Source organism: Pedobacter psychrodurus, assembly GCF_032678585.1.
Taxonomy (GTDB): Bacteria; Bacteroidota; Bacteroidia; order Sphingobacteriales; family Sphingobacteriaceae; genus Pedobacter; species Pedobacter psychrodurus_A.
Genome location: NZ_JAVTSN010000013.1, coordinates 57672 through 115342 on the forward strand (window position 1 = coordinate 57672; position 57671 = coordinate 115342).

At 41.3% G+C, this 57671-nt stretch carries 48 protein-coding genes (2 of these 48 cut by a window edge); 33 read left to right on the forward strand and 15 right to left on the reverse strand.

Going from position 1 to position 57671, the window contains the following annotated elements:
* The 3 genes from R2S57_RS10645 to R2S57_RS10655 all read right to left on the reverse strand — a co-directional run.
* Positions 1 to 1053: the 5' portion of an MBL fold metallo-hydrolase gene (locus R2S57_RS10645; protein ID WP_056095268.1), read on the reverse strand. The gene continues 366 nt to the left of window position 1, outside the view; the window shows 1053 of its 1419 coding nt (coding positions 1-1053); the start codon lies at positions 1051 to 1053; its stop codon lies off the left edge, out of view.
* 85 nt (positions 1054 to 1138) lie between these two features.
* Complete coding sequence (locus tag R2S57_RS10650) at positions 1139 to 1936, reverse strand: sulfite exporter TauE/SafE family protein (protein ID WP_056095265.1); 798 nt, start codon at positions 1934 to 1936, stop codon at positions 1139 to 1141.
* A gap of 124 nt (positions 1937 to 2060) precedes the next feature.
* Positions 2061 to 2693, reverse strand: a complete 633-nt coding sequence (locus R2S57_RS10655) for a Crp/Fnr family transcriptional regulator (RefSeq protein WP_056095462.1) — start codon at positions 2691 to 2693, stop codon at positions 2061 to 2063.
* 561 nt (positions 2694 to 3254) lie between these two features.
* Here R2S57_RS10655 and R2S57_RS10660 point away from each other — a divergent pair.
* From R2S57_RS10660 to R2S57_RS10760, 22 genes are all read left to right on the forward strand, one after another.
* Entirely contained in the window at positions 3255 to 4187 is a 933-nt protein-coding gene (locus tag R2S57_RS10660) for an efflux RND transporter periplasmic adaptor subunit (protein ID WP_159435276.1), read from the forward strand.
* On the forward strand, positions 4180 to 5394 hold the full coding sequence (locus R2S57_RS10665; RefSeq protein WP_056095258.1) for an efflux RND transporter periplasmic adaptor subunit: 1215 nt from the start codon (positions 4180 to 4182) through the stop codon (positions 5392 to 5394). The genes R2S57_RS10660 and R2S57_RS10665 overlap by 8 nt, the downstream gene beginning before the upstream one ends.
* Positions 5395 to 5679: 285 nt before the next feature.
* The gene (locus tag R2S57_RS10670; protein ID WP_056095255.1) at positions 5680 to 6117 is read left to right on the forward strand and encodes a hypothetical protein; all 438 of its coding nucleotides are present in this window, start codon (positions 5680 to 5682) and stop codon (positions 6115 to 6117) included.
* 108 nt (positions 6118 to 6225) lie between these two features.
* Positions 6226 to 6714 carry a DUF3347 domain-containing protein gene (locus tag R2S57_RS10675; RefSeq protein WP_056095252.1) on the forward strand — a complete coding sequence of 163 codons (489 nt, stop codon included), beginning with the start codon at positions 6226 to 6228 and terminating at the stop codon, positions 6712 to 6714.
* Between the two features lie 117 nt (positions 6715 to 6831).
* Positions 6832 to 7404, forward strand: a complete 573-nt coding sequence (locus tag R2S57_RS10680) for a DUF3347 domain-containing protein (protein WP_056095249.1) — start codon at positions 6832 to 6834, stop codon at positions 7402 to 7404.
* A 7-nt stretch (positions 7405 to 7411) separates the two neighbouring features.
* Positions 7412 to 7888, forward strand: coding sequence for a heme-binding domain-containing protein (locus R2S57_RS10685; RefSeq protein ID WP_056095245.1), 477 nt, complete (start codon positions 7412 to 7414; stop codon positions 7886 to 7888).
* 12 nt (positions 7889 to 7900) lie between these two features.
* A complete protein-coding gene (locus tag R2S57_RS10690; protein WP_082489585.1) occupies positions 7901 to 10684 on the forward strand; it encodes a multicopper oxidase domain-containing protein in 2784 nt (927 codons plus the stop codon).
* Between the two features lie 12 nt (positions 10685 to 10696).
* Entirely contained in the window at positions 10697 to 13234 is a 2538-nt protein-coding gene (locus R2S57_RS10695; RefSeq protein WP_090985884.1) for a heavy metal translocating P-type ATPase, read from the forward strand.
* Between the two features lie 70 nt (positions 13235 to 13304).
* Complete coding sequence (locus tag R2S57_RS10700) at positions 13305 to 13541, forward strand: hypothetical protein (RefSeq protein WP_139222307.1); 237 nt, start codon at positions 13305 to 13307, stop codon at positions 13539 to 13541.
* Between the two features lie 336 nt (positions 13542 to 13877).
* The gene (locus R2S57_RS10705) at positions 13878 to 14198 is read left to right on the forward strand and encodes a DUF6660 family protein (RefSeq protein ID WP_056095236.1); all 321 of its coding nucleotides are present in this window, start codon (positions 13878 to 13880) and stop codon (positions 14196 to 14198) included.
* A 59-nt stretch (positions 14199 to 14257) separates the two neighbouring features.
* Positions 14258 to 16438 (forward strand): TonB-dependent receptor, encoded by a 2181-nt coding sequence (locus R2S57_RS10710; protein WP_056095233.1) that lies wholly within the window; start codon positions 14258 to 14260, stop codon positions 16436 to 16438.
* Positions 16439 to 16857: 419 nt separating this feature from the next.
* Positions 16858 to 17178, forward strand: coding sequence for a DUF6660 family protein (locus R2S57_RS30520; RefSeq protein ID WP_410479073.1), 321 nt, complete (start codon positions 16858 to 16860; stop codon positions 17176 to 17178).
* Positions 17179 to 17282: 104 nt separating this feature from the next.
* Positions 17283 to 21665: a CusA/CzcA family heavy metal efflux RND transporter gene (locus R2S57_RS10715; RefSeq protein WP_316844996.1), complete on the forward strand. Its 4383-nt coding sequence runs from the start codon at positions 17283 to 17285 to the stop codon at positions 21663 to 21665.
* A gap of 10 nt (positions 21666 to 21675) precedes the next feature.
* Positions 21676 to 22908: an efflux RND transporter periplasmic adaptor subunit gene (locus R2S57_RS10720; protein ID WP_316844997.1), complete on the forward strand. Its 1233-nt coding sequence runs from the start codon at positions 21676 to 21678 to the stop codon at positions 22906 to 22908.
* Between the two features lie 148 nt (positions 22909 to 23056).
* The gene (locus R2S57_RS10725) at positions 23057 to 25249 is read left to right on the forward strand and encodes a heavy metal translocating P-type ATPase (protein ID WP_316844998.1); all 2193 of its coding nucleotides are present in this window, start codon (positions 23057 to 23059) and stop codon (positions 25247 to 25249) included.
* 3 nt (positions 25250 to 25252) lie between these two features.
* Positions 25253 to 25786, forward strand: a complete 534-nt coding sequence (locus R2S57_RS10730) for a divalent metal cation transporter (protein WP_316844999.1) — start codon at positions 25253 to 25255, stop codon at positions 25784 to 25786.
* Positions 25776 to 26519, forward strand: a complete 744-nt coding sequence (locus R2S57_RS10735; RefSeq protein ID WP_316845000.1) for a transporter — start codon at positions 25776 to 25778, stop codon at positions 26517 to 26519. Before R2S57_RS10730 ends, R2S57_RS10735 begins: the two co-directional genes overlap by 11 nt.
* A gap of 9 nt (positions 26520 to 26528) precedes the next feature.
* Positions 26529 to 27215 (forward strand): DUF1345 domain-containing protein, encoded by a 687-nt coding sequence (locus tag R2S57_RS10740; protein ID WP_056095215.1) that lies wholly within the window; start codon positions 26529 to 26531, stop codon positions 27213 to 27215.
* 22 nt (positions 27216 to 27237) lie between these two features.
* Positions 27238 to 27414, forward strand: coding sequence for a hypothetical protein (locus R2S57_RS10745; RefSeq protein ID WP_167398035.1), 177 nt, complete (start codon positions 27238 to 27240; stop codon positions 27412 to 27414).
* Between the two features lie 98 nt (positions 27415 to 27512).
* Positions 27513 to 27761, forward strand: a complete 249-nt coding sequence (locus R2S57_RS10750) for a hypothetical protein (RefSeq protein WP_147273669.1) — start codon at positions 27513 to 27515, stop codon at positions 27759 to 27761.
* Between the two features lie 3 nt (positions 27762 to 27764).
* Complete coding sequence (locus tag R2S57_RS10755; RefSeq protein ID WP_316845001.1) at positions 27765 to 29714, forward strand: LTA synthase family protein; 1950 nt, start codon at positions 27765 to 27767, stop codon at positions 29712 to 29714.
* Between the two features lie 7 nt (positions 29715 to 29721).
* Complete coding sequence (locus R2S57_RS10760; protein WP_146202961.1) at positions 29722 to 30423, forward strand: metal-dependent phosphohydrolase; 702 nt, start codon at positions 29722 to 29724, stop codon at positions 30421 to 30423.
* A 66-nt stretch (positions 30424 to 30489) separates the two neighbouring features.
* Here R2S57_RS10760 and R2S57_RS10765 read toward each other — a convergent pair whose 3' ends face one another.
* The 3 genes from R2S57_RS10765 to R2S57_RS10775 are packed head-to-tail and all read right to left on the reverse strand — an operon-like array spanning position 30490 to position 33310.
* A complete protein-coding gene (locus R2S57_RS10765; protein ID WP_056095202.1) occupies positions 30490 to 31716 on the reverse strand; it encodes a hypothetical protein in 1227 nt (408 codons plus the stop codon).
* Positions 31713 to 32126, reverse strand: coding sequence for a ubiquinol-cytochrome c reductase iron-sulfur subunit (locus R2S57_RS10770; RefSeq protein ID WP_316845002.1), 414 nt, complete (start codon positions 32124 to 32126; stop codon positions 31713 to 31715). Before R2S57_RS10770 ends, R2S57_RS10765 begins: the two co-directional genes overlap by 4 nt.
* Positions 32127 to 32161: 35 nt before the next feature.
* Entirely contained in the window at positions 32162 to 33310 is a 1149-nt protein-coding gene (locus tag R2S57_RS10775) for a di-heme oxidoredictase family protein (protein WP_316845003.1), read from the reverse strand.
* 465 nt (positions 33311 to 33775) lie between these two features.
* Here R2S57_RS10775 and R2S57_RS10780 point away from each other — a divergent pair, with 465 nt between their 5' ends.
* Entirely contained in the window at positions 33776 to 33955 is a 180-nt protein-coding gene (locus R2S57_RS10780; RefSeq protein WP_090985867.1) for a histone H1, read from the forward strand.
* Positions 33956 to 34557: 602 nt separating this feature from the next.
* On the opposite strand, the gene R2S57_RS10785 is transcribed toward R2S57_RS10780, so the two are convergent.
* The 3 genes from R2S57_RS10785 to R2S57_RS10795 form a co-directional block, all read right to left on the reverse strand.
* Positions 34558 to 36405, reverse strand: coding sequence for a hypothetical protein (locus R2S57_RS10785; protein WP_090985865.1), 1848 nt, complete (start codon positions 36403 to 36405; stop codon positions 34558 to 34560).
* A gap of 654 nt (positions 36406 to 37059) precedes the next feature.
* Positions 37060 to 39042 (reverse strand): hypothetical protein, encoded by a 1983-nt coding sequence (locus R2S57_RS10790; protein WP_090985861.1) that lies wholly within the window; start codon positions 39040 to 39042, stop codon positions 37060 to 37062.
* 5 nt (positions 39043 to 39047) lie between these two features.
* On the reverse strand, positions 39048 to 39575 hold the full coding sequence (locus R2S57_RS10795) for a type II toxin-antitoxin system antitoxin SocA domain-containing protein (RefSeq protein WP_090985859.1): 528 nt from the start codon (positions 39573 to 39575) through the stop codon (positions 39048 to 39050).
* Positions 39576 to 39882: 307 nt separating this feature from the next.
* Between R2S57_RS10795 and R2S57_RS10800 the strand changes: the two genes are divergently transcribed.
* Positions 39883 to 43737, forward strand: a complete 3855-nt coding sequence (locus R2S57_RS10800; protein WP_090985857.1) for a hypothetical protein — start codon at positions 39883 to 39885, stop codon at positions 43735 to 43737.
* A gap of 295 nt (positions 43738 to 44032) precedes the next feature.
* Here R2S57_RS10800 and R2S57_RS10805 read toward each other — a convergent pair whose 3' ends face one another.
* The 4 genes from R2S57_RS10805 to R2S57_RS10820 all read right to left on the reverse strand — a co-directional run bounded on the left by R2S57_RS10805 (position 44033) and on the right by R2S57_RS10820 (position 48943).
* Complete coding sequence (locus tag R2S57_RS10805) at positions 44033 to 45919, reverse strand: P-loop NTPase fold protein (protein WP_090985855.1); 1887 nt, start codon at positions 45917 to 45919, stop codon at positions 44033 to 44035.
* Positions 45920 to 45927: 8 nt separating this feature from the next.
* Positions 45928 to 47112 (reverse strand): hypothetical protein, encoded by a 1185-nt coding sequence (locus R2S57_RS10810; protein WP_090985853.1) that lies wholly within the window; start codon positions 47110 to 47112, stop codon positions 45928 to 45930.
* Between the two features lie 197 nt (positions 47113 to 47309).
* Positions 47310 to 48374, reverse strand: coding sequence for a hypothetical protein (locus R2S57_RS10815; RefSeq protein WP_090985851.1), 1065 nt, complete (start codon positions 48372 to 48374; stop codon positions 47310 to 47312).
* A complete protein-coding gene (locus R2S57_RS10820; RefSeq protein WP_159435275.1) occupies positions 48371 to 48943 on the reverse strand; it encodes a YozE family protein in 573 nt (190 codons plus the stop codon). Before R2S57_RS10820 ends, R2S57_RS10815 begins: the two co-directional genes overlap by 4 nt.
* Before the next feature lie 143 nt (positions 48944 to 49086).
* Between R2S57_RS10820 and R2S57_RS10825 the strand changes: the two genes are divergently transcribed.
* Positions 49087 to 50088, forward strand: a complete 1002-nt coding sequence (locus tag R2S57_RS10825) for a hypothetical protein (RefSeq protein WP_090985846.1) — start codon at positions 49087 to 49089, stop codon at positions 50086 to 50088.
* A 222-nt stretch (positions 50089 to 50310) separates the two neighbouring features.
* Here R2S57_RS10825 and R2S57_RS10830 read toward each other — a convergent pair whose 3' ends face one another.
* Together R2S57_RS10830 and R2S57_RS10835 are read right to left on the reverse strand one after the other, a co-directional pair.
* The gene (locus R2S57_RS10830; RefSeq protein WP_090985843.1) at positions 50311 to 51663 is read right to left on the reverse strand and encodes a toll/interleukin-1 receptor domain-containing protein; all 1353 of its coding nucleotides are present in this window, start codon (positions 51661 to 51663) and stop codon (positions 50311 to 50313) included.
* 133 nt (positions 51664 to 51796) lie between these two features.
* Positions 51797 to 52432: a hypothetical protein gene (locus R2S57_RS10835; protein WP_090985841.1), complete on the reverse strand. Its 636-nt coding sequence runs from the start codon at positions 52430 to 52432 to the stop codon at positions 51797 to 51799.
* Between the two features lie 382 nt (positions 52433 to 52814).
* Between R2S57_RS10835 and R2S57_RS10840 the strand changes: the two genes are divergently transcribed.
* The 8 genes from R2S57_RS10840 to R2S57_RS10875 all read left to right on the forward strand — a co-directional run.
* On the forward strand, positions 52815 to 53270 hold the full coding sequence (locus R2S57_RS10840; RefSeq protein WP_090985837.1) for a single-stranded DNA-binding protein: 456 nt from the start codon (positions 52815 to 52817) through the stop codon (positions 53268 to 53270).
* A 68-nt stretch (positions 53271 to 53338) separates the two neighbouring features.
* Complete coding sequence (locus R2S57_RS10845; RefSeq protein ID WP_090985835.1) at positions 53339 to 54424, forward strand: DUF932 domain-containing protein; 1086 nt, start codon at positions 53339 to 53341, stop codon at positions 54422 to 54424.
* Positions 54425 to 54467: 43 nt separating this feature from the next.
* The gene (locus R2S57_RS10850) at positions 54468 to 54692 is read left to right on the forward strand and encodes a hypothetical protein (protein ID WP_090985833.1); all 225 of its coding nucleotides are present in this window, start codon (positions 54468 to 54470) and stop codon (positions 54690 to 54692) included.
* Complete coding sequence (locus tag R2S57_RS10855; protein WP_090985831.1) at positions 54689 to 55225, forward strand: PRTRC system protein E; 537 nt, start codon at positions 54689 to 54691, stop codon at positions 55223 to 55225. Before R2S57_RS10850 ends, R2S57_RS10855 begins: the two co-directional genes overlap by 4 nt.
* A gap of 18 nt (positions 55226 to 55243) precedes the next feature.
* Positions 55244 to 55462, forward strand: a complete 219-nt coding sequence (locus tag R2S57_RS10860) for a PRTRC system protein C (protein ID WP_090985829.1) — start codon at positions 55244 to 55246, stop codon at positions 55460 to 55462.
* A gap of 19 nt (positions 55463 to 55481) precedes the next feature.
* Positions 55482 to 56639, forward strand: a complete 1158-nt coding sequence (locus tag R2S57_RS10865; protein WP_316845004.1) for a hypothetical protein — start codon at positions 55482 to 55484, stop codon at positions 56637 to 56639.
* Positions 56614 to 57330, forward strand: a complete 717-nt coding sequence (locus R2S57_RS10870; RefSeq protein ID WP_090985825.1) for a hypothetical protein — start codon at positions 56614 to 56616, stop codon at positions 57328 to 57330. Before R2S57_RS10865 ends, R2S57_RS10870 begins: the two co-directional genes overlap by 26 nt.
* Positions 57327 to 57671: the beginning of a PRTRC system ThiF family protein gene (locus tag R2S57_RS10875; protein WP_090985823.1), read on the forward strand. 447 nt of this gene lie beyond the right edge of the window; only the first 345 of its 792 coding nucleotides appear in the window; its start codon is at positions 57327 to 57329; the stop codon falls past the right edge of the window. The genes R2S57_RS10870 and R2S57_RS10875 overlap by 4 nt, the downstream gene beginning before the upstream one ends.

A 57671-nucleotide genomic window follows, 5' to 3' on the forward strand; every position in this document is an offset into this window, starting at 1 on the left:
GGCAACGACGCCGCCATCTAGGTAACCTACTGCACCATCAAATCCTACTCTTGATAAACGGGTGAGCACTTCTTCAATTCTACCCTCATCTGTAATAAGTAAAATAGGATGTTTAATGTCCGGGATTAAAGTTCCTACCCAGGGGGCGAAATTTCCATCGATGCCAATATTTACCGAGTTTGGGAGAAAGCCTTTTATAAAATCCTCTGGAGCTCTTGTGTCGAGAATTACCGCTCCTGTTTCATTTGCAACCCGCTCAAAAGCATCGGGGTTAAGGGCTTGCATGCCTCGTTCTATCACTTTGTTAAAACTATCATATCCATGGATGTTCATCATGACGTTTTCAGGAAAATATGCAGGAGGCGGTAAAAGACCATCAGTAACCTCTTTAATGAATTCGTCTTTGGACATGCCTGCCCTTAGCGCATAATTGGTCTTCTTTTGATTTCCCAAAAGATCGGTGGTCTCTTTGCTCATATTTTTTCCGCATGCGCTACCCGCACCATGTGCAGGATAAACCATAATATCATCGCTTAAAGGCATGATCTTATTGCGTAAAGAATCAAAGAGATAACCTGCTAGCATCTCACTTGTAAGCTCACTGACCGGTTTCTGTGCCAGATCGGGTCTTCCCACATCGCCTATAAAAAGCGTATCGCCGGAGAACAGTGCTATTTCCTTTCCTTGCTCATCGCTAACCAGGAAACAGGTGCTTTCCATGGTATGTCCTGGGGTGTGCAACACTTTAATCTTTGCCCCACCAAGTCGCAACACTTCTCCGTCTTTCGCACCGTAAAAATCAAAGTCGGGTTTTGCATTCGGCCCGTAAACGATTTCTGCGCCGCTTTCTTTAGCCAGATCAATGTGTCCGGATACAAAATCGGCATGGAAATGTGTTTCGAGCACGTATTTTATTTTTGCGTTGTTCTTCCGTGCACGTTCCATATACGGACTAACCTCTCGAAGCGGATCGATAATGGCCGCCTCTCCGTTGCTTTCTATATAATAGGCACCTTGTGCCAGACATCCGGTGTAAATTTGTTCTATAATCATGATGATTAAATTAGTATGTCAAAATTAATCCTTAACGATATGGTCGTTGGTGACTTTTGTCACACAAGGAGTTTGTTTCTGAAGGTTACTTAAATATTACCTCTTTTAGAATGATGTAGCAACCCATAACCAGTACAAACCACCCGAAACCTTTCTTCAGTTTTCCTCCATCTATTTTTTTGTTTATCATTCCACCTACCACGATACCGGCAATGGCAACGGTAGTAATTTTGGCGAGAAAGATCCAGTCGATATGGAAATGTCCAAGATCGCCGGTGAAACCGATGAGCGAATTAAGCGCTATGATGAAAAGTGAAGTACCTACGGCCTCTTTCATGGGTAAGCCCACTAAAATAACAAGTGTAGGAATAAGTAGAAAGCCACCACCAGCACCCAAAAAACCAGTAGCGAGGCCGATGGCAATGCCGTATAAAAACAGTTTACCGATGTGAAGTGGGGGTTTTTCTATTCGGGTGCTGCTTTCTGCTCTTGCACCTTTAATCATCGCTGTTGCAGCCGCTACCATCAAAACTGCAAAGAGTACCATCATGAGCATGTTTTCTGTTAACTCAAAATCGCCGATTTTTATTATTATCTTGGGTATAAGGGGGATAATGAATTTGCGGGTTAAGAATACAGTTGAGATGGATGCACTACCAAACAGCAAAGCTGTTTTAATATTCACCAGCCCACGCTTAAAATTCCCGACTGTACCTGCTAAACTTGTAGAGCCAACGATGAACAATGAATAAGAAGTAGCCAATAGCGGATTAACCCCAAATAGGTAAACCAGTACCGGCATGGTGAGGATAGAACCGCCACCGCCGATCAATCCAAGCGAAATTCCAATTAAGGCAGATGCAACGTATGCAATGATTTCCATTTCTGTTATTTTTTAACAAAAATCGAGTTATCATCTACCAATGTTGGTGACTTTTGTCACACTCATTATATTTTCAAGAAGTGATGCCTTTCGCAGTAAAAATAACTTTATTCTTTTTATGGGCTTAGGCTAAATATTCGATGTAATTACGGTACATCTTAATTTCTCCTGCCTGCTCCATTTTCTTAAGCAGCCTTGAAATTACTTCCCGGGAGGTGTTCAAATCAGATGCAATTTCACTGTGGGTAAGGTGCAGTTCTTTTGTGTTTAAATCTCCAGCTTGCTTTTTCAGGTAAAAGGCCAGCCGCTCATCCATTGCCTTAAAGGCGATATTATCGATGACAAAGAGGAGTTCTTCAAAGCGCATACGGTATGTTTCAATGACAAAGTAATACCATGTTCTGTAATCCCGCATCAGCTTATCCATCAGGGCAATCGGAATCATGAGTACCTTGGTCTGTTCAATGGCCTTTGCCATTACCTGACTGGTTTCCTGTTTGGTTGCGCATATCATGGAAAGTGCACACGCATTTCCTGGCTGGAGATAATACATAAAGAATTCCTGTCCATCTTCTCCCTCCCTGTAGAGCTTTACCATGCCTTCTACGATAAGCACCGTGGAGCGCATATTCTGCCCAGTTTGCATGAGCATATCACCTCCCTGAAAATCCCTAAGCGTCGCATTCTCGATAAGGATGGTCTTAAGGGCAGGTTCAAACTGGGGAAAAAGTCTTTCGATGTATTCCGCAATGGTCATATCTTTCATTTTAGCTGTTTTGGATTTTAAAGATAACTATACTGCAGGCCTGCGCCAAAATTCTTTAAAATATTGGAATACATTTTTTGGATATAGAATAAAGGGTATAATAAATTTACAAAGAAACTCTCTATGGTTCCCTAATTAAAACATGCAGCGCGTTTTTTCCAAAGTAAACCTAACACTTCGTCCAGGGATAAAGCTGACAAAAATCACATATTGTTTTTTATTTTTTATCCCTTGTTAATCTTTATGTTTTTTGATCGACCCGGAAAGAAATAGCCCGATCAGTGCGACTTTTTAAAGGTACCACCATAACTATGAATCGTAACAATGAGGTCATAATTAGCTTCTGAGGCGTGGCTTACTAGTCTTTGGGCATTTAATTTATATATTGAATTAAAGTGGCTCAAACGCTTGCTGGCTTAAGACTTATTGTTATCCAAATAGGATCAGTGGGGATCTGCTTTTTAAAGGGTCCCCACTTTATGGACTACTTGGGGCAATTTCCTGATGGCGGCTAATATATTTTTTTACGTTGCGGTTTTTCAGTTTCTGCCTATGTTCCCAACCCTGACCCATCTTATTGAATACCTATTTGGAATATATATTCCGCTTCCCGTTCAGACTTTCGGTTTCTTTGTGGCCCTGGCATTTATTTCTGGTTACCTGCTGTTTTCTGCTGAGCTTAAAAGAAAGGAGGCTGCAGGACATATAGCACCTGTTGAGATTATTATACAGCCTAAGAAGGAGATTTTGTTATGGGAATGGATAACCAATGGATTTTTAGGTTTTCTTATCGGGTATAAACTGGTTTATGCTGCAGGGAACTATGCTGCTTTTGCTGCTGAACCCGGACAAATCATCCTCTCTCCAAGGGGAAGCTTACCGGGAGGGTTGCTGCTTTGCGCAATTCTTCTTTTTACCGTCTACCTTAAAAAACGCAGGCTTTCTCTGTCGGACCATAGGCCGGTTCATATTTTAAGGCACCCTTACCAGATTATGCCTGAGCTGATCACCTGGGCTGCCCTGTTCCAGGCCATTATCAAGATCGACAGAAATTCACTGGCCAGCTTAGAGTTAAATCAACCGGTTAAGATTACCCTGCCGGATCTGCCAGGTAAAACGTTATATGGGAAAGTAGATTTTATTGAACCTACCCTTCAGCAAGGTGACAAAACGGTTAGCGCAAGGGTTTATCTGGACAATATGGAACATCAGCTGAAGGTAAACAGTCTAATCAATGCCTCAATAGAGACGGGAAAATCCAAAGGGCTTTGGATACCGAGGTCTGCTCTGCAGGATCTTGGGCAGACAAAAATAATCTGGCTAAAAAAAGGCAGCTTATACTATGCACATAGTGTAAATATTGGGACTTTCAAAGGGAACGAAATACAGATAACAAGAGGCCTTTCCGCAACCGATACCCTGGCAGTAGATGCAGGGTATTTAACAGACAGTGAGAGTTTCATCAAAACAAAGGGTCATGAATAACATAAAAAGAATTAACCTGAAAAGGATCTGTGCCTTACTGATTATTGTGCTTTCAGTAAGTATATTTAACAGCTGCAAACAAAAAGCAGAGCCGGCGGCAAAAGCAAAAAGCAAATTTTACTATACCTGTTCCATGCATCCACAGATACATGAAGACCATCCCGGCAACTGTCCGATCTGTGGCATGAAACTGATCAAGGTCGAACTTACTGGATCAGGAAATTCTGCCACGGAAAAAATAACATTGACAGCAAGCCAGATTCAGTTGGCAGGCATAACAGTTGATACGGTAAGGGAAGAAAATACAGGGGGCGAAAAACTTCTGACCGGAACAGTTGCCACGGACGAAAGTAAGGCGGAAGAGATCAGTGCAAGAGTGGCCGGACGCATACAGCGTTTATTTGTTAGGTCCGTTGGAGAAAAAATAACAATAGGTCAGGCAGTGTATTCCATTTATAGCGAAGACCTGTTATCAGCCGAAAAAGAATACCTTTTGGCCAGGCAGCAGCAGAAGGTATTAAATAATCCTGACGTCGATTATGAGGCCATGATCAAGACAGTAGAGCACAAGTTATTGTTATGGGGCCTGAACTCCGCCCAGATCATAAATCTTTCTTCTTTGTCCAAAACTTCGGCCACTGTTACCATATACAGCAAGGTTAACGGAACGGTAAGCGACATAGCCATCCACGAGGGTGATTACGTAACTGAAGGGATGGCTATATTAAAAACGCAAGGGTTAGCCAATCTATGGATAGAGGCGCAGTTATATGCCGGCGAAAGCGGAAACTATAAGGAAAATGACATGGTGAATGTCTCTTTTCCAGATCTGAACGGACAGGTTGTTAAAGGCAAGGTGGAATTTGTAAATCCTGAACTATCAGATGAATCTAAGGTTGTGCTCATCCGGATCGCAGTTCCAAATACGCAGGGGCTGATCAGGCCGGGGATGTTGGCATACATTTCCATTGGTAATGGAAAACAGAATGCTGTTGCTGTGCCCACATCTTCAATACTAGCAGGAGGTAAAGGCAATAAGGTATGGATCAAAAATCGTGATGGAAGTTTTTCTGGAAGAAAGGTCAATACCGGAGCAGGGAACGGGGGCTATGTGCAGGTATTGTCTGGCATTTCACTAGGTGAAATAGTGGTCACCAGTAGAGCCTACCTCTTGGAGAGTGAATCGATATTCAAAAATGGAGGGTAAGGTTATGATTTGGTGCGTCATATCTTATGGATAAATACCCATGGTAAGTAAAATTTGGCATAGTATGTAGCTTGATTGCGCTAATACTGTCTGGACCTTGGTGAAAAGCAAATCCAGCATTTGACAGGTCGGAGTCTGCGAAACGAAATTACTTTTCGAGGGGCCGAAAAATATTGAAACAAGTTCAATGTCAGAAATTTGAGGTGATTTTCTAATATAATTATATAAAAGATATGGGAAATTATATAAATTTAATTTTGCATCTTTATATAGATTTGTAGTCTGATGAAAACCAAAGCCATCTTTCTTTTAGTGATTTTTCTGCTCAACACTGTTGTTGGCCTTGCCTGTGCAGTTGGAATGGAAAGAGATAATCATGGAGAAAGTGATGTACATGTTTCCTCTAAAAAGAATAATCACAAACATGATCATCAGCATAAAGGTGCACATGTGCATAAACACAGTGCTTCAAATGGACCGAATCTTTCAAAAGAAGATCCCTGTTGCAAGACTCTGGTCAACGACCTTGTGGTTCAGGGGAAGCTTGTTCCCCAAAGCGTTAAAAACCAGGTTATCCTACCTGTTCTATTGCTTCCAGATTATAATTACAACTTTTTAATTCCTTCTGTCAAACTGGCTCTCAAAAAGAGCGTTTACGCCGGACAGCGGGAGCGGCCACCCAACAGGGACATCCGGATTTCCATCAATAGCTTTCAGATATAAGATTTCACCAAGAATTACCAATAGAGCCCGTGTTACATTGACATGGTGCCTGGCTTTCGCGCGGCCAAAACTCCTGCGGAAAGAGTGTAAACATTTAATCTTAAAATCATGAAAAAAATATTTTTTCTGGTTGCCCTATTGGCAATCGTTTTCACTGGCCGCGTCCTTGCGCAAAATAGCCAGACACAGTCACTTTTAACTTCTTATTACGATATCAAAAATGCATTGATAAATGCAGATGCGACAGTCGCCGCCTCAAAAGCCACTGAGTTTTCCAGAGCGCTGGGCAGCATGGACATGAAGTCAATGCCAGAAGCCGATATGAATATATTTATAGGTTTACAGGATAAGCTTGCCTTTGATGCCAAGCACATATCGGAGAGTAAGGATATTGCCCATCAGAGAGAATATTTCGCAACTTTTTCTGCCAATCTTTTTAAACTGGCAAAAGCCGTTAAACTCACCAAAGCGCCTGTTTATTATACCTATTGTCCATTGAAAAAGAGCTATTGGCTTTCTGATAACGCTGGTATCAAAAACCCTTATTTCGGTAAGCAGATGCTGACCTGTGGTGCAGTAAAGGAGACTATCAAATAATTCATATTGTTATTGAGCGGACATTTAGCATTGTGATGTTTTGGTCCGTTCAATATAGCTGTATGCATATATTCTACATACAGCTCGAAATAATTTATTCAAGATATATCAAAAACAATGAAAACATTAATATATAGCCTTCTGGGCCCACTATTTTTCCTTGCCGCCTGTACAAATGGCAAAAATGAAAAGCAAGATTCCGCTGTTGCGGATTCCACGACCAAAAATGTTTCTAGGGAAACCAATAATGTAAAAAAATCCCAAACGGCTGCGCTTTTATCCGGCTATCTGAAACTGAAAAATGCCCTGACCACGGACGATGATAAACAAGCTGCCGCCGCAGGCAGTGAAATGGTCGCAGCGTTCGCCAGTTTTGATGAAAAATCATTGACTTCGGAGCAGGCCAGGGCATATAGCGATATTCGGGATGATGCCAAAGAGCACGCAGAGCATATCGGTTCCAATGCAGGCAATATTGCCCATCAACGTGAGCATTTCGATATGCTGAGCAAAGACATGTACGATATGATCAAGCTCCTTGGCACTGACAAGCCCCTGTATGTGGACCGTTGTCCCATGTACAACAATAACAAGGGTGCAATCTGGGTGAGTGAGATAAAGGAGATCAAAAACCCTTACCTTGGAAAAACGATGCCCACCTGTGGCACTGTCAAAGAAGAACTGAAATAGCACAAAAATGACGGGCATAAAAAAAACCTTTCTTGGGCTATTAGTTATCTTCATGCTTATGCAGATCTTACAGCCTGCACGCAATAAAAGCGCGCAGGCTATGCCTCAGGATATATCCACACTTGTTCCTATGCCTGATGATGTGCAGGGGATACTTAAAAAATCATGTTATGACTGTCACAGCAACAACACGGAATATCCATGGTATGCCTATGTTCAGCCGCTTCACTGGTACCTTAACAGTCACATACGATCGGGAAAAGAGGAGCTGAACTTTAATGAATTTGCCGGCTATACCTTGCGGAGGCGTCAGAACAAACTGCGGGCCATAGAAAATAGCTTAAAAGATGGTACAATGCCGCTTTCCTCTTATAGCCTGATCCACAGAAATGCAATATTAGATCCAAGGGAAAAGTCGATACTCATAAAGTGGGTACAGAATTCAAGGGATAGTTTGAACAGAAAGAATCTCACTGCTCTTTAAATTAACAAAGAAATGAAAAATATATTAACAGTCTTTTTATTGATAATTTATTCTGTGGTTTCCGCCCAGGATATGAAGGGAATGAAAACGGACAAGAACGGCAGTGCTGGTCAGTCCAGGGTAATCTATACCTGTGTGATGCACCCGGAAATACAATCGGAAAAACCCGGTAACTGTCCAAAGTGCGGAATGAAGCTTATCCTGCAGAAAGGTAAAGTGGATAAGGCAAAGACAGCTGATCCGGGCAAAAAGAAGCAAGGTACAAAAAAGGGAGCTATGGAAGGCATGAAAATGCTGGCAGAAAAATTGGAAAGTAAGCCAAAAGAGGAATCAGTAACCTATACCTGCCCAATGCACCCTGAGATCCATGACTCCAAACCTGGCAACTGTCCCAAATGCGGGATGAAGCTAATCAGGGAAAAGCCCAGGTCAGCGCCTGAACAGAATGGGGGAACAAAGGAAAGTTCCAAAAAGAGTGAGGATATGGGGGATATGGCGGGCATGGCAATGGATGATAACAGTTCTGACATGGAAAATATCAAAACTGCAAAGGCCAATTTGGGCCCGATTAAGACCGTTGCGAATAAATTTCCACCACGTACCGTGCGTTATGATCTTTACATAGCCGATACAACGGTAAATTATGGGAGAAAATCAAAGCGGGCAATTGCGGTAAACGGTCAGATCCCCATGCCCACACTGACCTTTACGCAGGGCGATACCGCCCTGATCTACGTGCACAATAATCTCGACGAGGAAACCGCGCTGCACTGGCACGGACTTTTTCTTCCGAACAAGATGGATGGTGTTCCTTTTCTGACCCAAATGCCGATCAAACCGCACACTACCTACATCTATAAGTTTCCCATCGTCCAACATGGAACGCACTGGTACCACAGCCACAGCGGCCTTCAGGAACAGATAGGTATGTATGGGGCATTTATCATGAACAAACGTACGGAGTGGGATATTCCAACCCTTCCAGTAGTCATTAGCGAATGGACAGATATGAAGCCCGAGGAGGTTCATAGAAGCCTGAAAAATGCCAACGACTGGTTTGCCATCAAAAAAGGGACTACCCAGAGTTATGCAGAAGCGATCAGGACCGGACATTTTAAAACAAAGGTAGCCAATGAATGGAAGCGCATGAATGCCATGGATGTGAGCGATGTTTATTATGAAGCCTTTCTCATCAATGGGAAAAATCAGAACGAACAGCCGCAGTTCAAGGCTGGGGACAAGGTAAGGCTGCGTATTGCAAACGGTGGAGCCTCAGATTATTTCTGGCTTAAATATGCAGGGGGCAAGATTACCGTTGTCGCTACCGATGGAAATGATGTGGAGCCTGTAGAGGTCGACAGGCTGATTATAGCGGTTTCCGAAACCTATGATGTAGTGGTCACGATTCCGGAAAATAAGAGCTATGAATTTTTGGTCACTCCTGAAGACCGTACGGGATCAGCATCACTATGGCTGGGCAAGGGAGAAAAGGTCCATGCAGAGAAAATGCCCAAACTGAAGTATTTTGCCGGAATGAAAATGATGAACGATATGATGGATATGAGCGGCAATATGGTACAGATGGAAGGCATGAAGATGCAGAACCAGATCATGGATATGAATACGGTGATGTACCCGGAGGTAACCGGTGAAGAAAATTCAAAAACAGAGAAAAAAATGAAGGGGATGCCTGGTATGCAGATGTCTGGTGACAAGAGCATGGCAGGGATGAATATGGAGGCAGAAACCGCCGATATCGTTACTCTGAACTATAATATGCTTCGAGATCCAAAGAAAACAACCCTGCCAAAAGGCCCATGGAAGGAACTTAAGTTTGACCTTACAGGAAATATGAACCGTTACGTCTGGACGCTGGATAACAAAACCGTTTCTGAAAGCGATAAGATACTGATAAAAAAGGGCGAAAATGTTAGGATAATCCTTTACAACAACAGTATGATGCGCCATCCTATGCACCTTCATGGCCATGACTTCAGGGTAATTAACCGGCAGGGAGAATATGCCCCGATGAAGAACATTATCGACATCATGCCCATGGAGCGGGATACCCTTGAATTTGCAGCAACAGAGCCAGGAGGCGACTGGTTCTTCCACTGCCATATTCTCTATCACATGATGAGCGGTATGGGAAGGGTATTCAGTTATGAGAATTCTCCGCCTAATCCCGAAATCCCGGACCCCAAGCTGGCACAGCGAAAACTTTTCAGTGATGACAGGGCATTTCATCCAATGGCACGCATCGGAATCGAAACCAATGGCAGCGACGGAGAGATTATGCTCGCCAATACCCGTTACCGCTTTACCACTGAATGGCGGATTGGGTTTGACAAGGAAATGGGCTATGAAAGTGAAAGTCATTTTGGAAGATATATCGGGAGAAACCAATGGCTATTGCCCTATATCGGATGGGATTTTAGAAAAAGAACGGTTGATCCCTTGGACAAGAATGTTTTCGGGCAATCACTTTCGCCGGGAAACAACCTTTTCGGGCAGGGAAATACCAAAAATTTCAGGCAGGTATTTCATTTGGGAGTTCAATATACCCTACCACTGCTGATCGTTGCAGATGCTTCCCTCGATCACAAGGGGAATGTCAGGTTTCAGCTGATGAGGGAAGATATCCCCGTTTCCAAAAGACTGCGCTTCCAGTTTATGGTCAATACCGATAAGGAATATATGGCCGGATTCAGGTACATCGTTACTAAGTATTTTGGGCTTTCAACACATTATGACAGTGATATGGGCTATGGCGCCGGATTGACATTAAGCTATTAACAAATCAAAAACATGGAACACACCTATAAAATAACCGGAATGAGCTGTCAGGGCTGCCGGAGCAAAGTCGAAAATGTGCTGAATGCGATTGATGGCGTTTCTGCACAGGTGACCCTTGAACCTGCTGAAGCCGTCATAACTATGCAAGAACATATCCCGACGGAAAAGCTGCAGGAGGCTCTTTCTGCCGCCGGACATTACGGTATTGAAATGGCAGTTCAGGGAAAACATGTTCTAAAATCTTCAGAACATCCTAATCATGATCATTCAACCCATGAGCAAAGTCCCAAGGTTGAAAATGATGATAAAAATGAAGCGGGAGGCCTGTTTTATTGTCCTATGCACTGTCAAGGTCAGAAGACTTATGATAAGCCAAGTCATTGCCCTGTATGCGGGATGGACCTGGTAAAACAGCCTGCCAAGAAACAGGCATCTCAATTTACCTGCCCCATGCATCCCGAGATTATCAGGGACAAACCAGGATCATGTCCGCTCTGCGGAATGGACCTGGTACCTACAGGGACAAACCTTGAAGAAGAAGATAAAACTTATGAAACCCTGCTCAAAAAGTTCAAGATTGCAGCAGGTTTTACCATACCCATTTTTGTTATTGCCATGACGGAAATGATTCCCAGCAATCCTTTGTTTGATCTAATGGAACTTAAATACTGGAACTGGGTTCAGTTTTTTCTTTCTATTCCGGTGGTCTTTTATGCAACCTGGATGTTCTTTCAGCGTGCATGGCAATCCATCATTACCTGGAAACTGAACATGTTTACACTGATTGGGATTGGTGCCGGGGTATCCTGGGGCTTCAGTATTGTCGCCCTTCTATTCCCCGGAGTTTTTCCTGATCAGTTTAAAACACATCACGGCACCGTTTTCGTTTATTTTGAGGCGGCAACCGTGATTCTTACGCTGGTACTGCTCGGTCAGCTTTTGGAAGCCCGGGCGCATGGCAAAACCAACAGCGCCATTAAGGAGCTGTTGAAGCTGGCACCTAATTCAGCAACAAAAGTGGTCGGGGATAAGGAAATATCAGTATCTATTGATGATATTCAGAAAGGAGATCTGCTGAGGGTAAAGCCTGGTGAAAAAATTCCGGTGGATGGTAGTATTAAGAACGGGGAAGCTGTAATTGATGAATCCATGATCACAGGAGAACCCCTTCCTGTTGAGAAAAAGATAGGGGATAAAATCAGTTCAGGAACCATCAATGGTAAAAAGACCTTTGTCATGCTTGCCGAAAAGGTAGGCTCAGAAACACTGCTTTCCCAGATCATCGAAATGGTCAATTCCGCCAGCCGCTCAAAAGCGCCCATCCAAAAGATGGCCGATAAAATTTCAGGTTATTTCGTGCCTGTTGTGGTATTGATTTCTATTGTAACGTTCGTGGTATGGGCAGTATACGGCCCCGATCCGGCCTATGTTTATGCTTTTGTAAATGCAATCGCGGTATTGATTATTGCATGCCCATGTGCGCTAGGCCTGGCTACCCCAATGTCGGTAATGGTGGGAGTAGGGAAGGGCGCTCAGTCTGGTATACTGATCAAAAATGCGGAATCTCTTGAGAAAATGAATGCTATTGATGTAGTGGTCATCGATAAAACTGGTACGGTTACAGAGGGAAAGCCCTCGGTTGAAAGTGTGGTTAGCGTAGATAAGGGCTTTACCGAAAAACAGATCCTGGAGAAAATTGTGGCTTTGAACAGCAGCAGCGAACATCCATTGGCACAGGCAACTTTGCGTTATGGGGAGGAAAACGAAATATCCGTTAAGGCTATATCCGACTTTGAGGCCGTTACCGGGAAGGGCGTAACAGGCAGTCTGAATGGGGAAAGACTGGCTTTGGGGAACCAAAAACTGATGGAGCATGTTAAAGCGGCGATTGATCCTAGTCTGTCCGAGCAGGTTAGTGCCGCTCAAAGGCAGGGCAAGACGGTTTCTTATTTGGCCGTTGGAAATAAAGCAGTGGGGTTTGTTGTGATTTCGGATAAGATCAAGCATTCCAGCACAGCTGCTATTCTAAAGCTCCAGCAGGAAGGCATCAAGGTAATCATGTTTACCGGAGACAATGAGGATACAGCGAGGGCAGTAAGCGCAACTTTAAATCTGGATGGGTTCAAAGCTCAGATGTTGCCTGAAGATAAGCTGAATGAAATAAAAAAACTACAGGCCGAAGGCAAAAAGGTAGCCATGGCAGGTGACGGCATCAATGATGCCCCTGCACTTTCCCAGGCTGATATCGGGATTGCCATGGGCACGGGAACAGACGTTGCTATCCAGAGTGCCTCGATTACATTGGTGAAGGGGGATTTAAACGGGATCGCAAAAGCAAGGTTGTTGAGCCATAAAGTAATGGGCAATATCAAAGGAAACCTGTTTTTTGCCCTGGGATACAATGTATTGGGGATTCCGATAGCGGCTGGTATTTTATATCCGTTTTTTGGAGTTTTACTTTCTCCCATGATAGCTGCACTCGCGATGAGTTTTAGCTCGGTTTCCGTTATTTTGAATTCCCTGAGATTGAGAAATGCCAAAATCGACTGATATTTTTTTAGTAGAGGAAAAAGGCAGATGCTGTTACCGATGGCCGTTGCGTGAGGATAACAGGGGATATTTGAAAACGCTTCCGGCGCATATCAGGTTAGAATATAAACTGAGCGGTGAAAAACTAAATCTTGTTTTCGCGCACGGCAGTACCAGTAGTATAGATGAATACATACTGATAGACACAGATGCAGACTATGTTTTGGAAATGCTTAAAGAAGCTGATGCAGATCTGCTTTTTGTGGTGCACTTCCACAAGCCGTATCACAGAATTTGGAAACCCCATATTGAAAGTTCAAACATGTGATCAACCTGGGATCCCTCGGAAAGCCTAACGACGGTGACCCAAGGGGTTGTTACCTTATGTTCACTTAAATGCAGGCTGTTCTACAACCGATGCAAATAGTATTGAAATTGAATTCAAGCGTGTCGAGCACGACGTGGAAGCATCCCCCACAGCTATCATAAACAGTCCCCCTGTCCGGTGAGTTTGCTGATGCCTTGAAGCTTGCGAAATAACCCCAATCAATTGGACAGTCAAATTTGAGGGTGCCAGGCTCTTATTCTTCATTTACAGATCTTGCAATCTATTATATCACATAACAACAACACAGAGTATTAGTAAATTTTATACTTTTACACCGTGAAATTCATTGCCCTGGTTTTATCTCTCATCGTATATACGCTAACCGCGGTACCATGCTGCGCTTTAGCGCGAGAAGATAGCCATGTACTGAAAACCGATAAAGCGGAAAAACATGCTTGCAGTGAACATAACGATAATTGTTGCAAAGGCTGTTCACCGTTTTATGTCTGTGGTACCTGTATCGGCTTTACCATCACTACACGGACAACGATCGTTTTTGCGGCCCAGCTTTTACCTGTACAGCATAATACGGCTTACATCCCACTTCAGCTACAGGCCATTTCAATTTCTATCTGGCAGCCGCCCAAACTTTCGTAGTTTATTTTTCCCTCGTCCTAACCGGACATATTTATCGAAATCATTATTTAAAGATCATTATGAAAAGAACGATTGTGGTTTTGGCTATACTGTTGTTTACAGTTACCGCCTTTGCCCAAAATAGATATAAAGCCGTCATCAAAGACGCAAAGACAAACCAAGTACTTCCAGGAGCTACGTTAAAAGTTCTTGGAACGACCATTGGCGCTAAATCAGATAGTGCAGGTAATGCAAGTATTAATGGTATACCCTCAGGTAAACAGATCATTCAGTTTAGTTATGTAGGCTATCAGACCAAAACTGATACGCTGACCTTTCCCCTTGCTGAAACTAACGTTTTGACTATTTTACTTACTGCAGCTGAAGAAGACCAGGAACTAGAGGATGTAGTGATCTCAGCTACAAGGAGCAGCCGTACCATTGATAATATTCCTACACGGGTTGAGGTCATCGCCGGGGAAGAACTGGACGAAAAAGGTAATATGAAACCTGGCGACATCCGCATGATGCTGGCAGAAAGCACAGGCATCCAGACCCAGCAGACTTCTGCGACCAGCGGAAATTCCAGTATCCGCATACAGGGACTGGACGGAAAATATACCCAGATCATTAGGGACGGTTTTCCATTATACTCTGGTTTCTCGGGTGGATTGGGCCTGCTTCAGATTGCCCCATTGGATTTGCAGCAGGTAGAGGTGATCAAAGGTTCATCGTCCACCCTTTACGGAGGTGGAGCAATTGCTGGACTGGTGAACCTGGTTTCTAAAAAACCGACTGAAGCGCGTCAGCTTAATTTCCTTTTAAACGGTACTTCTGCTTTGGGACTGGATGCCAGTGGTTTTTATGGACAGAAATTTGATAAAATAGGTATCACGGTTTATGGTGCATACAACAAAGGGACTGCCTATGATCCTTCTGATATTGGCTTAACCGCTATCCCCAAGTTTGACCGTTTCACCCTGAACCCCAAACTATATTTTTATTTCAATGATGCGACTACGCTTTTGGCCGGAATCAACGCCACAACTGAAAAACGGATTGGCGGCGACCTGGAATATGTGAAGGGAAATGGCAGTGCTGCCCATTCTTATTTTGAGGAGAATAAAACCGGGCGTTACAGCTCTCAGGTTGAGTTGGATCATAGACTGAGCGAAAAGGAAAAGCTTGTTATCCGCAATTCGGTGAGCTATTACGACCGGAGTATTGGGTTGCCAAATTACCTTTTTTCAGGCGTTCAAGTGTCAACCTACAGTGAGGCCAATTATAGCCGTAACGGAGAAAAAGCAGACTGGGTGTTGGGGGTGAACTTTTTGACCGACAATTTTAAGGAAGACCAGAACAGTGACAATGCACTCAGAAGTTACAATTATAATACCATTGGGGCATTTGCACAGAACACCTGGAACATATCTAAAAAAATTAGTCTTGAATCAGGAGTAAGGGGAGATTACCACAATGAATACGGATTTTTCTTCTTACCAAGAATTTCCGGATTGTGGAAGATCAATGAACATTTTTCTACCCGATTAGGCGGTGGTCTGGGTTATAAGGCACCAACTGTATTTACCGAAGATGCTGAGCGGATCCAGTTCAGAAATGTAGCGCCTTTAGATGTGGCCAATACAAAGGCGGAACGCTCTTATGGCGCCAACTATGATGTTAACTATCGCACCTCATTGTTTGACGGAGCGGTTGGATTCAGCATCAATCAGATGTTTTTTTATACCCGTATCAATAACCCGATATTGCTGACTGCTGCTAATGGAGCCAACCTGACCTATGTTCAGCCTAAAGGTAATTTAGATACCAGGGGAATGGAAACAAATGCCAAAGTAACCTACGGTGATTTTAAACTTTTCATCGGTTATACATTAGCGGATGTGAACCAGCATACAGGAGGCACCAGCACAAATTATCCGCTGGTTTCAAAGCACAGGGTAAATAATGTATTGATGTATGAGCTTGAAGATAAATGGAAGATCGGTGCCGAAGCATACTATTTCAGCAAACAGAAGTTAAACGATGGTGCCACTGGTAAAAGCTATTGGACAGCTGGTCTGATGGCAGAAAAGCTTTGGGAACGGTTTTCAATTTTTGTGAATTTTGAGAATTTAACGGACACTAGGCAGACCAGCTTTGATTCGATCTATACAGGTAGCATTACTAGCCCTGTTTTCAGGGACATCTATGCGCCTGTAGATGGGTTTGTAGTAAACGGAGGGATAAAATTCAAACTTTAAACCTGTAGTAATCGACTTTTCTGGGTAGTGGATTCACATTTTAGCCGGGCCAGGGATTTGATGGCCAAAAAATCCCTGGCTGGCTGAATAATTGAAGCTTTCGGTGCGGTTAAAAGACATTTCCCATCAGAAGAGTCTATGCTGGCCGATAAGGTCTGTTAGTGGAAGATTCAGGCTTACCTCTGGACTTATCTCATCAATAAATGAAAACTTCCTTCCCTTTTTACCCAGATTATATGAAGTTTTTTGATTTGGGCAAAGAAGGTTTCCGTTTGGTTGTTCAAGTGGTGGAACTTTTGAATGATGGGTTGAAACCGGTAGGCTATGTTTATTTTTATTAAAAAGTATTAAATTTTTTCAAACTAGGACTAAAAAAAATTGTTCTTAAATAAATTTATATATTTGGTAAAATTTTGAAAGTGAAAATATCCAGTTTGTTTCTCTGCTTCATTATCGTAATACTCAGCTGCATTCCATGTGCTGACGTATTGGCTATGGGTAAGTTGCAGGGTGGACCATTCGCTGAAAAAAACATAACAACACATTCTACAGAAAAAGAACGCAATGATTTCTGTTCACCTTTCTGCGTTTGTTCGTGCTGTAACACTACTTCTGAAGTTATTTCTTCCACACCTCTTGTGGTAATCTCAAAACCGATAAGCTCAGAATATAATGAAGCTTACAGGGGTGAGGTTATCTCTCTACCATTATCTGTTTGGCAGCCGCCTAAATTAAGTTAAAAATCGATCTTCATTTCGATGCTGCGTTTTTGCCCGTGTAATCCTTACGAGGCTACGCTATGCATTGATCTGGCTTTTTTATTTTTTACTTAATTAAACAAATAATGCTGAAAAAAATTATTCAGTTTTCAATAGCGAACAAGCTTGTAATAGCCCTGTTCACCTTGGGGCTGATCGCATGGGGCGTATATTCCCTGAGACAACTTCCCATTGATGCCGTTCCCGATATCACCAATAATCAGGTTCAGGTCATAACCCTTAGCCCATCCCTTGCTACCCAGGAGGTGGAAAGACTTATTTCCTATCCCGTAGAACAGACCATGTCCACCATACCTGAAATAGAGCAGGTACGCTCCATTTCAAGGTTCGGACTATCGGTTGTAACCATCGTCTTCCAAGATGATGTTGACATCTACTGGGCCCGGCAACAGGTAAACGAAAAGCTTGCCGAGGCCAAGAATAACATCCCATCAGGACTAGGTAATCCGGAAATATCCCCCATATCAACAGGACTTGGGGAGATATACCAGTATGTGATCCATGCAAAGCCTGGATTCGAAAACAAATTCAATGCACGCGAGCTGCGCAGCATCCAGGACTGGATCGTAAGAAGACAGCTCCTTGGAACGCCGGGCATTGCGGAGGTCAACAGTTTCGGTGGCCTTTTAAAGCAGTATGAAATTGCGCTTGATCCCGATAAGCTTCGGAGCCTGAACCTGAGTATCAGCGATGTTTTCGCTGCCCTGGAACAGAATAACCAGAACACGGGCGGCGCCTATATAGACAAAAAGCCCAATGCCTATTTTATCAGGAGCGAGGGCCTGGTCGGCAATCTTGATGACATCAATAAGATCGTTGTCAAAAACAATGCAAACGGTATCCCGGTGCTTATACACGATATAGCTACCGTACAGATCGGCAGTTCGATCCGTTATGGTGCACTTACCCGTGCCACAAAGGATGGAGAAGGTGAAGCCGTTGGTGGTATCGTGATGATGCTAAAAGGCGCAAATGCCAATAACGTGGTAAAACAGGTAAAGGCCAAGATAGACAGAATCAGTAAAACTCTACCGAAGGGGGTAACCATTGAGCCGTTCTTAGATAGAAGTGCGCTTGTTGATCGTGCCATGGGTACAGTTGCCAAAAACCTGATCGAGGGCGCCCTGATTGTTATTTTTGTCCTGGTTCTCTTTCTTGGGAATTTTAGGGCCGGGCTGGTTGTTGCCTCAGTGATTCCGCTAGCTATGCTTTTTGCGATTTCCCTGATGAACCTTTTTGGCGTATCGGGAAACCTGATGAGTCTTGGCGCGATAGATTTCGGACTTATCGTCGATGGGGCCGTAATTATTGTGGAAGCCACAATGCACATCCTCTCTGGGAATAAGCTTGGCCGCGCTTATACACAGGCCGAAATGGATGAGCAGGTTGAAAAATCTGCCGTGCGGATGATGAGCGCTGCGGCATTTGGACAGATCATTATTCTGATCGTTTATCTTCCCATCCTTGCCCTTGTAGGTATTGAAGGCAAGATGTTCGGTCCTATGGCACAAACCGTTTCCTTTGCCATATTGGGAGCCTTTATTTTGTCCCTTACCTATGTTCCTATGGTTTCCTCGCTGTTCTTAAGCAAAAAAGTTGCCCACAAAAAGAATTTTTCAGATCGGATGATGGATTTTTTCCAGCGCCATTACACTCCAATGATCAAGGCTGCACTCAATAAAAGAATAATTGTTGTGGCATCATCGGTTGTTCTTCTGGCCATCAGTATTTTTATCTTTACCCGGATGGGGGGAGAATTCATTCCCACGTTGGAGGAAGGTGATTTTGCGGTAGAAACCAGGCTACTTACCGGCAGTTCCCTTACCCAGACTATTGATAAAGTAAATCAGGCTTCAAAAATCCTTGTAGAAAAATTTCCAGAGGTGAAAGAAGTAATTGGTAAGGTTGGTGCTGCCGAGATTCCTACCGATCCCATGCCAATGGAAGCATGTGATCTGACCATAATACTCAAAGATAAAAAAGACTGGACCACTACCCATGACAGGGAAGAACTGGCAGAGATGATGAGTAAGGCACTTGAAGAAGTTCCCGGCGTGAGCTTCGGTTTTTCACAACCAATCCAATTACGCTCAAATGAACTTATCTCGGGAGTTAGACAGGATATTGGGATCAAAGTTTTCGGAGATGACCTCGAATCCCTCACCAGTATATCCCAAAAGATCGGGAAAATTGTTTCGGGTGTAGAGGGCGCAAAAGATCTCTATCTGGAACAGGCAACCGGTCTGCCGCAGATAGTGGTAAAGATCAACCGTGACAGGATTGCACAATATGGATTGAGCATAGGAACGGTTAACCAGGCACTCAATACTGCTTTTGCAGGACAGTCTGCGGGGCTGGTATACGAGGGAGAGCAGCGTTACGATATCATTGTTCGCCTTTCCCAACAGAACCGCCAGGGTATTGATGATGTTAAAAATGTCTATGTGACTGCCCCGAACGGCAATCAGGTTCCCCTTGACCAACTTGCTGACATAGAGTTTAAGATCGGCCCTAACCAGATTCAACGTGAGGATACCAAACGGCGCATCATAGTGGGGCTGAATGTCCGTGGCCGTGATATCCAGAGTGTGGTAACAGAGATTGAGCAGAAAATAAACGAACAGATCAAAATGCCCGCAGGATATTACATTACCTATGGAGGGCAGTTCGAAAACTTAAAAGAGGCGACACAAAGGCTTTCTATTGCCGTTCCGGTTGCACTTTTACTGATATTGCTATTACTGTATTTCTCATTTGGATCTGTAAAACAGTCGATACTGATTTTTTCTGCTATTCCGATGGCCGCAATCGGGGGAATATTTGCATTAATCCTGAGGGGAATGCCTTTCAGCATTTCCGCCGGTGTTGGATTTATTGCATTATTCGGGGTAGCCGTGCTCAACGGAATCGTACTGATTACCGAATTCAACAGATTGAAAAAAATGGATAAATATAGTATAAGGGACATTGTCCTCAAGGGAACTGCTATCCGTCTGAGACCTGTACTGATGACCGCAACTGTAGCCTCTCTTGGGTTCCTTCCAATGGCAATATCCAGTGCAGCAGGCGCTGAGGTGCAGAAACCGTTAGCAACCGTAGTAATCGGGGGACTGATTACTTCCACCATATTAACCTTAATCGTACTTCCAGTGCTATATACTTATTTTGAAGGTTGGAAAAGCAAAAAAACTGCCCTTCCAACAACTGTAGTTACCCTAGCGGTGTTTTTTGGACTTTTCATTTTATCGGGACAGGCGCAGGCGCAGACCCTTCCCACCAAGGGTATGAGCCTTGAGCAGGCTTTGAGCACAGCATTGAGTAATAACCAGGCTTTGAAATCCTCAACCCTGCAGATTGGCAGGCAACAGGCGCTAAGGGGATCCTCAACAGATCTTGGAAAGACCAGCTTTGAGGTGCAGTACGGACAGATGAATACCATCAAACGCGACAATAACTTTTCGGCCTCTCAGAACATACCCTATCCGGGGCTGTTCAAAAGTCAGCGCAACTTGTATGATGCGCAGATCAGGGGAGCCGAAATCGGCCTTCAGGTAACACAAAGAGAACTTTCCTATCAGGTGAAAAGCGTTTACGCCCAGTTGGGCTATTTCATTGCCCTTCAAAAGCTTTACAAAAGCCAGGACAGTGTTTACAGTAACTTTCTGAAGGCCGCCTCATTGAGGTACCAGGCAGGAGAGACCAATCTGCTTGAAAAAACTACCGCCGAAACTCAGTATAATGAGGTTCGCAACCAGATGAGCAAGAACGAAGCTGATATCCTTGCTTATATCGCCGAACTTAAGCGTTTGCTGAATACCAGGGAACAGATCAGTATCATGAACGCGGACTTTGGCCAGGTAGTCTGGAATGTTAGCCAGGCTGATACCGTTACATCAGAAAATCCAATTCTTGCGCTGCAGGCCCAGCAGATAGATATTGCCGACAAGACGGTAAGGCTCGAGCGCTCACGCTCCGGCCCCGATTTCAGTATCGGCTATTTCAACCAGTCCATTATCGGAGCACAGAATGTTGGCGGTCAGGATCTTTATTTTAATGGAGGCAAACGTTTTCAGGGAGTTTCCGCCGGGATCTCCATACCGCTTTTCTTTAAGCCTTTCTCCTCAAGGATAAAAGCCGCAAAGATAGATAAGCAGGTAGCCGAAAGCGATTTTATCCTTTCCCAGACAGATCTTCGTGGAAGGTATGAGCAGGCCTTCCAGGACCTTCAGAAAAATTCCAGAAGTATCGCCTATTATAAGAACAGTGCCCTGCCGAATGCCAACCTGATCCTAAAGCAGTCCCAGATTGCATTTCAGGCAGGGGAGATCGGCTATGTAGAGTATCTGCAGGCCCTGCGTACCTACTCTGATATCCGCTTCAGCTATCTGGAGGCCATCAACCAATACAATCAATCAGTATACACATTACAGTACCTAAAAGGTCAATAACAATATAAAAATGAAAAAAATATTAAAAGCCCTCAGCCGATTATCTTACATAGGGGCACTGGCAGTAGTGCTTTCTTCCTGCGGCAGCAAGGAAAAAGATGGCGCTGGAACAGAAGCCCCTGCAGACAGCACGGCCACGGAGGAAAGCAACTCAGTAGAGCTCAGCCAGTCACAGTTCAAGTCTGTAGGGATAGAGCTGGGAAGTCCCGAGCTCCGTGCACTCAGCGGTATGCTGAAAGTAAATGGCTTTATTGACGTGCCACCACAGAACCTGGTGAGCATTACCACTCAGATGGGCGGTATTGTAAAATCCACTCCGCTTTTACAGGGGACAAAGGTGAGCAAAGGTCAGGTTATTGCCATACTCCAGAATCAGGAATATGTGCAGATGCAACAGGATTACCTGGAGAGCAAAAGCCAGCTTGAACTTTCGGATTCTGAATACAAAAGACAACAGACCCTTGCCCAGCAAAACGTTAATGCTCAAAAAACACTCCAACAGGCCAAAGCAGCTTATCTGGGAAATCTTGCAAGGGAAAATGCATTAAAGCAACGTCTTCAACTGATCAATATCAATCCGTCCTCGCTAAACGCCGGCAATATCCGTAGCCAGATAAATATCTACTCGCCGATCAATGGCTATGTAACCAAGGTTAACGTAAATACGGGCAAATTTGTGGCCCCCAATGATGCAATGTTCGAAATCGTAAACAGTTCGAATCTCCACGTTGAGCTCAACGTTTTCGAGAAAGATGCACAAAAGGTAAAAAAAGGACAGAAGGTGCTTTTTTCACTCACCAATGATTCAACCCAGCGGACTGCTGTCGTACAGCTGGTAGGCGGTGAGATCAATGCCGATAAGACCGTGACCGTTCATGCTATTGCCCAGGGAAGCGCCGGGTTTATCCCTGGTACCTACCTTAAGGCTTTCATCGAAACAGGTGCCGTGCAGGTAATGGCTTTGCCTTCTGCAGCGGTTGTAGACTTTGAGGGCAAAAAATACATTTTCGTCCAGAACTCGGCGGACAAAAAGGCAAAGGAACCGGCAAAAAACGAGTCCGGAAACAAAGATGGCGCCACTGAGGCCGGCCATCATTTTGAAATGGTAGAGGTTACAACGGGTATATCCGATGGCGGTTATATAGAGGTAACCATGCCTTCGGGACGGGATTTTACAGGCAAGGTTGTGCTTAAGGGCACTTATGATCTGCTGTCAAAAATGAAGAACAGCGAAGAAGAGTAAAGTCCCCACAAAGAATTTTTAGTACACACATTGAATAAAAGGTGCCTCGTTAGGGAGGCATCTTTTTAAAAAAAGTGGACCCACACGGGCAGAGAATACAGATAAAGCGGTTGCCCTGAATATTCAACAAAAATCAATTTACCCCGATATGGAAAACAAGAAGAAAAAATCCGAAAGCAAATCATCTGACAAAAAGCCCGTAGTCCGGAAGGAAGGCTCAGATTCCAAAGAAACAAAAGCGAATCCGGAAAAGGAAGAAACCAAAACTTCTTCACAGCCTATTTCTGAAAAACCATCCAGGAAGGGAAAAGAAGCTGAAAAGGAGAAAGAGGCTCATCTTGACCATGCTGAAGAGGAAGGCCATGATCATGAACATGGCGGGATTTTCGGGAAGAACACGGAAATGATCTTCGCCTTTATCTGTGGCGCGGCGCTGGGGATAGGATTTGGAATTTCTTTCATAGACGGTGTTCCCGAATGGGCAAGCCTTGCACTCTACATAACAGCCTATTTCTTTGGCGGTTTCTTTACGGCCAAGGAAGCAGTTGAAACTATACTGAAAGGTGGCTTTGAGATCGATTTTCTGATGCTGGTCGCCGCAATCGGCGCAGCGATCCTGGGCTCCTGGGCCGAAGGCGCATTATTGCTCTTCCTGTTCAGTCTGGGACATGCGATGGAACACTATGCGATGGGCAAGGCAAGAAAATCTATAGCTGCCCTTACCAGTCTGGCTCCCCCGACAGCCCTGGTTGTCCGGGATGGCAAGGAATCTGAAGTGCGCATTGAAGATCTTCAGCTTGGAGATGTCATTATCATCAAGCCCAACAGCAAAATTCCGGCAGACGGAGTGGTTGTAAAGGGTGAGGGCAGTGTCAACCAGGCCCCTATTACGGGTGAGAGTGTGCCAGTGGACAAATCACCCATACCGGACGCATCAAAGGACTATTCTGCCGAAAAAACCATAAAGCCCGAGTTTCGTGTATTTGCCGGAACAATCAACGGAGCCTCGGTTCTGGAGGTTAAGGTAATCCGGGAAGCCAAGGATTCGACCATCTCACGCCTGATCAAAATGGTAAATGAGGCGGAAAAACAAAAATCCCCAACGCAGCTATTTACCGACAGGTTCGAAAAGTATTTCGTTCCGGTAGTATTGGTTCTGGTGACCGCACTATGTTTTGCATTCCTGGTTATTGATGAGCCTTTTAGCAAAAGTTTTTACCGCGCGATGTCCGTACTGGTTGCTGCCAGCCCTTGCGCTTTGGCGATTTCTACCCCAAGCGCAGTACTTAGCGGTATTGCAAGGGCTGCACGTGGCGGAGTCCTTATAAAGGGAGGACGGCCACTGGAAGATCTGGGCGAACTCAACGCCATCGCGTTCGATAAGACCGGAACACTCACCGAAGGCAAGCCCCAGCTCACAAACGTGATTCCACTGAACGACATATCGGAAGAAGAACTAATGGGGATCGCTGTTGCAGTTGAAAAACTCAGCGACCACCCGCTGGCCGAGGCAATTGTAAAAGGCGCACTCGAAAAGATGAAGAAAAAATCCGTTCCTGAGGCACATAACGTGAAAGGCATTACCGGAAGAGGTGTTCAGGCTGAGGTCAACGGTAAAAAAGTATTCATTGGAAACAAGGCCCTTTTTGAAAAGGATGGAATACCCGAAGATATTCTCAAACAGGTTGAAGAGCTGGAAAAGGGCGGACATACTTCAATGCTTGTCAGGGTCGATAAAGATTTCATCGGCATTCTTTCCCTTATGGATGTTCCCCGTGAAGAGGCAAAACATGTGCTTAAAGAACTCGAAGAGCTGGGGATCAAAAAAATGATTATGCTCACCGGGGACAACCAACAGGTTGCAGAAGCGGTAGCTAAACAGATCGGTGTAACCGAGGCATGGGGCAACCTTATGCCGGAAGACAAAGTCAAGGCAGTACAGAAACTCGCCAAATCAGAAAAAATGGTTGCGATGGTGGGAGACGGCGTGAATGATGCCCCGGCCATGGCCAAAAGTACCGTAGGTATCGCTATGGGCGCTGCGGGATCTGATGTTGCTTTGGAAACAGCAGATATTGCCCTGATGGGCGATAAGCTGGAAAGCCTTCCCTTTGCCATCGGGCTTAGCCGTAAAGCCCGGGGCATCATTAAACAGAACCTCTGGATTTCCCTTGGTGTTGTCGCCGCACTTATTCCACTGACCATACTGGGTGTCGCTTCGATCGGACCGGCAGTAATCGCCCACGAGGGATCGACGCTGGTCGTAGTGTTTAATGCGCTGCGCTTACTTGCTTACGACAACGGACATAATAAAAAAGCACCGAAAAAGAGGAAAAAATAAGGCATGTTCAAAAAGGTTAAAAAATTCCTGAAAGCCCTGGGGCCGGGCATCGTTACCGGTGCGAGTGACGATGACCCATCAGGTATTTCCACCTATTCACAGGGCGGTGCAAAATATGGTCTGGCAGCACTCTGGACATTGATCATCACGTTCCCCTTGCAGGCTGCAGTCCAGGATTGCGACCGTATCAGGCTGACCACAATGCTTAGGAAACACTATCCAAAATGGGTATTGTACCTGTTGATCATATTCAGCGTGCTGGCAATCGTCCTGAACATTGGTGCCGATATCGCTGATATGGACGCTGTGGAGCATCTCATATTTCCTGCCGTTCATGCAATTGTTTTTAGTGTGCTCTTTACCGGAGTACTTCTATTCTTCATCATCTATCTGCCTTACTCGACACTTGGCTCAGTTCTGAAATATCTGTTCCTGACCCACATGGAGATTCTTATCGGCACATGCCTCGACCTCAATCTGGGGTGCCTTTCCTTTGGTGCCTATAGATTTTATTTAAGAAAGAATTATGCAGGCTAAACAACTTATTTCATTAAACATACTGCTGTTTGCAGCGTTTCCGGTCGTCTTACTTATAGTCGGTGGCATGATCGTAACCTGGAAAAAGCCGACGGCTGCTGTGCAGAGTACGATCCTCCACTTTGCTGCAGGGGTAGTTTTTTCAGTCGTGGCAGTCGAGCTTTTGCCAGATATGATTAGGATCCATGATACAACCTCGATAATTATAGGCTTTACCTTGGGTATTTCGGCCATGCTTCTGATCAAATGGTATACCGCCAGGCTTGAGCTCAAAATGGGCGGAACAAACGACAGCAAGCTGTTGCCTTGGGGAATGCTTATCGCGGTAGGCATTGACCTCCTTTTGGACGGTCTTCTTTTAGGGATAGGATTTGCAGCGGGATCAAAAGAAGGAACCCTGCTTGCACTGGCACTTGCGATGGAATGCCTTTCGCTGGGACTTGCAGTAGGTACCAGGCTGACCAAGCTTGGAAATTCCAAAAGGAGGCTGATCAGGGTGCTCTCGCTATTTGGCCTGGTTCTTCTATTGGGAACAGGGGGAGGTTTTTTTATACTGCATTTTACAGGAGAAAAAGTACTGGAACTTGTGCTCTCATTTGGTAGCGCAGCCTTACTGTTTTTAGTTACCGAGGAACTTCTTGTCGAAGCCCATGAAGAAAAGGATTCTCCATTTTTTACCGCGGCTTTTTTCTTAGGATTTCTTCTGTTTATGGTTCTGGGGCTCATTATTTAATCTAAACCGATGAATATTATCGCTAAAATCAGTCAGTTCGATGCGCACCATAAACTTTACCTCTCCCTGGGTGTTGCTCTTGCCGTCCTTGGTATTTGCTATGCTACGGAACTGGAAGCCTCTGTCAGGTTGATGGTTGTATGGCTAAGCTATGCAACAACCAGCATAGCGCTTGCATGGACAACCATTAGCTCCTCGCATCCCAGTCAGATAAAACACGATGCCCATGCGCAGGATTCAAGCAGGACGCTCATTTTTCTTTTTGCCATAGCTGCTGCATTCGCCAGTCTTTTTTCCATTATTATCCTTTTGCGTGAAAATTCGGAAAAGACCGATCAGGGCCTTTTTATGACTATCGTTATTCCGTTGCTCTGCGTGGTTAGCTCATGGTGGCTGGTTCATACGGTCTTTACCATGCGATATGCACATTTCTATTACTGTGACATCGAGCATGAGAAGAAAGGAAAAATAGAAAAACCCGGAGGACTGATCTTTCCGGGAGGAGAAGATCCCGATTATATGGATTTTGTCTATTTCGCTTTCGTGGTTGGAATGACTTTTCAAGTATCTGACGTAGAAATCTCCTCCAAACGGATCCGAAGGCTTGCATGGATGCACGGTGTTCTTTCATTTGCCTTTAATACAGTAATAGTTGCCCTGACAATCAATGTGCTCTCGGGCATGATCCAAAAATAATTTAATTTAAAACTAAAAACCTATGGACTGGACACCAGAAAATTTTCCACTTGAGATGAAGGACCTTGACCCAAGGGTAAGGGAAAAAGCGATCGAGATCGCCAACGAACTTAGAATTACCAAAGAGGTAAGCGAGCTCAATATTGTTGAGGTCGCCATCAACAGGGCCCAGCAATGGTTTATCAGCCTGGAGGGATAATTGCAGTGCAAAGACTATCCCCTGATCACACAAAATATAATCCAAACCGCGGAAAGGTATCCACAAGGCTCCTGACCGATCTTAAAACATTGAATAAAATGCAGATCAAAAGAAACAACAGGCCCAGGCCTGCTGCTGCCAGGGGTGGGGGAACAGCTCCAAAAAAGAAAAAGGCCAAGGGGCCAAAGAAATCGGTTTTCCTGATGGTATTTTATTGGATACTGGCGCTGCTGCTGGCACTCGCCATTTATTTTAAAGCCAAACATTTCTATAATTCACATTGGGACAAGGATACCAACGAAAAAAACAACGATTCTGTTATCAACACCCCCGGATCTAAAAAATAAACCATGAAGCAGATTTTTATGAAAAGCCGATATAGTGTACTATATTTCTTTATCTTTTTCTTCATCTGTGTCTCGACCATGCTGAGGATCAGTTTTACTGCGATTTCGCTCGGAAAGGCGGGGCTGGGATTTGGAGAAATCCTCACCGCCTTTGCTAAAGGATTCGTCTTCGATCTTGGGGTGGCCACATATTTCAGTGTAATTTATGCCTTTTATCTGCTCATCCTTCCCCAAAAATGGAACAGGACTGGATTTAACAAGGTGTTTACCCATATCCTTCTTTTTCTGATGGTCTTGATTTCGGTATTTTCTTTTTTCGCAGAATTTACTTTTTGGCGGGAATTTGAGAGCCGTTTTAACTTTATAGCAGTAGATTATCTGGTCTATACTTATGAGGTTGTGCACAACATCAACGAGTCCTATCCGCTGCCGCTTTTGATTTCAGCTATTGTCATAATCTCCTTTTTATGGAACTATCTTATGAAGGGGGCGTTCAGGAAGAGCTTCGAGTCTGCTACACCTTTTGCCCGTCGATCGGTAAATACAGCCCTGATCATTCTGACAGCAATATTCTATACGATCGAGATAGATAACTCCTGGGGGGATAAAAGCGGTAACCGTTATGCGGCAGAAATTTCCAAAGCAGGGATATATTCTTTCGTAGCGGCCTTCAAGGCGAATGAACTTAGCTACGATCAGTTTTATCCGATGCTCACAAATCAGCTTGCCTTCAATTTGGTAAGAAAAGAACTCTCCTCTTCCTCTAGCAGGTTTATTTTCAAAGGTCCTTCGGTACGTAGATCGGTTCTGGCCGGTAATGGCCAGACGGAACCCAATGTCATTATGGTGGTCATGGAGAGTTTCAGCGCTGATTATATGGGCACTTTTGGCAATACACAAAAACTGACACCTGTTCTGGATTCGCTGGCCAAAGAGAGCATCCTATTTGAGCGCATGTATGCAACAGGCACCCGTACCGTGCGAGGGATGGAGGCGCTTTCCCTCGCCGTTCCGCCAACACCGGGGAATAGTATTGTAAGGAGGAGCAATAATGCAAACCTGAGCACAATAGGCAGTATTTTTTCCAAACGTGGGTATTCCACAGGCTTTTTTTATGGCGGGGACGGTTACTTTGACAATATGAACCAGTTCTTCGGAAGCAATGGCTATGACATAACAGATAGGGGGAGGAAGCTTACAATGGGTGATGCCTATCTGGGAAAGCGGACCATCCTGAGCGATAGCGAAGTGAGCTTTGAAAATGCCTGGGGCGTTTCGGACGGGGATCTTTTCGCTGCGGTAATCCGTGATGCGGATAAAAGGCACTCGTTAAAGAAACCTTTCTACGATTTTGTCATGACCACTTCCAACCATCGGCCCTTTACCTATCCCAAAGGAAAGATAGATATCCCACCAGGCACGGGAAGAGAGGGCGCAGTAAAATATACCGATTATGCCATTGGGGAATTTTTAAGACAGGTCCGGAAAAAGCCATGGTTCAGCAATACCGTGTTTATATTCGTTGCCGATCACTGCGCGGAAAGCGCAGGAAAGAACGAGATTGATATCTCCCGTTACCATATCCCGGCGATGATATACAACCTCAATGGACAGCCCCCTTCAATAATTCCCAGCCTTTGCTCACAGATAGATCTCTATCCAACCTTGTTCGGCCTGTTGAAATGGGACTTTGAGAGCAATAACTTCGGTATGGATGTTAGATCAGCCGGGTACCGCCCAAGGATCTTGCTAGGAACCTATCAAAAGCTCGGTTATCTCCGTAGCGACACCCTTGTGGTACTCAGTCCAAGGAAGCCTCCGCAGAGCTATCATTATGATTTCAAAACCAATACACAGACCTCGGCGAAATCTTCTGAAACACTTGGAAGGGAAGCCATTTCTTATTATCAGAGTGCCTATTATCTCTTTAGGACAGGGGGATTAAAAAAATAAGAATATTATGAATTATTATCAGTTATTATTGATCTGTGTGCTAGCGGGGTCTGTGATCCTGCTAACAGGTAAATACTTTTTTAAGCGCAGGCGCAGAAACATCTTCAGTATGCTTATTGGAGATGTTCAAGCTTATGTAAGCTATCTTTTTGAGGAGCACTGGCAGGCTGACCTGGCATACCACGATCTGGATCATACCAGACTTGTGGTCAAAAGGACCCAGGAAATCGCTTCCAATTTTCGCCTGGATGACCTTCAGGAATTCATACTTTTCTCTGCCGCATGGTTTCATGACACCGGGCAGCTAACTGGGCCTCCTGCCGGCCATGAGCATCGAAGCGTGCGGCTGATGGAAGAGTTTCTTTCAGATAAAGGGATTGCACCGGATATCATTTCCGCCATCGGCCGCTGCATACTCTCCACCTCCATTCCACATAGCCCTAGCAATATCCTTGAAGAAATTATCTGTGATGCGGATACCTATAACCTGGGCAATGAGGAATTTCTCATCACCGATGCAAAGGTTGCGCGCGAAATGCAGAAAAGGGCAGATGTGGACCTAAGCCATTGGGATAAAGAAACACTTGCATTTCTATCAGCCCACCGTTTTTTTACGCCTTATTGCAAGTCTATGCTCTCGCAGGGAAAGCAAAATAATATCCATTTGGTGCGGGAACGCATAAAAAATAAATCAGGCCAAACACCCTAAATGGATTTGGACAATGAATGGGATATACTCTTAGGCTTCTTGTCGCTTTTATCCTGGCAGGTATCATTAAAAATAGGTTGACACCCCGAACTGCACCGCTCCGGTTCTGGCAGGCGGGTTTCCAAGGATATCCTTCTGCCACTGTTTTCGGTAGGAAAACCTCAGCACGGTTTGTTGCCTTGGCCTGAAACTGATGCCGGGCATTACGCTGAAAAGCTCATCACCAATATTCCCGCCGGTCTCCCTGAACTTCCCTACATTCCAGTCCACATACTCTACCCTGCAGGCTAAACTTACAACAGAATGCTGCCAGCCCAGAATCGTTTTTTTGATCACAGGTTGAACAATATCTATATATCCGCCCATCTGACGGCTCCCGAACTGCTGGGAATAGGTGTCGGGAACATCTACCCTGATCCATGCCCACTCAGCGGTGATGAAGGTCTTAAGTTTGGGAAGTGTAGTGTTAAAGTCTATGGCGAAAACATTTAACCTGCGTTTGTCATCGATAACAATTCCGTCCGACTGCCATTTATTGTAAACACCTCCCATATAGGATACGCCGAGTTCGCCTATATTGTTCCTGCGTACCGCAACCTTTCCCGTTAGAAGCGGCTGCCCGCTTGCAATTTCTTCAAACCTTTCCGGATTCCTTTTTGAGGCAGCCAGAGAGGTTCTGTTTTCAGGGTTTGCAATAATGGAATCGTCAAAGCTGCTTGTGGCATATAACTCGTAGCCCAGCATCCAGTCACCGCTATAGTTCTTGCCATAAATCCCGAATCCTGCACTGCTCCAGGTTGCAGGCAGCATCTGTGTCATGGCGATCGGACGGTCGGTGAATTCCCATTTAGGACCGTCATGGTTCTGGTTGAATGCACCAATGGGATTTAATATCATTCCACCCCTTAAATTAAGCAAGGGGTGCAGTTCCAGATCCAGCGCAGCAAATTCAACCGCTATTTCTTTTTCAGCAGGTTCAAATTCGATCTCGGAAAGGAACTTGATGCGCTTGGAAATGGTTGAGGCTACAAATAGCGTCATCCTTCTGAACTGGAACTGCTGTCCTTCAGAGATCCCGTCTGTACCCTGATACTGCCAGTTGGCTTCCATATACCCGCCCACTGATACCGGAAGTTTTCCCACGGCAATAAAAGGCCGTTCATAAACTGCATCCATGTTGAGTGAGTTTTTTGCTGTATCACTGGGTTTGGCCCTTAAAAGTTTCGGGTCGATCTGGGCAAAAGCCATCTGACCGATACCAATAGATATGATAAGCGTAAAGAGTTTTTTCATACTGCCTTCAGTGAAATTTTGATCCTGGTTTTTTCTATGGTAATGGGGAAAGTTCTTAAGTTTGCTTCTGCCGGACCATTTGTCATTCTGCCCTTATTGTCAAATTCACTTCCATGGGCCGGACATTGAAGCCTGTCTCCGAAAGCCTGGAGCTCGGTTCCCTGGTGGGTGCACTGCATCCATAGTGCAGAATAATTCAGTTCATCATGCCGGTAGATACAGATGGGATATCGGAGCAGGTCATTGCTGACTACAATGTATCTTTTGAACTGGACATTTTTTCCCTGTCTGAGTTCAAAGTCCTTCATTTCTACGACCAGGTTATCCCCTGCAATCTCGCCCGTCGCCGGCACCAGGCTGCTGCATCCACTGATCAACGTGGTGATCCCAAGGCCTCCAAGGCAGGCCATTCCACAGCCTTTTATAAAATCTTTTCTTTTCATTTCTATAGTGATTCTAAAAATCTCAGCATGGCATTTCTTTCTGCCCCAGACAGCTGGTTGAACCTGTTGCGGCTTGCAGATGCCTCTCCTCCATGAAGGGTTACCGCCTCTTCGATGCTTTTTGCCCTTCCGTCATGCAGCAGATGATAAGATCCACCCTGTGAATTCATCGAAAGTCCCAGTCCCCATAGGGGCGGGGTCCTCCATTCGAAGGTCTTAGCCGATCCTTCCGTATAACCATCGTCCAGCCCAGGTCCCATATCGTGAAGCAGCAGGTCGGTATAGGGATGGAATTCTTTGTTGGATAGAGCAACCACTGGGGAAAAAACTGTTTTTAGGGTAGGCTTGTGACAGCCTGAACAGTTGATCTTTTCGAACAGTTTCCTGCCGGTTTCAACTTCGGCATTTCCGGCATCGCGCTGTATGGGCGCTTTTAGCGTCTGTAGATAAAACACCACGTTATTCACTGTAAGTGTGGAAATTTCAGGATCAATCACCATCCGCGTATAGGCATCCACAGGATCAAAGCTTGAAGTTATCCCGATATCCTGGTTGTAGGCATTAACAGTCTGGTGGAGCAGGTTATATGCTGCCGCCTTTTTTCCAAAACGATGGATATATTTTCCCTTCAGTGCAATAGCGTTGTTAAAGGCCTGAACATATGACGGAAGCACTGCGTAATTTGGGACACCAGAAATGCCGTCATTATCCAGATCCTGGGGGTCAGCCATAGCTAGTATATCTGCATCAGCTACCAGTTCGAGAAAGCCAAGGCCGGTATTGGCAGGCGGTGTAAATTTTGAAAAGCTGGCGCCTGCTGGGATTTGCTCAGGTTTGTACCCGGGAATAGCCCTGTTCTGCAGTTGTGGGCCTCCCTGGTCCAAAAATTTATTGCCTGTCTCATCGGTCTGCCCGAAACGGACCAGCGTAGTAAAGGGATGGCCTTTGCCGTCTCCAGCATGGCAGCTTCCGCAGCTGGTTGCAACAAAGCCAGGACCAAGGCCATTCGCAGGAGTAAATATCTCATTGTTAAAGGCCGCATCTCCCAAAGCGAAACGTCTGAGCTGGTCATAGCTGAGTCCTTCCACCGGGCCATCAAGAATTTCATCCTCTTTTGGAGAAGAAGGGATTATCTTCTCACAGGACACCATTATAGCAACTAGGCTCATAAGTGAAAGCAGGACAATGGGTAATCTTTTCTGCATGTTATCTGATTTTTTGTAAATCTAATATTAAAAATAGAAAAGACTAAAAATAAATTTAGATTTATCTAAATTTATTTTTAGATTGATTTTAACGGTGTCGGAATTATAATGCACGGCTCCCAAAATGAACTACTTTTTTAACAAAAGCACGGAATGCGATATTATAAACCGAAACAGTAAATCATCTATTGCTTTCAAATCAGGAACTTCACCGGATAGGGTATTTTGTTGGCGGATGCCACGGTTTATCCTTTGTAAGCAGATGTAAAAAGGGCAGGCAATGGTGCCGGGATTCGGAATTTTTAAAGTTCTTTTCGAATTTTGGTTGAAATGTTTAGTTTTAGGGCTGGAATACGGTTTCCTAGATAAAAAACAATACCGTGGTCATCGGGCCCTTTAAAAAAAACAGTTATGGACAAATTCAAACAGGTGCAGGAAGTTATTGCTTCAGTAGAAGCCGATGTAACGAAATTTTATGATGGTGGAAATGCAGCGGCTGGTACGCGAGTACGTAAGGCAATGCAGGACCTTAAGGTTTTGGCTCAAGAGATAAGGGCTGAAGTTACAGAGAAAAAAAATAACGATAAATAAACAAGAGACTGTTTTGGGAAATAAGGCCACTGGTATGAATAAGTGGCTTTTTACGTCTATAGGGTTCGGCGTGCTTTGTTGTTTGGGCAACAGCCGGGCTATCCGCTCATACGCCTTCGGGCTTTAGGCGCTGGGCAGGTATCCGCTACTATCCCTGTTGCAAAGGAGGAATTTTAAATGATGTGTTGGATTGAGGCGAAAGAGTGTTGAACCTAGTGGTGTAATTAGTTGTGAATTAGTTTTTTGAGTTTTGTTAATTCTGCTTTGATGCCAAAAACTCACCTTTGATTAATTCTCATTTCTATTATTAAAGGATTTTCCGGTTTATGCTTATTGGGTAGAGTCAATCTGCGGAAGCTCGACCTTATTTGAGCACTGTGAAGCGGTAGGAAATTTTGAAAAAGTGGTGAAGATGTTATTAATAATACATGGTATTTAGTCTCTCTATTTCGTTATTTATGGTGATATCGTGCTAAATGCTTTGGCAATATTAATGCAAAGCCTGAGAAAGAACCAAAGTTTCATAAGAACTATATTGTTTTATAAATTTAGTTAGTTTCGATTAAATAGTCAAAGTGAAAAGAAACTTTCATATATGTGGATTACATCTTTTTTTTGACTTTATCCCTCATCTTGCTTAGTAATACTGCATCTGGTATTCCCCCTTGCAGTTCTGCTTCTATCGTTTCTACAATTTTGATTAGCTCTGGGGCGTTACCGCTAATTTTGATAATATGTTTGAGGGCGTGATTGATTAACCACGATGCCATCGGGACACCCGGCATGGCCTTTCCTATCAGGCCAATGACAAAACCTTTAATGTTCCATGCGGAAAGATTATTTTTATTCTTTTCATACTGTCTAACGAAATGGTTATAAGCTTCTACTGTTTCTGAAACATCTTCATGGGTTTTTTGGTGTTTAGATATATTTAAAACCAGATCTCTGAATCTTTGTATTTCTACGGAATCGAAAGTCGTAGCAAGTTCAATTACTGGAAGATTGGCGCTGACAGCCAAAATATTTTCTGCCGTGAAATTTGTGAAATTCTTATTATGCAAGACCCAATCTGCCCTTGGTGTCCCAGAATAGAGGTCTGCAATCAGAGAACTTACATTTGTCGTATCATATCCATGGACTGTCGTCGGCACTAGAACTGATCCAGTACTTGCAGCCATTTCTACGGCAGGTATAGCCGTCATGAATTCCAATTTCAAATCCCGATTTTCGTTTAACTCAAATATGGGTCCCATAAGATTGATGGTGCCATAACTACTTAATACAATGGAATCCTGCTGGTTCATCGCATTAGGAAGGCGTATCCACATGTTTCCTGTTTCCGATATTGTTTTTCGGATGGCATCTGCAAAACGTTTGTTCTTTGTCAAGACCGGAACTGATTTATCGATTGCTCCAAGCAACACCTGCTTTTCTTGTATAGACAAGGGGGGGAATAATAATGGATTTCGTTTTTTCATTTCCATTATTGTCATTGTTGTTACCGTTCTGGAAAGATGAACATTTTCCTTTTTGGTTTCTAATAACTCTAGGACAAAATTTTGGTCATAATAATCTATAGATTTTGGAAAAAGGAGCTGTAACTTTCCCAATTTATGCAACTCGAGCAATTCCTTTTTTGAAAGACCCAATGCAACCAATGTCTGATTCATGTATTCTGAATGTGGTGCAACAAGACAAATCTGGTCATACATTGTCAAGTAATTTCTAATATTTTCGGAAAAACCTGAACTGCAGTCGATCAAACACCTGAATAATCTCTTTTGAAGTGAGACAGGACGATACGGACCGAACTCTTTTGGACTAGCATTAATTATTTTTTGCCTTTTATCTAACCATGTATCCTCTTCTTCCTCCCATGCTTTATTTAAAACTGGTGAAAGTTTGTTTTTTAAATCTCTATATGTTTGGATGTTTCTGAAGATCGATTCTTTTTCAGGCTTGCTCACATGGGGCATTTTGCTATTAACAAAGTTTATTTCAACTTGGAATTTTGCCGCTTGAAAGATTTTTCGAAGATTGCTAAATCCATCTTCCGAAACTTCTTCAAGGAAAGAAACTGTGATTGGCATGCTGTCCAAGATTTCATAGTCCGGATAAATTTTTGGTATTAGCAATTTGAGCTCATACCCAACATCTGCCCTTGTAAGGAGATATCCCGTTCCTGGAGATGTAAGTTGTTTGATTTGATCATCGATTTGCACGGAAGATTCAGGTATTTCGCTGACTAAAAAGATTAAAGTGCCCATGATTTTGTGTAACCTAAACCATTCATGGATTTTGGAGCCATCAATGGCTAGGGTGGTCTCCGTAATATCAGGGCAGTAAATGAAATAACTACCATTCACGTAAAAAAGGCCTTTGGTAACAATTTGGTATTGTCCAAGCAGAAAAATCTCGTAGGACATTATTGAGTGAATATCGTATTTCATGAGCGTTATTTTTTAGGAATTTTGATATGACTGGGGAAGAACCTGTAGTGACGCTTCTGGTTCGCTTTAAACTGACTGCCAATTTGATTACCGGATGATGTACATCTAAGTTCCATTCCCTCTGGACAAATATACAATTCTAATCCAAACCGTTTTCCTCAGGACTTTTTTGTTTAATCCATCCTACCACCGGAAATACTAAATTCAGACGGTTCTAAAAATCAAGATCCATTCATAGGTGCCAGAATGCAGAAAAAACGCCATAATCCTCCAAAATAGCGAAAGGCCCATATTAGTCCATCCCGAATCGAAGATATGCTCCTAGGAGTATATATTAATGCAGAAATTATAAGAATGTTCCCGAAAGCCAGTCACGAAAAAAGCTGATCGAAAGATTAGAACGCCCAGTTTGCCCTGAAATAAAGTTGTCACTTTAAAGCGAAATGAGGTGATAGCTTAAAAGCGGAACGGGTAGCCATTTTTGCTGAAATCCCCTTGTCGTCAATATTCCCGAAATTACTAAGGATAAAAAACACTTTTTCCGACATCTCCAGCAGAAATATTATTTTTTTGTATTGAAGATAATGACAGTCAATTATGGTTGCAATGGAATGTTTGATCACCAAAAAAGGAATATGGATCGTTAAACAATCACTATTTTTTCTGAGCAACTTTGGTTCGTAAAGTATCCTTTTTAACTAATTTTTGAATTGCTGTGTCGAGAGATAGTTCCTTTTTTGCTGAATCAATTTTAAAGCTTAAGTTATCAATTTTATTATCTCTTTCTGATTTGAATAAATGGGGATATCTTAAAAATGTTACCTGAAGTATAAAACCTAACGCGAAAACGCCAAAAATTAGTTTGTGAGTATTAGTAATTCGAGTTTTTCTAACGCCCTCTGATCGAGTAATAAACCAAATTAACAAAACAAATAAGCCAAGCCCATAAGCGAAGGAAAGTGAGTAAATTATTGCGTCACTTAATTTTGTTAACTTGCTGAAAATTTGAACTTCATTAGATACAAACAATACTAATGCCGAAAAGATAGATAATATCTCTATATGTCGCTTATCTGTCTTTTCAATTTCCTCCTTGACTTCCTGAATCGTTTTGTGATCCGTTTGTAACAGATCCTGTATATCATACATAGCTCTAAATTTTGTTAATTTAGTTTTATATATGTCAATTTCATCCTTAAATTTTGTGTATTCTATTGGGAGAACAAATGATGAGGAGACAAAACAATTGTAAGTAAAACCACTACTAAGCCTAATTGGAGTTAAGGATGTTGCATAATCTGTTTGGAATGCTATGTAATCTGTTTCTTCACAAATTGTTGCATTAATAATCAAAGAAGTTAAGTATTTATCATACTTATCAAGCAATTTATTAATTACTTTAAGGCTTTCCTCATTATTGATCTTAAATTGTTTTTCAATTTCAGGAACTAAAAATTCAGCAATAATTTTGTAAAAAGGGAAGAAGTTGCTGTTATTTAAAGATTCAGCCCTCGTTGTGTACGTTTGAAGCTTTGATTCCCAATTATCTAAAGTTATCAGCTTTCTTTCTAGTTCTAATGAGAATAGATTATTTTCAATATAGCACATGTCAATGTCATATGCACGACGATCAAAATCGCTCAATGCTCCAAGAATGCGCTGGTTGTAGGCTAGACTATAATTTGTGTTTAATTTATTTAATGATTCTACATTCTTATCTACATCCTTGATTTTTTTTATCAAAGAGTGATATTCATCTAGGTTAAGCGTTGTTGGAGTTGTATCTAACTTACCTTGAGCATTTGCCGATCGCTGATTAAATGCTATAACAGTTGCATTTTTTCCATAGTGGCCTTTTATGATGTCTGTATATTTAGAAAAACGATTAACTTCTTTTAAAGTTAAGGTAGAGTAGTTGAAATCTATTACGTAGTGAAATTTCTTATTTGATTGCTCTAGTCTAAAGGATAACTTATATAATAAAAAATCACATTTGTCCGAAATCAATTCAAGTTCGTCACTAGCAATAGCAAAATTCTTTAACTTGTGTTGGAGGAGTAAAAGTTGTTTAAAAGTATTTTTTTCAAAACTTAGTGTGTGGTCAATTTCAGCTACTTTAACATTGAAATTGAACAATTCAGACAGTTTAGTTGCTGTAGTTGTAAATCTTCTACTTGTTGGTGGTGGGTCAGCTATTTCATGAAATAGCATGCTTGAACCTGGTTGATGTGCTATATGTCTTCCTACAACCTTTAGTAAAGCTCTATATTGTAATAAATTTAACCTAATAGGTTGTAAAAACCCCTCTGCAAATATATCTTGATAATATTGGAGCATATTTGGAAATCGAGGAACGTCAAAAACTGCCTGTAGAGAAATAAAACTTTCAATTTCAGATATTTTGGTATCTGAAATTGTTAAATCATTAACGTATTCACCAGATACTATAGAAAGATTTAACTCCTTATAAAATTCATTCGAAATTCTGTTTATAATGCCAAGAATTGCAACCTGTGCAGCAAGTTTGTTGTTAACGTCATTAATGTTATCCGAGCTTAAAACTGATGATAATGCGGTTGTCCAAGTCGAATGAAAGACAGAATTTAGTTTTGAGAGGGCATTATTTAGATGATGCATTTAAACTATAACTTAAAAATTTTCGGCTCGGCCATTATCATTTCTACTGGAATTTTCATGGAATACCTTCCGTTTTGTTGAGCAAGCGAGAATACACTCTTCCATGACTGCCACATGTGGCTTAGGTCGACCAATTCAAAAGCTGTCAGCTTAATTAAATTGTAATTTATATTTTTCAACTTTTCGATTGCATGGTCAATTATTTCTTTTATCTCTAAGCTTAGATTTTCGGCCTCGTACATCCTTCCTGCTGTCTTATATGTCAGTTGAGTTTTTGAAATGTTGAAAAATACTGACATATCCATTTTGTCCTGAATGTCACTTTCAACATGCCCATAAGGTAGTGCATAGAAATTGTCGAAATGAGAAAGTAACCCAGCTTGATCTGAAGAAGCTGATGCGGCACATGTAAAAAAAAGCAATTTCGTTATCTTTAACTTAGATAAATCATTATTTTCCATGTTTCCACCATTTTCAAGATACCAATTTTGCAGTTGGTGTACTACATAATCAAACGCTGGAATTTTATTCATGATGGCCGAGTTTATTATTTAAAGATAAGTTCTTTAAAACCTGATATGTAAATATCTCAAATAAGTTACTAACATATTTATTAGAGATAATGTTTTGTAACGCAATTTGAAAAGGATTACAAAGGTAACAATATTTGCTATTTATTTTAGTATTTTAATGGTTCTAAAATTATACGCATATAATAATTTTTCAATGCATTTGAAAGAGTAGTTTAAGTGGCGATTTCGCTAAATTTTTATTGAAATATATGAAAATACGCAGTCATAAGAGTAGCTATAATTTATTTTGTATTTTAGACGTTGGAGCATGATCATAAGGGATTATGCAAAGTCAGAAATGGATAACGCTCAACAAACCACTTCACACAGTTCAACGCAGGTGCAACCAAGTAGTAACACTGAAACTCCGCAAAATGTAATTTCGCTAGCTCCAAAAGTTTTAACTGATCCTAAAGATTTAGAACGGGTTAAGCCCTACCTTGATTTATTAAAACTCACAATTGATGAACCAAAGATTACCAATATTGCGCTGACAGGAAGCTACGGTTCAGGGAAAAGTACGATTATCAATACCTTTGAATCCCAGCATAAGGAATATGAATACCTTCGGATTTCCCTTGCCTCATTTGGCGATGTTGCTAAGGAAGTTGCAGATTTAGAAGAAACACTTGATGAAGAAATTGTAGAAATCCCAACAGCAAATGGTTCAGTCCTCAGCCCTGTGAAAGGAAAAAAGCAAAGGACGAAAAAGAAATCTTTGAACAAAGGACACATTAAAGACAAAAAAGAAGAACTTGAGCGTTTGCTTGAGATCAGTATCCTGCAACAGATTTTCTATCATGTCAAGCCATCTGACATTCCCGATTCTCGTTTTAAAAGAATCACCAATATTACTGATCGACATATTTATTCAATTGCTGGTGCATTAATTTTATGGATCACCAGCGCACTGCTACTTTTTAAATTTGATTATATTAATCGGATTAATCCCGCAAGCTGGCATTGGAAACTCCCGTTGGATTATTCGGCATTTCCGATATTCATGGTGTTTTTTGTTGGAATTGGCCTCACAGCAAAAAGTATTATCAGGTTGCTTGGTAATTCAAAAATTAATAAGGTTACCATTAAAGGTGAACTAGAACTTGGCGACAAGCTGGACAAATCTGTTTTTAATGAGCACCTGGAAGAAATCCTATATTTTTTTGAGAGGACACCTTTTAACCTGGTCATTATTGAAGATCTTGACCGATTTGAAAGTACAGATATCTTTTCCAAACTTCGTGAGCTAAATACGCTTTTAAACAATTCGCTTTCCATCAAGTCCCGCAAAAATCATAAGGAAATTGTGTTTCTATATGCGATAAGGGATGAAATATTTGAGGATAAGAATGAAAGAGTTAAGTTCTTTGAGTATATCATTCCAGTAATTCCTTTCATTAACCCTTCAAATGCAGGCGAACAACTGGCGAAATTGATTTCAGGTGCCGGTCTTGAAAATGTGCTATCAAAAGAGTTTACCGAAGATGTAGTAACCTTCATCGATGATATAGATATGCGGCTTTTGATTAATATTTTTCATGAATACCAGCTTTATCGGACAAGCCTTTCGCAGGTTCTTTTACAGGATAAACTTTTCGCTATGATCGCTTACAAAAATATTTGCCCAGAGGATTTTGGAAAACTACATAGCAGAAAAGGTAAATTGTACAAATTCATCGCAAATAAAGCGGGATATATCGAAGAACTCATAAAAAATCTCGATGAACAGATTGTGGCTAAGGTAGGAGAGGTAAAAGTACTTGAAGAGTTAAAGTTTAAGGACTTAAATGAGCTAATCGGAGTGTACGTAAATGCCTTACAAGTCAAATTTCCAGATGCTGCAAGTGTTAAAGCTGGAGGTAAAAAAACATTTGCCCAACTCGTAGCTCCAGCCGCATTTGAAGAACTATCCAAGCTTAACTCATTTACTTATTATTATTTCAACCACTATTCCGGCAGTACATATCATGAACACACTAAAGACGAAAGATTTTCATTTGCCGAATTAGAACGTTTAGTTGACAAGAATAAAAGCTTTAAACAGCGAAAGCAGTTAATAGACCAAAAAAATGGTGGTGCCATCGAACAGCTCAAAAAGGAGATTGATGAATTAAGGAGCGAAAAAAATACAATTGCAAACTGGAGTATCAGTGAAATATTTGAGCGTATAGAAATTGACCCATACCTGAAACCATTTGGCGAAAATCAGTTAATTAGAAATTTGTTGATCAACGGCTATATCGACGAACATTATGATGATTACATTTCGCTTTTTCATGAAGTAAATATGACTGCGGAGGATTCAGTTTTTGAGCGAAAAATCAAAAGTGGTTCAGCGCTACCGGTTGAACATCAGCTTACACATGCTGATTATGTAGTTAAAAAACTTGATGTTAAATATTTTAAAAGAGAAGTGATTCTCAATCTTGATTTGGTTGTCTACCTGCTAAATGCAGGAGACCAGGTTTTAGCAAAATGTCAGGCTATTCTCCAACTCCTAAGTGAGGGGCGAACCCAAACCAATTCTTTTATTGATGAATTTGTGCAAAAGCGACCTGAGCATGCGGGTTTATTTATCAAGCAACTAGCCAAAGCCTGGCTGGGTTTTTGGATTTTTTTAGAAACCAAGAGTAATTATCCTGCTGGCAAAATGGATAAATATTTGAAATTTTTAACCATTGATGCAGGGTTGGATATTGTTGCAGCACTAAAGGGAGATATGGCAAAATATATTGCAAAAAGATCAAATTTTCTCTCACTTTTTATTGGGGATGCTGAGGTAAATCCAGCAAAGGGTTTGCTTGAAAAACTTAATGTAAAATTTATAGCCATTGATCCTCCTAACCAAAATAGTCAGACATTGTTTGATTTTGTTTACGAGCATGATCTTTATGAATTAAATGAGGTCAATATCGTTCAAATGCTTAAAGAAAAGGGACATTCAGAAATAGGATTGGAATCAAATGCTAATTACACTTCAATAATGGTTTCTATGGCAGAAAATCTTCACGATTATATTACTGCAAATGTAAATGAATATGTGCAGAACGTATTGCTTAAACTTTCTCAAAATAAAGAGGAAGAAGAACAAATGGTTGCACTTTTGAATGATGAAAACCTAATTTTCGACTTAAAATCAGAGGTCATACAAAGAGGATTTGTTGAGATTAGTGATTTGGCGGCTATTGATGAACTCGAGATCAGGAAGGAAGTTATGGACTATAGTGAGGTTTTCCCTTCTTGGGAAAATGTATTTACCTACTATGATCAGCTCCCGGATGCCGAGGAGGGTCAAATGAAAGAATTAGATGAAACGCTTCTGATGTTTTTGGATGCAGAAGAGAATTATCAAGAATTGTCGAAAACAAAAATGTTAGATGCACCTTCCCGATCACAGGAGTTTGTTAAAACCTTCATAGAAACGCTACTTGCTATCAATGAGCTTGATATTGAGGCTTACAAGGCATTGTTTAAAGCACAGAGGCTAGCTATCACTAAACTGGTAACTACAGGGATGACCAGAGATAAGATCGAGTGGTTGGTAAAGAGTGGCGCAGTATTAATGACCCAAATAAACTACGATAGATTAAAGAAGGATTTTCCGGACCTGCACATTACTCTTTTAGAAGTTAGACAGGTTTCTTATAAAACATTTGGTACCTCTTATGATGTGGACGAACAGGATATCGTTAAGCTTTTAAAATCAACCACCTTTACAGTAGAAAACAAACTTGTGCTCTATAATTTATTGGATGAGGATACCATTGTGTCGAACAGAGAGATTTCTAATCTTTCCTGCAATTTAATTTGTGATATGGGAAATGTACCAGTAACTTTTGCTGTGATGGAAAGTATGTTTAAGTCTTCATCTTCAGCAGAGAACCGCATCAAGCTTCTCAACGAAAGATCAGATACACTTTCTAACGATCAGGTAGTTGCACTGATAACAGAACTCAAAGGCGATTACCCCGAATTATTTCACAAAAGGCACAAGCCAAAATTTCAACGCACGCCATATCATGATTGGCTTTTCAGAGTGCTGGAGAGAAGAAAGTTGATACATAGATTTGAAGTTGATAAGAAAGATGAGTGTCTTTTTAGGGTTTTTGCCAATCATAATTAGAATCCCGTGCTGATGATTTTTGACCGTAGTTTGGTGAAGTATGGTGTTTTTACATCCGATTAACGAACCGAGTTATTCTTCGCCACTTTTGGTGAAATTTGTAGCGTAATGGATTGTTTTTCATTCAGGTTAGGGATTTTTTGAGACAAAATAAGATTAAAAATATATTAAAGAATTAAAATTATTAACCTATCTGCAAATAATGCATATTAATTAATTCTGATAGGTAATTACAACAAGTTTTCAAGTTATGTTATAAAAAATAACATAAACATCATACAATCAATGCCAATAGTTATTGAGAATAGCTGATTCGCGACTCTAGTTTTTTATTTACCTGTTCGTCAAGTTCTAGGAGAAGTTCTCCACTCAAATTTCTGAATTTTTTTCCTTCCTTATACTTCTCAATAAGGTTTTTAAGGTCGAGCAAGAAGCGGCGATCTTTTTCCGTGTCATTTCCCCTGTTCCAATGATAGATAATTGTAAACAGCGTAATTATTTTGTTTTTCTTAGCATTTTCTACTTTTAAAAATGTTTTTAGAAATAGGCTTGGCCTTAATCCAGAGAGTGTGACCTGATAATGTGCTGTGTCAATCTCAGAAAGCATTTTAGCATGTAAACTATCGTAGTTGTTTAAAAACTCATCTTCAAGCTGTTTATCTTTATTGATCTCTCCAGTTTCTCCAAGCTTCTTATTTGCACTTTTAATAAAATCAGATATTTTTTTTAGTGATAAATAATTTGGTGTAACTGCTGAAAGGCCTAAATATTTATCGATCATTGGGGAATATTTTTGGCGTGGGAGACTTTTCTTCATCCCTTTGATTAGATCTTCAGCAAGTTTTTCCGGTTTTAAATTCAGAACGTTTTCGTGTCTCATTACATGATAGGCCACTGTGAGGTAATCTTGCAATAGAAATTCCCCTTGTTTTGCATAAGATAATAACTGTCTATTAAGAGAAATGAAGTCCTTATCTGAAAGATTCTTATAATTAGCTGCTGCCAGCTGATTAAATACTTTATAGGCAGGAGGGGTTTTTTCATCCACCATATTGTAGTTCGTTTGGACTTCTTTTTTGAAAGTGGTGCCATTGAATATATTGCCACCTGTCAGGTAATCAAATATACTTTCATAATAATCATAGTCTTCATTTGGAAAATACTTATTTATTGTTTCCTCCCCATATTCAACAATCCTGTCCTTTTTTATCTCATCATACATTCTGTTGATCTGATACTCAATACCTTTTTCAAGCCCCTGTTTCTTGTGATATTCAATGCGACCTTTTTTAAATTCAACGCAGATCATCAGACTAAACCTCAATGTACTATAAAGTAATTTTTCCTGGTAATCTTTCCATTCTCCATTTTTAAGCTCTGATTTGATGAACTGAAAAATAGGTGCATAATAGGATAAAAGATAATTTAGCGTACGGTAATTAACGTCTTTTTCATTTTCATATTTTAACAGGTTTTCGATAGTTTTGCAGTGTTCTTGGAGGAAGCTTTTATAATGGGAGGTTGTATTCTGCAGATTTTCAATTATGTTGGCAAATGTGGGCGAAAAAGTTTGCCTGAAATGAAGGGTGTTGCCAATAGTTTTTTCCTTTATTTCGCCAAAAAGGTCTGGAGGAAGCTTTCCCTCATTTGCTACGATAATAACTTTGGTATTACTTTGCTCAACCAAGGAATTAATAAAACCAAGCACCGAGTTGTCTTTGAGCATTTCTGCATCAATTCGCTCAAGATCATCAAAACAAATAAGCAGTTTTTCTAATGCCAGAAAATTAAATCGTTGAGTTTTTAGCTCGTTTTTGGCTTCATCGGCACCATCTGCAAGATGGCTAAGCAATTCTCCGCCCCAGAGTTTTGTAATATCTGCTGCCTTCATAAGCAGCTTTACAATTGGAAATCCAGCTTTCAAGTATTTATTCTCAATTAATGGATACACCGAAACGAAAATTTTATCTTTTAGCTCTTCCATAGAGCTTATGCCAAACAGCGATACAATTATGGGCTTGTAACCGGTTTCTAATACTTTGCTAAAGACTCGGTTTTTTAGGAAATATGTTTTTCCTGCTCCCCAGCTTGCAGTAAGCATTAATGCATAGTTTGTTTGCTTATACAAATAATCAATAATCAGATCCTGAGTTATATCTGGGTTTTCTATTTTCTCTTTCATTTAATTTTTTACCAGTCCATGTTTGCGGAAGATTCAATTTGATACGATGTATAATCAAGAAAATTCCCGAAAGCTTTCTCCGAACTCATCGCATCCATGTATTTTTCATGGGAACTCTTGTCAAAAGCCACTATAAAACCAGTTTTGATATATTGTATCCCATATTTAGTTTCCTTATTTTTTGCTATGAAGTCATCAAAGCAGTCCAGAACATTGCAGATCTGTTTAAATTCCTTATCACCTGGCAATTTAAATCCATAACTTAAATTACCCCTGTTTTTTGATAGTGACATAGGAATTGCACCTAGATTTTCCATATGCACATTAAAGGAATTCCCATTCTTATGAAAATGACCATGTGAAATGGGGTTTCGATATTCTTCTTTGATGTCTATAAGGGCATTTAGTTGGTGAGCTACTGTTTTTGGGTCAGATTTTGAAAATACATACTGGTACTTCCCTTTCCAATTCATTCCAATAAATTGTTCCAGATTATTGTTTTCGGGAAACCCATGATTCAAAAAAGGAATGATTAGGACTAGGGAATGCTCTAGTAGGCTGAAAAAAGCATCTAGCATGGCCACAGTATAGAAAGATGCTTCTGGTGGCGTTAACAAATTCTGCATGATTAACATTTCGTAATCTCTTAACGCGTCGCCTGTAGGAGTAGGGAAGTTCATTTTCTTGTATATTGCTGCGGCCTTCCTTCTAAAGAAATCATACCGCTCTTTTATAGGTCTATACTCATTGGAGAGTGATATTCTTCCATCAATAACCTTTTGCTTTATCTCCTCCTGAAATAATTGCTCTGCAAATGGAATTGCGTTATCAATGTTTTTGATAGCTTCCTTTGCTAATTTAGTTAAGTTTGCTCCCTTTTGAAATGATGTAAACTGAAAGCCGAATTTGCGGTGTGAAAGCATAAACGGAATTCCTTTGTATAAAACAGGGATTTCCCAAAGTGTTTTTTCCCATCTTCCCAGAAATTTGAAATTAAGCAATTTTGCAAATATTATAAAGACGATATATGGTGATCTTTTTAGCTTTATGGATTCTATCGGAAAATCTTTGATGTAAACCGTTTTAATTCCACGTTTGAGTTCAACCTCATGATATTTTGGAGTAGGATTGGGCAAAAAATCCTTTGTAAATAGATCGAAGTATTTTTGCTGAGTAGCGAATTTTTTGTCCATTTATGCCCCTATCTAGTACATTATTGATATAATTATTTATGCACAAAATAACATATTTTTTTCAATGACGCGCCTTTAGGATCACCCCCTCTGGCAATTATATTAGCTGTCAATTTATCCTAAACTATATGCGTCACCTTTTCGATAAAATATGCATTGAAGAATGGTCAAAATCTACGTTTCGCCCGACGTCATTTTTAAGAAAATTTCGATATAGGGATCCTTTTTGTCTTTTTCGGTGTTATGCTATACTGCCAATATGGGAACCGGAGCTCACCAAAAACTTCAGTTAAAAATGCCAAATTTCTTATGCTTCCGCCTAAGTGCACCATTGCAGCTCGGTTAAGCGCAGTTCCATCTCTCTGCGCTTGCCAGAACTCAAGGAAAAAATTTTCCGAACTCGATCTCCCAACAGGCAAATTGAATGGCCCATCATAAATATCGTCGTCATCACTGAGTGTGCAGAATTCTTCAAATTTGATAATTGGACTCTTAAAATTATATGCGAAAAGCTTTTTCAAAAGCGGCAAAACTGTAAAATGGCCATATTTTTCACGCACTTGAAGAATGATTGCGTAAATAAGGTCTGTAATTAAAGTCAACGATTTTAATGTATAATCTCTGTTAACAATTAATTTTTTACCAGGCTCAATACTTCTTTTGACGGCTGCAGTCTTTCTTATGTATAGCTCGTTAACGACCAGGTTGTTATGTAGTAACAGGTTTCTGGTTTCCTTAATTTCAATTAGTTCATCGAAAATTTGCGGCAATTTCAAATCTTTGGGGTCAATTGCAAAAAGTTTGGTGAAGAGTTTTAAAAAATTATCCAAACTACTATAAGCCAGTCGGTTTACACTAGCCTCAATAATCTGGTTTATCACTTCTCCTTTTAGCAATTGTTCCTGGCTAACTGCTAGTCCTTGGGCCTTTTCGTCACTATACACACCCTTCAGCAAGGACAACTTTTGCGGATAAAATTGAAGAATCTTGATCATCAGATCGTTTAACATCGTTTCAAACTGAGCAATCCCGAGTACAAATAATCCCTTACAAGAAAACTCATCATCAGGTTGGCTTTCTAGACTATCAATAATCTTACGAAACTGGTTATAAGCAAGGACAGCGGGTCTTTCCATTTCGAAAATAGTGATTAGTGGCGGGATGGAGAGATCCAGATAACGTAGATAGATAGCCCCAAGGTTGAGGTCTTTAGCACTGTTGTAAAGACATTCTGGATAATCTGTAAGTAGGTCTTTCATCATCTATTGCTTTGGAGATGACTATTTAAATAATCGATCATCTCCGAATAATTTGGTTGGGTTGGAGTGCGTGTACCTTCGAATTTATTATCACCTAAAGCAGCCAATGCCTCGGCCAACGACAGTTCTTTCGTCAAATCGCCAATGACAATATTTTCGATTTCAACTACAGCAACATCGGTCAAGGTTCGCTTCCCATAAACATCGAACTTTATTGCTTCACCTCCTGTCGAGTCAACAGCATAAATTCTGTAAATGTCCTCTGGCTCTCCGACACTAATCACTCTGTCACAGGAAAAATTTGCTTTCAAAAAATCCCACCGTTCGGCCCTCATCGGTGCATATTTTGTATCCAGATCATTAAATTCGATTTCGACATCCTTTTGTGATTGGTAAGCCTCCATGAATTCTTTAAAGATTGCTGCATTTCCTTTCTTGTGCAGCATAAACTGTAAATAGGAAATAATCCTTTCTTCCCCCTGATCATACGGAAAGTTTTTATCACCCATTACATCATCGGCAAGTGTACCTAATGCAGAATCTTCAGAAGCAAGGGATTTTATGAATTCCAATAAAGTCATATGTAAAAATAAATAGTTTAAAAGCATGAAGAATTTCCTCAAAGGGGAATCATCGTATCATCAAGTGAATATACATTATTAACAATACATTAGTCCCTAAAGAAATCAGTAATTTTATACTTTAACGCTTTAAAATGACACAGAAAACAATTCTAAGATCAACTACAGTAGACAAACACGGCGATTACATCGGGTTAGAGCAACTTCAAGATTATGTAAATGTAGTAAACGGCAACCTAAAACTTCGCTATCTGGCTAATCATCGTCGTGACTTGCCGCCATTGGGTTATTTAGATAATGCCGAAGTTAAGCAAGCAGGACAGATTCATCATGCATTGGCTGAGCCCATCGTTTTCGCAAATAGAAAAATGGTTGAGTGGGATGACGAATTGGTCGTAGAGGATTCAGGAATACCGCTTATGCTGGTCGGCCGAAACAAAGAAATCACTCAAATCTGCATTACAGTTGATAAGAACAATTTCAAATCGTTTGAATCATTTGAAAGAGCCGGAAAATCATTAATGGATTTGTTTGATGGAGAAGCCAGCCTTGATACTTCAATGCGGAAAAGCTTACTTCCTGACCCGCAACTTGTTATTACACTCGCTGGATATTATATGTTATTCAAACCACTTGTAAAGCCACTAATGTCTAAGCTTGGCGAGAAGATCGCGGAAGGAATTGGTGAAGATATCTATGGTTTATCAAAGAAGTTACTCGTGAAAGTTGCTGACGCAATACAAATCACTAGGAATAGTATGATTCCAAAAAATAAGGTATTATTGACTATCTTTGAGATACCTGGAGAGCCATATATAGAATTGCAAATCAAATCCGACAGCTCGAGCACGGTTATTAATTCAATTACAGACAAGAAGCTGGTTAAAATTTACCAGAAAGTGCAGGATTTAAAAAGTAAAATTGATATTTCAGAGATTTACTTTATCTACAATACTAAAGGGAAATGGGAGTTTACCTACCTAATCAGCAAAACGGGGCAAGTTATCGGAACCAAATCTTGCTTCGCTAAAAGAGATAAGTTGGTAAACCGAATAAACCTTAGTCCTACAAAAGCGTTCAGCGTTGGGGCAACTGGTGTTAAATATGCAAAAAAAACAACCCCAAAATCAGAATAAATAGCTTTTCATGCTTTTCAATTTATCGCAATATTATTGAATGGCTCATTGCAGGAAAAATACATTTCCTGTTAGTAACTATAGAAAACTACGACAGTTATAACAAATCTCTGGTGCTAATAGGTGCCTCTAGCATTCATAAGAAGAATAGAATTCTATTTTATCGACTTGGGCCCTTTACATATGTGTGAGTTTGGAATGCAATTCAGGATCATCTTTAAATTAGAAAGGTAGATCATCAAGTTCTTCCACGACAGAATTTCCAGATTTCCTATTCCGATTTACGGAATCCTCTATTTTGTCGACCAAGTCTTGAGGTAAATTAAGCATGTATTTAGCCAAATCATTCTTTAAACTAACCTCTTTGGGATTGTCATAACTTGTAACTGCTGAAACCTCCGTTAGGCCTCTAATATCAAATTTTCTAATCACAGTTTCGTAGTCCCTGGAAAGCATGTGATTTAGTTCAACAACATCTTCCCAATCGTTAATAGTGCTTATTTCATGTTGCATCTGCCACCCGACACCTAATTTGAATTTAGCTCTGGAAATGATGTAGTTGAGCATTAATAACTCTGCGTCCGAAGCTTTGTCGGCTAAAATGTCTTTTAGAAATTTTTCTGATTGCTTGGAAAGTCCATATGTTCCAGAAATAATTGGTATGTCGTCTATTTTACGTTTCAACTCAACGCCCTCGCGTAAAGATCGTTCTATTTCTGTCACCTCAGATTTAGTTCTTTCGCTACTTGGTGCTTTTTCTGCCTTCACTGGCTCTAATTCCCCAGCTAACGCATCTATTTCACTAAGGAATTTTTTAATGCGTTGTGCCAAGATCACATAGTTCGTAGTGATTGAAAAATATTTTTCCAACATTTGGCAAAATTGAGTCAAGCGATCTTCGTCATTTATAAAAAAACCTATTTCCCGCGGATCAATAGCTCCGCTTTGAAAGGATTTATCTGACAAATCAAAGCCAGGTAGAAAAATGGCAGCATGTTCATTCTCAACAATCCAACTCGCACCCATTTCATTTAAGCAAGCGATACTTTTATAGTAGTCGGGTGACAATAAGTAGACTACAAAACTTTCTTCACTAATTTGTGTTTTTAGCCAATTAAAAATGTTATTTCCAATAGGAATACCATAAGCAGGATTACTGGTGAAAACGATCTGTTCATCCTTAATACCTATACCGAGGAGCAATTCTACAAGAGCAGATCCATATTTTTTATTGGAACTTGCATGGGAAATAAAAATTTTCATTTGATTCTTTCTCGTTGTTACTGGTGGTTTGGTTCTATTTAATAATTCATTTTCATAACAAGTTTTGGCAAACCATGAATAACCAGATTTAGTTAATTTATAAACTGCACCACTTTTTACGGGGTCATAACCTTTATTGTCGAATTTTATTTGATTTTCTCCTTCTAGAAATAAAATTGATCTTTTAACATCCTCCAGTGAAAGCCCATTTTCATTTGCAATATCTACTATACCCCTCATTTCATTTTTTTGATAGGCATGATAATATGCTCTATAAACAATATCAACTATTACAATTTCTTGAGCATCCATTTTATTTATACAAATTATCTAATTTTTTGGATTAGGTTTTAATTTTTGTTTTGCAAACAATCGTTCAAAGGCTGGCAGTGGCATCTTTGTTTTATATATTTCTTCTTGGTAATTCTAACAATAAGTATGAGATTTATTTGAGGAATATTTTGTGAAACGTATTTTTAATCAACTCATAAAGAAGTACCGCATTATCCTTGGACACACCAAGTTGGACCACTATGCTGATGATAGTACCGATCAATAAATTTTGCCAATCAAATTTATTAAGCTGGGCGGTTAATTCCAACAGATGATCGAGCTGATTTTTTATAGCAATAGTTTGTTCTTGCAATAACGGAATTCGATCTAAAGATGTTTTTATAGTTTGAATTTGAGAAGATATTAACAAATATTCATCGTGAGTGAAATGCAAATTTTGATCGACTGTACCACCTATTAGATACTGTGCTTCATCAAACGCGCGTCCCCATTTATCTGGAGACGAAACTTCTCTTTTTAGGTATTTTAGCCATTTTTTAAAATATTCTTTTACATCTTTCCAAACGATAGAAGAGGATGCATCTTTATAAAGTATTTCGCCGGGTGAAAAATTAACTATTAAAGAGTTCGCATATCCACTATTCTCAAATATTTTAAAATAAAAAGCTGTTCCTGTAAGCCGAAATTCAGTACCTGTTGCTGACTTATCAAACTGGGTTGGGGAAAAATATCCCGTATCTACGATTAAAGTATATAGTTCATTAAGTTGAGAGCGTAATAATTCCATTTAATTAGTTTTTTTGCAATATCCGAATTTAAATGTTACATCAAACAGGTATTGCTCATTTTTCTATTTAGATGGTTTTCGCTATTGCTAGTAAACCATCTCCAAGAACATAGTGGTATTCATAGATAGACTGCAGTATGTTAATCTTCGTTTGAATCTTTCCAATCGAAACGGATAAAAAGGCCGTGAATTTCGGGCGCTCCTTTCTCTGCGAGCGCATAATGTTCTGGCTGTGCCAGAACACCCTCCGGGACTTATAGCTCTCCGTTTTCTCTGCACCCGTTTTTCCGGACTTTCTTTTTTTCCGTTTTTTCTTTTGAAAAGATTTTTTGGAAAAAGGGAAAGGAAACAAAAACAAAGTAAAACTTAAAATTTTTTGATCATGGAAATTACAGGAAGATTAACAGGAGATGCAACGGTAAAGACGTTGAACGGAGAACGGAAAGTGGTCAACTTTTCAATTGCAATTAATGACAGCTACCGCAGTGGTGGCGAACAAAAGAAGATTACTACATTTTTTGACTGTTCATACTGGTTGAACACAGGTATTGCAGAATACCTAAAAAAAGGAGGTTGGGTTCAGATTTATGGCAGAGTGGGCGTAAATGCCTATATCAATGGGGGCGGTGAGGCAAAAGCTTCGCTTACCTTTCATACTACCGAGGTAAAACTGTTAGGGGCTGTTGTCACAGTTAGCAGTAACAGCAGTAGAAATAAAGGCGCTACCGTTAGCAGTAGAAATCCTAACGGTTCAGCAGGAGAAAATGTAAAAGGGGTGGGTGTCCAAATTGTGCCTACGGACACATTCGACGGGCTAGAGGGTGACCTGCCTTTTTAAGCCTTTTAGCTTTAATACTACAGTTACAGACAATTTATTCATCATTAATTATTTAAGAATTTTTTATCATGGCACATAACCTTAATTATAACAGCAGAACAGATAAATACAGTTTTTTTTCGGTAAAGGAAAAAGCTTGGCACGGGTTGGGTATAATAGTGGAATCTTATCCCACTTCAGCGGAAGCGCTAAAATTTGCGGGTTTGGACTATAACGTAGAGAAACGTCCGCTATTTACTGTTGATTCCCGTAACCTCGTTACTTTTCAGAGCAAAGATGCAGGGGGGCTGAATGATGCCTTTATGCCCGATATATTAGTGCCGAATTTTTATTCTACAGTACGGACAGATACAGAGGAAGTCCTCGGAGTGGTGGGCAGGGATTATAAAGTAGTTCAGAATACAGAGGCATTTTCTTTCTTCGATAGCATTGTTGGGGGAGGCGAGGGTATCCTTTATGAAACCGCAGGGGCTTTGGGAAAAGGTGAGCGAATTTTTATCACCGCCAAACTGCCCTCCTATATCAAAGTGGGCAAAGATGATCTTATTGAACAATATTTATTTCTCACCACCTCTCACGATGGGTTTGGAAGCATTACAGCTGCCTTTACCCCTGTAAGAATTGTATGCAATAACACGCTTAATGCTGCCATAAAAAACTCAAGCAGTTCAATCCGAATCCGTCATTCTTCGGGTGCAAACGACCGTTTAAAACAGGCACACACGCTTATGGGTATTTCGGGCAGAATAGGTGATGAAATGGAGCAGATTTTCAACCATTGGGCAAAGGTGCGTATCACCGATGCAGACCTTAAAAAACTGGTACAGGTTGCAATGGCTCCAAATAGAGAGGTGTTGGACAAACTGCAAAGGGGATTACTGGATGAAGCTTCGAGTGTTTATAAAAATATTGTGGATGACGTTTACAGCTATGCGATGAGCGCACCATCACAGCTGATCGATACCGCCAAAGGCACCCTTTTCGGGGCATATAATGCCGTGACGGGCTATTATCAGAATGCCCGAAAATTCAAGGACAGCGAGGCGAAATTTAAATCCATCATTGAGGGAACAGCAAAGCAGAGGGGACAGTCAGCCTTTGACCTTTGCCTTGACCTTGGGAAAAACGGCAATGTAGACTTTCAGTTAAATTAAATCATCGGGAGCGGTTCTTCCGCTCCCATAAAAAACACTTATCATGAGCATATTGACAGAAAAAACAGAACGAAGGGTGCTTGCGGAAATCGCACAGACTTTAAAGCATTTTGAAAATCTTACCCTTATGGGTATTTCAGCAGGGGATGCAGTACGTATCCGTCATGCAGAAAATATTATCAGGGATGTAATCGCGCAGAACGGTTACCATACTATTTCACGGAGCAGGGGCATAGCCCTGCGTAAAGACAAGGGGGGCAGGTCATGAGGACTAATTTTTTTCAGGCCATACAACGCCTGCATAGTACAGGAGTATGGATATTCAACGTAAGCTTTTCAACAGAAAACGAAGTGGTGGTTTCGGTTGTGGTAAAAGATGGGGGAAATAGAGACGATAAAAACACACTCCCGCCGATGGTCTACAGGGGAACTCCACAGGAGATTGATGAGGGGATTTTCGATGCCCTTGTTCACCCAATCGAAGAAACAAAGAACCTCTTCGCCAACCTTACTGCCTACAATAAAGGGCTTGAGGATGCAAAGGCCAAGATTATGGTAAAACCGAAGATCGAAAAATCTGCCGATAAAAAGGGGGCAACTGAAAGTATACACGAGTCAACCGAAGATAGGCCAAAATTTGAGGACATCCTGTCGGAAATCAACAAACTCAATGCAGGCTGTAAGTATTCGGAAGCCCTCGCCCTGCTCCCTGTTGTAGAAAGTTTTCCCGAAAAAAAGGCGGAGATCGAGAAATTGAGGAAAGAATTGGAATGGAAAAGCAAACAGCTGACCTTATTGTAAACGCATAAAAATAATGTTATGATGACAGCAACGATATTGCCAAGGGTATTTGTTCTTAAAGCTAGGGAACAGGACATCCGTTTATCCGACCCCTCGGGAGCATTCAGCCCCGAGCAGGTCATGGATTTTTACTCGGGAACTTACCCGATCTTGACAACTGCAAAAATTGAAGGCCCCGAAATAACTGGTGACGAAATGCAATATAGATTTATCACCACACTCGGCACCAAGGGATAATTATGAAAAGGAGGGTAAAATGTTTCAGAACTACACCACACTCCAAAGCTTACTACCTGCACCAACAGCTAGCAAGCTTTGCGCAGAACCTAGACCGCACGCCCGATCTATCGGATATAAAAAACAATCCGAAAAAGCCTGCACCCCCGATTTTAACGGAAATGGTTTTTTAAACCACCATTTCTTACCTGTACTTAAAAGCTACCCCCATGAACTGAAAAATTGGAGGAAATTTGAAAAGGATTTTTTTCAGTCCGCTAAAAATCTGTGTGCCTTATATGGTATTGCAATAGATTACCATAATCAAAGTCCATATCCGCAAAATATAGCATTGGCATTCGCTGAACTGAACAAAAAAATGGCCTTATTGGATGATAGCCTTTCCCTTAAGATTATATCCATCGAGGAAAGCCTTGCATGTTTAACTACAGTTAAGCAGTTTGATACAGGGATGACCCTTTTTTATCTGCCAGTTGAACCGCTCAATACTCTACTGGCAGATAAAGCCCGAAAGGAAACGGCTGAACTGCTGTTATCGGTCTGCGCATATCTTTATCAGATAGGAGGAGTTCCCTATCATGAAGAAGATAGCAGCTATCTATATTATATCTACGATAATGTAACAGAGTGGAGCAGCGAACCGGAGTATTTCGAAGAATTAGGTCAACAGGAAGTCTATCTTAATGAGATTTTGCAGAGCCGTAAAAAGGGGTTAAAGTTGTTGGAAAGGCTCAAAAATCCGGTGAATTTAAAAACCTTAAAAAAAAGGCAAGAGCAGTTCATTCCTAAAACCAGTGCAGAAATCACACTTCACCGCATTGCCCAAAGGGTATGTAAAATGATGAATGATTACCCTAACCGCTCAATAATGGACAGTATTTATGGTGATCAGTTTTGTAAGGGTAATGATGGGGAAAACATAATCATGGCCGACCAGTATATCTCCTTTATGTGGAGTAATTCTGATCATTTATACGATCAAATTATTGAATGTGTCAATGCAGAACTTAACGAGTTTGATTCTATCGATGAACCGTTAAGCGTTCAGTTTTTCGATTTGCAGCAGGATCAGCCTGTTCACGACCTTTCTTTTGAAAAGGAGTTCTTTGATCTTTTAAATGAAATATCCGATAATCTAAATGACTTTCACAATGAAAAATATAACACCACTTCTTGATCAGATTTTTATGCCTTATAAAGCGTTGCTGTTCTACTCGTCACAGGCCGAAGGCAGTCATTATGTAGAGAGTTATGATATGGACAGCTTAGGCAGACCAATAAATGCCCATCCGTTGTCAATAAAGGAGAGCAGGCAACTAGCGGAATCACTTAAAAAAAGTGATAAAGAAAAACATACTGCTTTTTTACAGCCCGAGGGGCTTATTCCCGAGAATATTCTTTACTTCAGTTCCGCAGGAGACGGTTGTGCAGTTTGGTTTACTCCAAGGTGCAGGCAGCATCTACTTTTTAAAAAGGAACTTGGCATCGGTGACGGAGAAGCCATGTTGCCGCCCCTTTTGTGGAGGGCTACCAAAAATCATTTGTGGGTTTGGGCGTTGGGCAAAGAAAACAGACCTGATTTATCTGCACCGTTATACTTCGCCCCCTTTTTCAATTGTTACATAGATGGAAGGGTATGTATGGGCAATGTGGACATCAATGTGCCAAAGGACTGTAGATTGGAGCGGTTTATGGCGGAGTGGGAAAAGTATTTTTTCGGATCGGCTTTTAGCCATCTATTAGAGCAGGTTTCACCAGTAAAAGGTAACATCGTGCAGCTATGGAAAAGGCAGGTTGGCAAAGTCACAGATTTTCCTATTTCAATACTCAAAAAAAATGGCAGAAAACTTAAAGATATCCTATCATGAATGGCATAAAAAAACGGGTACACATTGTTTACCCTTACCTCTTAAATCCTACCAATCCTATTTCAGTTAACCTGATCGGTGCAGGAGGAAGTGGCAGTCAGATGCTTACAGCCCTTGCAAGGATCAACCATGCTCTAAATGTGCTTGGGCATGCAGGGCTGAATGTTTACGTATTTGACCATGATACAGTTCAGCGAGCCAATCTCGCAAGGCAGCTTTTTACCGAAAATGAGATAGGATTGAATAAAGGAGTTGCACTCATCAACCGTGTTAACCGTTTTTTTGGGACGGATTGGAAGGCTATGCCCTACGGGTATAATATAAGCACTGCGAAAAAACGT

What these genes read in the sequence shown, in the direction of transcription:
- R2S57_RS10690 (WP_082489585.1), top strand. Translation starts at nt 7,901, where the DNA reads ATGAAAAATATATTAACAGTCTTTTTATTGATAATTTATTCTGTGGTT.
- R2S57_RS10800 (WP_090985857.1), top strand. Translation starts at nt 39,883, where the DNA reads ATGATCATAAGGGATTATGCAAAGTCAGAAATGGATAACGCTCAACAA.
- R2S57_RS10665 (WP_056095258.1), top strand. Translation starts at nt 4,180, where the DNA reads ATGAATAACATAAAAAGAATTAACCTGAAAAGGATCTGTGCCTTACTG.
- R2S57_RS10660 (WP_159435276.1), top strand. Translation starts at nt 3,255, where the DNA reads ATGTTCCCAACCCTGACCCATCTTATTGAATACCTATTTGGAATATAT.
- R2S57_RS10860 (WP_090985829.1), top strand. Translation starts at nt 55,244, where the DNA reads ATGATGACAGCAACGATATTGCCAAGGGTATTTGTTCTTAAAGCTAGG.
- R2S57_RS10825 (WP_090985846.1), top strand. Translation starts at nt 49,087, where the DNA reads ATGACACAGAAAACAATTCTAAGATCAACTACAGTAGACAAACACGGC.
- R2S57_RS10655 (WP_056095462.1), bottom strand. Translation starts at nt 2,693, where the DNA reads ATGACCATTGCGGAATACATCGAAAGACTTTTTCCCCAGTTTGAACCT.
- R2S57_RS10750 (WP_147273669.1), top strand. Translation starts at nt 27,513, where the DNA reads ATGCAGATCAAAAGAAACAACAGGCCCAGGCCTGCTGCTGCCAGGGGT.
- R2S57_RS10870 (WP_090985825.1), top strand. Translation starts at nt 56,614, where the DNA reads ATGAAAAATATAACACCACTTCTTGATCAGATTTTTATGCCTTATAAA.
- R2S57_RS10720 (WP_316844997.1), top strand. Translation starts at nt 21,676, where the DNA reads ATGAAAAAAATATTAAAAGCCCTCAGCCGATTATCTTACATAGGGGCA.
- R2S57_RS10795 (WP_090985859.1), bottom strand. Translation starts at nt 39,575, where the DNA reads ATGAATAAAATTCCAGCGTTTGATTATGTAGTACACCAACTGCAAAAT.
- R2S57_RS10785 (WP_090985865.1), bottom strand. Translation starts at nt 36,405, where the DNA reads ATGAAATACGATATTCACTCAATAATGTCCTACGAGATTTTTCTGCTT.
- R2S57_RS10845 (WP_090985835.1), top strand. Translation starts at nt 53,339, where the DNA reads ATGGCACATAACCTTAATTATAACAGCAGAACAGATAAATACAGTTTT.
- R2S57_RS10850 (WP_090985833.1), top strand. Translation starts at nt 54,468, where the DNA reads ATGAGCATATTGACAGAAAAAACAGAACGAAGGGTGCTTGCGGAAATC.
- R2S57_RS10855 (WP_090985831.1), top strand. Translation starts at nt 54,689, where the DNA reads ATGAGGACTAATTTTTTTCAGGCCATACAACGCCTGCATAGTACAGGA.
- R2S57_RS10865 (WP_316845004.1), top strand. Translation starts at nt 55,482, where the DNA reads ATGTTTCAGAACTACACCACACTCCAAAGCTTACTACCTGCACCAACA.
- R2S57_RS10710 (WP_056095233.1), top strand. Translation starts at nt 14,258, where the DNA reads ATGAAAAGAACGATTGTGGTTTTGGCTATACTGTTGTTTACAGTTACC.
- R2S57_RS10840 (WP_090985837.1), top strand. Translation starts at nt 52,815, where the DNA reads ATGGAAATTACAGGAAGATTAACAGGAGATGCAACGGTAAAGACGTTG.
- R2S57_RS10725 (WP_316844998.1), top strand. Translation starts at nt 23,057, where the DNA reads ATGGAAAACAAGAAGAAAAAATCCGAAAGCAAATCATCTGACAAAAAG.
- R2S57_RS10650 (WP_056095265.1), bottom strand. Translation starts at nt 1,936, where the DNA reads ATGGAAATCATTGCATACGTTGCATCTGCCTTAATTGGAATTTCGCTT.
- R2S57_RS10765 (WP_056095202.1), bottom strand. Translation starts at nt 31,716, where the DNA reads ATGAAAAAACTCTTTACGCTTATCATATCTATTGGTATCGGTCAGATG.
- R2S57_RS10680 (WP_056095249.1), top strand. Translation starts at nt 6,832, where the DNA reads ATGAAAACATTAATATATAGCCTTCTGGGCCCACTATTTTTCCTTGCC.
- R2S57_RS10810 (WP_090985853.1), bottom strand. Translation starts at nt 47,112, where the DNA reads ATGGACAAAAAATTCGCTACTCAGCAAAAATACTTCGATCTATTTACA.
- R2S57_RS10815 (WP_090985851.1), bottom strand. Translation starts at nt 48,374, where the DNA reads ATGATGAAAGACCTACTTACAGATTATCCAGAATGTCTTTACAACAGT.
- R2S57_RS10735 (WP_316845000.1), top strand. Translation starts at nt 25,776, where the DNA reads ATGCAGGCTAAACAACTTATTTCATTAAACATACTGCTGTTTGCAGCG.
- R2S57_RS10685 (WP_056095245.1), top strand. Translation starts at nt 7,412, where the DNA reads ATGACGGGCATAAAAAAAACCTTTCTTGGGCTATTAGTTATCTTCATG.
- R2S57_RS10745 (WP_167398035.1), top strand. Translation starts at nt 27,238, where the DNA reads ATGGACTGGACACCAGAAAATTTTCCACTTGAGATGAAGGACCTTGAC.
- R2S57_RS10755 (WP_316845001.1), top strand. Translation starts at nt 27,765, where the DNA reads ATGAAGCAGATTTTTATGAAAAGCCGATATAGTGTACTATATTTCTTT.
- R2S57_RS10695 (WP_090985884.1), top strand. Translation starts at nt 10,697, where the DNA reads ATGGAACACACCTATAAAATAACCGGAATGAGCTGTCAGGGCTGCCGG.
- R2S57_RS10775 (WP_316845003.1), bottom strand. Translation starts at nt 33,310, where the DNA reads ATGGTGTCCTGTGAGAAGATAATCCCTTCTTCTCCAAAAGAGGATGAA.
- R2S57_RS10740 (WP_056095215.1), top strand. Translation starts at nt 26,529, where the DNA reads ATGAATATTATCGCTAAAATCAGTCAGTTCGATGCGCACCATAAACTT.
- R2S57_RS10715 (WP_316844996.1), top strand. Translation starts at nt 17,283, where the DNA reads ATGCTGAAAAAAATTATTCAGTTTTCAATAGCGAACAAGCTTGTAATA.
- R2S57_RS10780 (WP_090985867.1), top strand. Translation starts at nt 33,776, where the DNA reads ATGGACAAATTCAAACAGGTGCAGGAAGTTATTGCTTCAGTAGAAGCC.
- R2S57_RS10805 (WP_090985855.1), bottom strand. Translation starts at nt 45,919, where the DNA reads ATGAAAGAGAAAATAGAAAACCCAGATATAACTCAGGATCTGATTATT.
- R2S57_RS10835 (WP_090985841.1), bottom strand. Translation starts at nt 52,432, where the DNA reads ATGGAATTATTACGCTCTCAACTTAATGAACTATATACTTTAATCGTA.
- R2S57_RS10670 (WP_056095255.1), top strand. Translation starts at nt 5,680, where the DNA reads ATGAAAACCAAAGCCATCTTTCTTTTAGTGATTTTTCTGCTCAACACT.
- R2S57_RS10730 (WP_316844999.1), top strand. Translation starts at nt 25,253, where the DNA reads ATGTTCAAAAAGGTTAAAAAATTCCTGAAAGCCCTGGGGCCGGGCATC.
- R2S57_RS10770 (WP_316845002.1), bottom strand. Translation starts at nt 32,126, where the DNA reads ATGGCCTGCCTTGGAGGCCTTGGGATCACCACGTTGATCAGTGGATGC.
- R2S57_RS10790 (WP_090985861.1), bottom strand. Translation starts at nt 39,042, where the DNA reads ATGCATCATCTAAATAATGCCCTCTCAAAACTAAATTCTGTCTTTCAT.
- R2S57_RS10675 (WP_056095252.1), top strand. Translation starts at nt 6,226, where the DNA reads ATGAAAAAAATATTTTTTCTGGTTGCCCTATTGGCAATCGTTTTCACT.
- R2S57_RS10760 (WP_146202961.1), top strand. Translation starts at nt 29,722, where the DNA reads ATGAATTATTATCAGTTATTATTGATCTGTGTGCTAGCGGGGTCTGTG.
- R2S57_RS10830 (WP_090985843.1), bottom strand. Translation starts at nt 51,663, where the DNA reads ATGGATGCTCAAGAAATTGTAATAGTTGATATTGTTTATAGAGCATAT.